This window comes from Pseudomonas sp. EA_5y_Pfl2_R50 (genome assembly GCF_963970475.1).
GTDB lineage: Bacteria > Pseudomonadota > Gammaproteobacteria > Pseudomonadales > Pseudomonadaceae > Aquipseudomonas.
In genome coordinates this window covers 55,623-113,293 of sequence record NZ_CAXAPT010000011.1, presented here as the reverse complement: position 1 = coordinate 113,293, position 57,671 = coordinate 55,623, and the positions used below count along the sequence as shown (strand labels likewise).

The window sequence follows — 57,671 nt, the reverse complement described above, 5'->3', positions numbered from 1 at the left end:
GCGGGTTGCGTTCGAACTTGCCGAACCACGGCCAGCACACCGGCACGCCGGCGCGGATGCTTTTACCCGTCTTGAACTCTGCCTTGTCGTTGAGCCAGATGATCGGCGGCTGGCCGTCAATCTGATAACTGAGGATGTGCGCGCCTTGCTGGGCGACCAGCACTTCGGCCTGACCGTGGCGGATGCGCCAGCAGTTCAGTTCATCCAGTTTCACCGCTTCAACGTTGGGCGTGTTCATGGGACAACTCTCGATCAGACACTTGGGACGATTATCGACCGCGAAACGGCGGCAATGTTTAACGCGCGCGTGGTGGCACCGAGCGAGTGCGACCGCTGCCGTCGATGGCGACGAAGACAAAGACCGCTTCGGTCACTTTACGCCACTCGCTGGACAGGGGGTCGTCGCTCCACACTTCGACCATCATCTGGATCGAGCTGCGGCCGATTTCGAGGGTCTGGGTATAAAAGGACAATTGCGCGCCGACCGCGACCGGAACGAGGAATGCCATACGATCAATCGCGACGGTGGCGACACGGCCGCCAGCGACACGGCTGGCCATTGCAGTGCCGGCCAAATCCATCTGCGCGACCAGCCAGCCGCCGAAGATATCGCCAAAGCCGTTGGTTTCACGTGGTAGTGCAGTGATTTGCAGGGCCAGGTCGCCTTGCGGGATCGGATCTTCTTGTTCGAGCTCTATCATGCCGGGGGTGCCTCTGACCCGTGACTCTTCGTTGGTATTGCTGGTGGTAGCCGTCTTCAGGAAAAACGATTCAGCACCGAACATACTACGTTCGTCACGTTTTCCATAAGGCGCCTGAGAGGGAAACTCTGCGAAACCGGCTGGTTCCTCGCGCTAAGGCGACCAACGACGTTTTCGCACAGCAACCCCTTACAAACCGCAGCAGGTTGCGAGTATATCGGTCGGTAGACTCCACGACGACCATCCGGTTCTCATTTCGACCGTCAAATTCGCGCCTCTATGTGCCTTTTCGAACAATTTGCTATGGTGCCCAACCTGCCAAAGCTCCAGCCAGCGTTGTTGGAGTCGCAGATCCGACTATAAGAGAAGCCCTTGCCATGACCACAGCGCCTTCGAGCCTCGCGCAGCCCGAGCAACCCGCACGACCGTTGACCCGCAATGACTACAAGACTCTGTCGCTGTCCGCCCTTGGCGGCGCGCTGGAATTCTACGATTTCATCATCTTCGTCTTCTTCGCCACCGTGGTCGGCAAGCTGTTCTTCCCGGCCGACATGCCCGAGTGGCTGCGCCTGATGCAGACGTTCGGCATCTTTGCTGCAGGCTATCTGGCCCGTCCGTTGGGTGGCATCGTCATGGCGCACTTCGGCGACCTGCTGGGGCGCAAGAAGATGTTCACCCTGAGCATTTTCATGATGGCCGTGCCGACCCTGATCATGGGGCTGCTGCCGACTTACGCACAGATCGGCCTGTGGGCGCCGATCCTGCTGCTATTGATGCGCGTGATTCAGGGCGCAGCGATTGGCGGTGAAGTGCCGGGGGCGTGGGTCTTCGTTTCCGAACACGTACCGCACAAGCACATGGGCTACGCCTGCGGCACCCTCACCAGCGGCCTGACCGCCGGCATCCTGCTCGGCTCGCTGGTTGCCACGGCGATCAACAGCATTTATACGCCAGTGGAAGTCTCCGATTACGCCTGGCGGATTCCGTTCCTGCTCGGTGGCGTGTTCGGTCTGTTCTCGGTGTATTTGCGTCGCTGGCTGCACGAAACCCCGGTGTTCGCCGAACTGCAACAGCGCAAGGCACTGGCTGAAGAAGTACCACTGCGCGCGGTGCTGCGTGATCATCGCGGGGCGATTGCGATCTCGATGCTGCTGACCTGGCTGCTCTCTGCCGGCATCGTCGTGGTCATTCTGATGACCCCGACCGTCCTGCAAACGGTCTACCACTTCTCGCCGACCGAGTCGCTGCAATCGAACAGCCTGGCCATTGTGTTCCTGAGCTTCGGCTGCATCATTTCCGGCGCATTGGCGGATCGTTTCGGTGCCGGTCGCGTTTTCGTGTTCGGTTGCCTGGGCCTGCTGGCCAGCTCGTGGACCTTCTATCACAGCCTGGCCGATCACCCGAACTGGCTGTTCCCGCTGTACGCGCTGACCGGTTTTCTGGTCGGTACCATCGGTGCGGTGCCGTATGTGATGGTTAAAGCGTTCCCGCCGGTAGTGCGTTTCAGCGGCTTGTCGTTTTCGTACAACGTGGCATACGCGATCTTTGGCGGGTTGACGCCGATGGTCGTGAGTCTGCTGCTCAAAGAAAGCGCGATGGGGCCGGCCTACTACGTGGCGGTGCTGTGCGCGATGGGGATTCTGGTGGGGGCGTGGCTGTGGAAGAAGGGGCGCTGATGCGCAATCTCCAATAGTGCCGGTGCCTTCGCGAGCAGGCTCGCTCCCACATTTGGTATGCATTTCAACTGTGGGAGCGAGCCTGCTCGCGAATGGGGGCACCACCAATCATCCAGAAAAAACCCGGATGCTGGCCTTTCATCCAATTGTCATATTTCAGCCATAGAGTGTTCACACGGCCTGCTGATACTTGGCCCCGACTTAACACACCCTATCTGCTAGGAGTAAGGCATGAAACTGAAGCGTTTGATGGCGGCAATGACTTTTGTCGCTGCTGGCGTTGCGACTGCCAACGCGTTCGCCGCTGTTGACCCTGCTATCCCGAGCTACACCAAGACCACTGGTGTGTCGGGCAACCTGTCCAGCGTCGGTTCCGATACCCTGGCCAACCTCATGACCCTCTGGGCTGAGAACTACAAAAAAGAATACCCGAACGTAAACATCCAGATTCAGGCCGCCGGCTCGTCCACTGCGCCACCTGCGCTGACTGAAGGCACCGCTAACCTGGGCCCGATGAGCCGCAAGATGAAGGACAACGAGCTGCAGGCTTTCGAACAAAAGTATGGCTATAAGCCTACCGCCATCCCGGTTGCCGTGGATGCCCTGGCCGTATTCGTGCACAAGGACAACCCGATCAAGCACCTGACCATGGCTCAGGTGGATGCGATTTTCTCCTCGACACGCCTGTGTGGCGCCAAGGCTGATGTCAAGACCTGGGGTGACCTGGGTGTGACCGGCGACCTGGCCAACAAGCCGGTTCAACTGTTCGGTCGTAACTCGGTGTCCGGCACCTACGGTTACTTCAAAGAAGAAGCCCTGTGCAAAGGCGACTACAAGCCAAACGTCAACGAGCAGCCAGGCTCGGCCTCGGTTGTGCAGTCGATCAGCAGCTCGCTTAACGGCGTCGGTTACTCGGGTATCGGCTACAAGACCGCCAGCGTGAAAACCGTTGCCTTGGCCAAGAAAGAAGGCGGCGAGTTCATCGAAGATACCGAAGAAAACGCCCTGAACGGCAAGTATCCGCTGTCGCGCTTCCTCTACGTTTATGTGAACAAGGCCCCGAACAAGCCTCTGGCGCCCCTGGAAGCCGAGTTCGTGAAGCTGGTGCTGTCGAAAGAGGGTCAGGAAGTTGTGGTGAAAGACGGCTACATCCCACTGCCAGCCAAGGTTGCTGCAAAAGCACTGGCTGACCTGGGTCTGCAGGAAGGCGGCGCTGTCGCAAAGAAGTAACAAATTGAGTCCGAAATAAATACTTTCGGACTCCAGTGTGGGCGCGAGTTTGCTCGCGAAGAAGCCTCTGGATTCAGCCTCTTCATTGACTGAATCAACGCTTTCGCGAGCAAGCCCGCTCCCACACAACCCTCGAATTCTCCGATCCTCCTCCAGTACCCGCTGGAGGTGGATTTTCTGCGTCACTGCATTGTCATCTTTCTGTCATACAGGATCGCTAGGGTGAGCGCATGAATGATCTGGCCAATTCCCACATGACTACTAATCCTCCCAAGCGCATTGACTTCAATACGCCTGAGCTGCAACGCAAGCGCCGCATTCGCGCGCTCAAGGATCGCTTCACCCGCTGGTACGTCCTCGTTGGCGGTCTCGCGGTGCTGGCAGCCATCACCCTGATCTTCTTCTTCCTCGCTTATGTGGTTGCGCCGCTGTTCCAGGGTGCTGACCTGACGGCGAAAGATTCGATCACTCCGGCCTGGATGCAGGACGCCGGCAAACCGCTGATGATTTCGCTCGAAGAGCAGAATCAGGTGGCGATACGCGTTTCCGACAAGGGCCAGGCGCTGTTCTTTGACATCGACAGTGGCGCTGAACTGAAGCGCGTCGATCTGCCGTTGCCGGCCGGCGCCACCGTGACCTCGATTGGTGAAGACCAGCCGGGCCATCCGCTGGTGGCCGTGGGTCTGTCCAACGGTCAGGCGCTGGTGTTCCGTCATACCTATAAAGTCAGCTACCCAGATGGCAAGAAAACCATCAACCCCGCCATTGAGTATCCGTATGGCGAGACGCCCATCGCGTTGAACGAAGCCGGCGGTGCGCTTGAGCATGTCAGCCTGAATGCCTCCGACACGACACTGATGCTGGTGGGTTCGACCGGTTCGCAACTCAACGTGTTGTCGCTGACCAGCGAAGAAAACATGATGACCGGCGAAGTCACCAACGAGCAGACGCGTATCGATCTGCCGCAGATGACCGAACCGGTGAAAAATATCTTCGTCGACCCGCGTCAGCAATGGCTGTACGTGGTCAACGGGCGTGCCCAGGCCGACGTGTTCAGCCTGCGCGACAAGAGCCTCAACGGTCGCTACAAACTGCTCGAAAACGCCGACGCCGAAGTCACTGCAACCACGCAATTGGTGGGCGGTATCTCGCTGATCGTCGGCGACTCCAAGGGGGGGCTGGCCCAGTGGTTCATGGCCCGTGACTCCGATGGTGAGCAGCGCCTGAAGCAGATCCGCACCTTCCAGATGGGCACCACGCCGATCATTGAAATCAGCGCCGAAGAACGCCGCAAAGGCTTCCTCGCGCTGGATGCCAGCGGCAAGCTGGGTGTGTTCCACAGCACTGCGCACCGCACCTTGCTGGTTGATCAGGTTGTAGAAGGGCAAGGCCTGTTCGGTCTGTCGCCGCGCGCCAACCGTGTGATCGTCGAAGCCGGCGGCAAGCTGCAACCGCTGCTGCTCGACAACCCGCACCCGGAAGTTTCCTGGAGCGCGCTGTGGAGCAAGGTCTGGTACGAGAACTACGACGAGCCTAAATACGTCTGGCAATCGACAGCGGCCAACACGGATTTCGAACCGAAACTGAGCCTCTCGCCGTTGACCTTCGGCACCCTCAAAGCTGCGTTCTACGCAATGCTGCTGGCGGCGCCACTGGCCGTTGCCGCAGCGATCTACACCGCGTACTTCATGGCCCCGGGCATGCGTCGCAAGGTCAAACCGGTGATCGAACTGATGGAAGCGATGCCGACGGTGATCCTCGGTTTCTTCGCCGGTCTGTTCCTCGCACCGTATGTGGAAGGGCATCTGCCGGGCATCTTCAGCCTGCTGATGTTGCTGCCTATCGGCATTCTGGTCGCTGGTTTCACCTTCAGCCGTCTGCCTGAATCGATCCGCCTGAAAGTCCCGGACGGCTGGGAAAGTGCGCTGCTGATTCCGGTGATTCTGTTTGTGGGCTGGCTGTCGCTGTACATGAGCCCGTTCATGGAGAACTGGTTCTTCGGCGGTGACATGCGCATGTGGATCTCCCACGACCTGGGCATCACCTACGACCAGCGCAATGCTCTGGTGGTCGGTCTGGCCATGGGTTTTGCGGTGATCCCGAACATCTACTCGATTGCCGAAGACGCCGTGTTCAGCGTGCCGCGCGGCCTGACCCTCGGCTCGCTGGCCCTGGGCGCCACGCCGTGGCAAACCATGACCCGCGTGGTGATCCTGACCGCCAGTCCGGGGATCTTCTCGGCGCTGATGATCGGCATGGGCCGTGCGGTCGGTGAAACCATGATCGTGCTGATGGCCACCGGTAACACCCCGGTCATGGAAATGAACCTGTTCGAAGGCCTGCGCACCCTGGCCGCCAACGTCGCGGTGGAAATGCCGGAGTCGGAAGTCGGCGGCAGCCACTACCGCGTGCTGTTCCTCTCGGCGCTGGTGTTGCTGTTGTTCACCTTCGTCATGAACACCCTGGCAGAACTGATTCGTCAGCGTCTGCGCAAGAAATACTCGTCGCTTTAAGCAAAGGTAGAAGTCTGTGAAACAGAACTCCCTGAAAGGATGGTTCAAGAGCGGCGCCCCGGGCGTCTGGATCAGCGGTGGCGCGGTGTCCATCGCGGTCATCATGACCATTGGCCTGTTGGCGGTGATTGCCGTGCGCGGTCTGGGTCACTTCTGGCCGGCGGATCTGGTGCATGCCAGCTACGACGTGCCGGGCCAGGCCCAGCATCTGGTCATCGGCGAAGTGGTACAGAAAGAAGAAGTGCCCCGTGCCCGCCTGAAGAGCGCCGGCCTGCCGGTGCCGGATGAAGGCCCGGAATTCATGACCCGCGAGCTGATCAAGGTCGGCAACCGTGATTTGAATGGCAATGACTTCACCTGGATCGTCGGCGAGTGGCTGACCAACCAGACCACGCCGCCAGAGCTGATGGCCATCGAGCGTCGTGAGTGGGGCAACTTCTACGGCTACCTGGTCAACGTCAAGCAGGACGGCAAGGTCATCGCCGAGGGCGAGGCTGCATGGCCTGAGCTGCAAGCGCGGATCAACCGTGTAAACGGTCTGGCGGCACAACTCAAGTCGCTGGAAAAGACTGACATTGGTGCAATCAACGCCGGTCTGGAACGCATCCGTCTGCACGGTCGCAAACTGGAACTGGAAGGCAAGCTCGACGCCACCGCGCAAGCGGACATGGAGTCCGAGCGCGCCGAGCTGAATGCGCGTTATAAGGACATCGAAGCACGTCTGGCCGATCTGCATGCGCAGTTCAACCGCGATGCGCTGACCGCTCGCGATGCCAACGGCAAAGAGCTCGAAATCGGTCTGGGCAAAGTCGTTCACGCCTACCAGCCGAACGCGATGAGCACCTTCACCAAAGTCGGCTTCTACTTCAGCAAGATCTGGGAATTCCTTTCGGACGACCCGCGTGAAGCAAACACCGAAGGTGGGATTTTCCCGGCGATTTTCGGCACCGTGATGATGACGTTGATCATGGCGATGATCGTCACCCCGTTCGGCGTGCTGGCGGCGGTGTACCTGCGTGAATACGCCAAACAGAACACCCTGACGCGGATCATCCGTATCGCGGTGAACAACCTCGCGGGCGTTCCGGCGATCGTTTATGGCGTGTTCGGTCTGGGCTTCTTCGTTTACGTACTCGGTGGTTCGGTCGACCGTCTGTTCTTCCCCGAAGCACTGCCGGCACCGACATTCGGTACACCGGGTCTGCTCTGGGCCTCGCTGACTCTGGCGCTGCTGGCGGTGCCGGTGGTGATCGTCGCGACGGAAGAAGGTCTGGCGCGTATCCCGCGTACTGTGCGTGAAGGTTCGCTGGCACTGGGCGCGACCAAGGCTGAAACCCTGTGGAAGATCGTGATCCCGATGGCCAGCCCGGCAATGATGACCGGCATGATCCTCGCCGTGGCTCGCGCCGCCGGTGAAGTGGCGCCGCTGATGCTGGTGGGTGTGGTGAAACTGGCGCCGTCGCTGCCGGTGGACGGCAATTACCCGTACCTGCACCTGGACCAGAAGATCATGCACTTGGGCTTCCACATTTATGACGTCGGCTTCCAGAGCCCGAACGTCGAAGCGGCCCGTCCGCTGGTGTACGCCACGGCGCTGTTGCTGGTGCTGGTAATCGCCACGTTGAACCTGTCGGCGGTGTATATCCGTAACCACCTGCGCGAAAAATACAAAGCACTGGATAGCTAAAGCCATTAGCCACAAGCGGCAAGCTACAAGCCGCTTTTGCTCAAACTTGCAGCTTGCAGCTAGAAGCTCGCAGCTACGAACGGAGTGAGAACCATGCAGCACGAAACACATACCCACGGCATCAACATGTCCGCCCTGGGCCGCGACAAGCAGAGCCTCAGCCTCGAGCAGGAAACCGTGGCCATCGAAGTGCCCGGCCTGAGCCTGTACTACGGCGAGAAACAAGCACTGTTCGACGTCAGCATGAATATCCCGAAACAGCGCGTCACCGCGTTCATCGGCCCGTCCGGCTGCGGTAAGTCGACGCTGCTGCGCACTTTCAACCGTATGAACGATCTGGTCGACGGCTGCCGCGTAGAAGGCGCTATCAACCTGTACGGCAACAACATCTACCGCAAGGGCGAAGACGTGGCTGAACTGCGTCGTCGCGTCGGCATGGTGTTCCAGAAGCCCAACCCGTTCCCGAAGACCATCTACGAAAACGTGGTCTACGGCCTGCGCATTCAGGGCATCAACAAGAAGCGCGTCCTCGACGAGGCAGTCGAGTGGGCGTTGAAAGGCGCGGCGCTGTGGGATGAGGTCAAGGATCGTCTGCACGACTCGGCACTCGGCCTGTCCGGTGGTCAGCAACAACGTCTGGTCATCGCCCGCACTATCGCGGTTGAGCCGGAAGTACTGCTGCTCGACGAACCGTGCTCGGCACTCGACCCGATCTCGACGCTGAAAGTCGAAGAGCTGATCTACGAGCTGAAGTCCAAGTTCACCATCGTCATCGTTACGCACAACATGCAACAGGCGGCGCGGGTGTCCGACTACACGGCGTTCATGTACATGGGCAAACTGGTGGAGTTCGGCGACACCGATACCCTGTTCACCAATCCGGCGAAGAAGCAGACCGAAGACTACATCACTGGACGGTACGGCTAGCCGTACAGCCGCAAGCTTGAAGCTTCAAGCGGCAAGAAAGAATCGGTGCGATATCAGGACTTATACATAACTGCTTGAAGCTTGCAGCTTGAAGCTTGCAACTTTCGCGGAGCGAACAATGATTTCTAAAGAAGGCCTCACCCATCACATCTCTGCGCAGTTCAACGCTGAGCTTGAGGAAGTGCGCAGCCACCTCCTGGCCATGGGCGGGCTGGTCGAGAAGCAGGTCAACGACGCGGTGACTGCACTGATCGAGGCCGACTCCGGCCTGGCTCAACAGGTGCGCGAGATCGACGACCAGATCAATCAGATGGAACGCAACATCGACGAAGAATGCCTGCGCATTCTCGCCCGTCGTCAGCCGGCGGCGTCCGATCTGCGTCTGATCATCAGCATCTCCAAGTCGGTGATCGACCTGGAGCGCATCGGTGACGAAGCGACCAAGATCGCCCGCCGCGCCATTCAGCTCTGCGAAGAAGGCGAAGCGCCGCGCGGTTACGTCGAGGTGCGCCACATCGGCGACCAGGTGCGCAACATGGTTCGCGATGCATTGGACGCGTTTGCCCGTTTCGACGCCGATCTGGCGTTGTCGGTGGCGCAGTACGACAAGATCATCGACCGCGAATACAAAACCGCCCTGCGTGAGCTGGCGACCTACATGATGGAAGACCCGCGCTCTATCTCGCGGGTTTTGAGCATCATCTGGGTGCTGCGTTCGCTGGAGCGCATCGGCGACCACGCGCGCAACATCTCCGAACTGGTCATCTACCTGGTGCGCGGCACCGACGTGCGCCACATGGGCCTCAAGCGCATGAAGGAAGAAGTTGAAGGTACAAGCGGCGAAACCGCTAATGTTCCGGGCGAAGCTGACGATAAGTAAGATTGCCTGAGAAAAGCGCCCGGCCCTTTGGCCGGGCGTTTTTGTTTCTGCTTTTCACAATGCAGATCGAATTAAAAAAGCAGCACCCGCGAACGAAAAGTCCCGGCGTGACTGAAGAGTTTTGGCAATGTGCCATCAGCCAGCGTTATGCTTGCCGGGATTTTAATAGGGGTGTTGGATGAGCAAGATCAGTGTGTTGGTCGTGGACGATGCTTCGTTCATTCGTGACCTGGTGAAAAAGTGCCTGCGTAATTACTTCCCGGGAATCCGCACCGAGGACGCCATCAACGGCAAAAAGGCCCAGGCCATGCTGGCCAGAGAGGCGTTCGACCTGGTCCTGTGCGATTGGGAGATGCCGGAAATGTCCGGTCTCGAACTGCTGACCTGGTGCCGCGAGCAAGATAACCTCAAGACCATGCCATTCGTCATGGTGACCAGCCGTGGCGACAAGGAAAACGTCGTCCAGGCGATCCAGGCCGGCGTTTCCGGCTACGTCAGCAAGCCATTCACCAACGAGCAACTACTGACCAAGGTCAAGCAGGCGCTGAACAAGGTTGGCAAGCTCGACACTCTGATGAACAGTGCGCCGACCAAAATGAACTCGGCGTTCGGCAACGATTCCCTGAGCGCGTTGACCGGCGGCAAGCCTGCCGTGGTCGGTGGCGCTCCGGCAGCGGCGGCGGTCAATCCGTTTGCCAAGCCAGCGGCTGCCGCACCTGCGCCAGCCGCTGCGCCATCGCGCGGATTGCTCAACAGCCCGCCGGTTCAGGCCCCAGCAGCCTCGAAAGCGGCGGCCGGTGGTCGTGGTCAGGGTCAATTGCGTCTGCCTAGCGGCAACCAGCAATGCGTGATCAAGGCGCTGAGCATCAAGGAGGCGCTGCTGGTGATCAAACGTACCGAAACCCTGCCGCAGATCCTCGACAGTGCCGTGCTCGATCTGGAGCAGGGCGACAACGCCGAAATCGCCCGTCTCAACGGCTACCTGCACGCCATCGTCGCGCATGAGCAGAAAGCCGACAGCGACTGGCTGCAACTGACCTTCCGCTTTGTCGATCAGGACGCGCAGAAACTCGACTACATCTCTCGCCTGATCGCGCGTGGCACGGCGCAGAAGCACTTCGTTCCGGGCGCATGATCTTCGTCGCCTGACAGTCCGCTATCGCGAGCAGGGCTGGCTCCCACATTTGAAATGCATTTCCAATGTGGGAGCCAGCCCTGCTGGCGAAGGGGCCTTCAAAAGCACCACCCATCTCCCGCGCCTGCCAATTTGAAACATCTGTCGACTAGCCTGGTTTGCTTCACCTGCTAGGCTCTTTTCCAGGCCTCTTTTCGACAGACTCTTGCCCATGCTCGCGCGCCTGCTGTTTTTCTGTGGTCTTTTCATGGCCTCCAACCCGGCTGTGGCCATGACCATCTACAAATCCACCGATGCCAACGGCGTGGTTTCGTACAGCGACCGTCCGAGCAAAGGCTCGCAGGTGTTCGTCTTTCAGGACCGCATGGTCGAACGTCTGGAGCGCCAGGTGTACCTCGACATCAAAAAGCAGAAGGGCTCCGACGTGGTCTTCGTGCGCAACGATCTGTATGCGCCGGTCAAAATTGCCCTGGCATTCACCGGTCTGAGCAATGTCCGGGGTGCGCCGGCGCAAACCATCCACCGCGTGCTGCCAGCGCGCAGCAATACGCGGTTGGCGCTGCTGACGGCGGTGTCCGGCAAGCAGCCGCTGGTGTACACGCCACAATTTCACTATTCCCTCGGCGACCCCGCTGGCACCGCACAGGGCTATCGCTATCCGCTTCCATGGCGTGGCGGACCGTTCCGCCTGAGTCAGGGCGCCAATGGCCAATACAGCCACTATGGGCCGAAAAATCGCTATGCCATGGACATCGCCATGCCAGTCGGCACGCCGATTATTGCCGCGCGGGCGGGGGTGGTGGTGAAGACCGAGAATTCACAGAGCGGGCGCGGCTCGGATGCGTCCGGTAACTTTGTGCGAGTCCTTCATGACGACGGCACCATGGGCGTGTACCTGCACCTCAAGCAAGGCTCGGTGAGTGTGCGCGAAGGGCAGAGGGTGACCGTGGGCAGTCCGCTGGCGTTGTCGGGCAATACAGGCAACAGCAGCGGCCCGCACCTGCACTTTGTGGTGCAGCGCAATACCGGGGAGGGGTTGGTGTCGATTCCGTATCAGTTCGTGCAGCCGCTGGGGGCGTTGCCCAACTTTGCGTTGGGCAAGCAATGATTTGCTGACCTGCGGGAGCGACGCGGTGCCGGATCAGCCCATCAATCGAGCATCAACACCTTGGCCAGCACAATCTTCGGCCCTTTCATCTTCTTGATGATGATCCGCAAGCCTTCGACTTCCAGCACTTCTTCCTCTTCCGGCACCCGTTTAAGGGTTTCGTAGACCAGCCCGGCGAGGGTTTCCGCTTCGATGTGATCAAGGTCGATGCCCAGCAGACGCTCGACTTTGAACAGCGGTGTATCGCCGCGCACCAGCAACTTGCCCGGCTGATAGGCGAGGATGCCGCGCTCGGCCTTGCGGTGTTCGTCCTGAATGTCGCCGACCAGCACTTCCAGCACGTCTTCCATGGTCAGGTAGCCGATGATGTTGCCGTCAGCCTCCTCGACCACGGCGAAGTGCGAACCACCCTTGCGGAACTGCTCCAGCAACTGCGACAGCGGCATGTGCCGCGACACGCGCTCCAGCGGGCGGGTCAGCTCAGCCAGGTTGAACGACTCGGGAATGTGGTCCAGCGCTGCCAGTTCCAGCAACAGATCCTTGATGTGCAGCAGGCCGACGAACTCCTGGCGCTCGCTGTCGTACACCGGATAACGGCTGAACTTGTGGCGACGGAACATCGCCAGGATTTCTTTCAGCGGCGCGTTGAATTCGAGTGTGATCAAGTCTTCGCGGGAATTGGCCCAGTCGACCACTTCCAGTTCGCCCATTTCCACGGCCGACGCCAGCACGCGCATGCCCTGATCGCTCGGGTCCTGGCCACGGCTGGAGTGCAGGATCAGTTTCAGTTCTTCGCGGCTGTAATGGTGTTCATGGTGCGGGCCGGGTTCGCCTTGACCGGCGATACGCAGAATCGCGTTGGCGCTGGCGTTGAGCAGATAAATCGCCGGGTACATCGCCCAGTAGAACAGGTACAGCGGTACGGCTGTCCACAGCGAAAGCAGTTCGGGTTTGCGGATCGCCCAGGATTTCGGGGCCAGTTCGCCGACCACGATGTGCAGGTACGAAATGATGAAGAACGCGGTGAAGAACGACACGCCTTTGACGATTTCCGGCGACTGCACGCCGACCGCGCTCAGCAGCGGCTCGAGAATGTGTGCGAACGCCGGCTCACCAACCCAGCCGAGGCCAAGGGAAGCGAGGGTGATACCGAGCTGACACGCCGACAGGTAGGCATCGAGCTGACTGTGTACGGTGCGCAGAATGTGTCCGCGCCAGCCGTGTTGCTCAGCGATGGCCTCGACCCGGGTCGAGCGCAGTTTGACCATGGCGAATTCCGCTGCAACGAAAAAGCCGTTGAGCAAAACCAGGATCAGAGCAAATAGGATCATGCCGAAATCGGCGAATATTGTTGCGAGGGACAAGCCAGGGGAAGGGTCCATGATGGAGTTTTGCGGGTTCCGTGTGATTCAAGAGAGGTAAAAGCCGCGCCTGAAAGGCAGGCACAAGTCAGCCAATGTAGCGGCTGACCTGGCGATTGCCTAGTGCGACATTACTCAGCGGCGCTGATCGCCCGTGCGCTGGCCGCTTGTGCCGGGGCGAAATGGCAGGTGAAGGTGCTGCCATGGCCGGGCACGCTGCTGATCTCCATGCGCGCGCGGTGGCGCAACAATACGTGTTTGACGATGGCGAGGCCAAGGCCGGTGCCGCCGGTGTTGGAGTTGCGGCTGGAGTCGACGCGGTAGAAACGTTCGGTCAGGCGCGGCAGGTGTTTGCTGTCGATGCCGATCCCGGAGTCCTGCACGCTCAGGTGTGCGCCCTGATCGTCGCCCCACCAGCGAATGCGGATGTTGCCCTCGGCCGGGGTGTATTTCACCGCGTTGAACACCAGATTGGAAAATGCGCTGCGCAATTCCGCCTCGCTGCCCTTGAGCAGCAGGCTGGCATCGGCTTCCAGCGTGATGCGCTGGTTCTTCGAACCGGACAATTGCTGCGCATCGCTCTTGATCGATTGCAGCAGCGTATCGATCTGCACGGGATGGTTGTCCGACGGGTAATCGGTGGCTTCCAGTTTCGCCAGCAGCAACAGATCGTTGAGCAGCGTCTGCATGCGTCCGCCCTGTTGTTGCATCTGTTGCAGAGCGCGGCTCCAGCGCGGATTAACCTCTTCGACGTTGTCGAGCAGGGTTTCCAGATAACCGCAGATCACCGTCAGCGGCGTGCGCAGTTCGTGGGAGACGTTGGCGATGAAGTCTTTGCGCATCTGTTCCAACTGATGGATGCGCGTGACGTCGCGCACCAGCATCAAATGCTCATTGTTGCCGTAGCGGGTCAGGTACAGCTGAATGCGCACGCGATCATTGGTCGGCGAAGGGATTTCCAGCGGTTCGGCGTAACTGTCCTGCTCGAAGTACTCCTTGAAGCGCGGATGGCGCACCAGATTGGTCACCGGTTGACCGCTGTCCTGCGGGGTCTTGAGACCGAGCAGGGTTTCGGCGGCGCGGTTCCACCATTCCAGGTTGCCGTCGCTGTCGAGCATGATCACCGCGTCTTTGAGCGCGGCAGTGGATTCCTGCACCCGGTCGATCACCGCTTGCAGGCGCCCGCGCACGCGCTGATCGCGGCGTTGCAAGTGGTAAATGCTGTCGAACACTTCGCCCCACAGGCCATAGCCATCGGGCGGCGCTTCGTCGGGTTGGTGCTGACGCAGCCATTCGTGCAGACGCAGTAATTGCTTGAGCGTCCAGGCCAGATAAATCCCCAGACCCGCCGCCAGACTCCAGCCGTAATAGCCGGTGATCAGGCCGATCACCAGGCAAGCGGTGACCAGCAACAGCATGTGGCGAATCAGGGTGCCATGCCAGTTTTGATTCACGGGGGCGTCCTTAGCCGCAGCGTCAAGTTTCAAACTGCAAGCTACAAGTCAGAGCGGCTCGCTGTTTCCTGCCGCTTGTAGCTAGAAACTTGCAGCTGTTTTTATGCTTTTGTGGAGAACCGGTAGCCGGTGCCGCGCACGGTTTGTACCAGATTCTCGTAAGCGTCGCCGAGCGCTTTGCGCAGGCGGCGGATATGCACGTCGACGGTGCGCTCTTCAACATAGACGTTGCCGCCCCAGACCTGATCCAGCAACTGGCCACGGGTGTAGGCGCGTTCCTGGTGGGTCATGAAGAATTGCAGCAGACGGTATTCGGTCGGGCCCATTTCGGCCGGACGGCCATCAATGGTCACGCGGTGGCTGATCGGGTCGAGCAGCAAGCCACCGACTTCAATGGGCGCTTCGCCGTCGGTCGGGCCGGCGCGACGCAGCACAGCCTTGAGGCGGGCGACCAGTTCGCGCGGGGAAAACGGTTTGGTGATGTAATCGTCGGCGCCGACTTCCAGACCCTGGATCTTGTTGTCCTCTTCGCCCTTGGCGGTGAGCATGATGATCGGGATGTCCCCGGTCAGCTCATCGCGCTTGAGACGGCGGGCCAGTTCGATGCCGGAAGTGCCGGGCAGCATCCAGTCGAGCAGGATCAGGTCCGGCTTGCGGTCGACGATGATAGCGTGGGCCTGCTGCGAGTTTTCCGCCTCGAGGCATTCATAGCCGGCCATTTCCAACGCAACGGCGATCATTTCGCGAATGGGCGCCTCGTCGTCGACGATCAGAATGCTCCTGCCAACCATGCCTTAATCCTCTTGTCATTTAACTGTCTTGCGCCGCATTAGATAACGGAATTATTGCAGTCGTGTGACAGTATTTTAGTCCGACAGCGTTTGTGCAAATCCTCAACTAAGCTCTAAGTCCGAATCCTGACAACCACAAAAGAAGGTTTCCATGACTCAAATGACTGCTTCTTTCAAAGCACTGCTGCTTGCCGCTGCCGTTGCATTACCGTCGATGGCGTTCGCCGCTGACCCGGTCATGATGAAAGACGGCATGATGACCGACCACAAAGGCATGACCGTGTATACCTTCGACAAGGACATGGGCGGTAAATCGATGTGTAACGGCGATTGCGCGAAGAACTGGCCGCCGATGATGGCGCCGGCGGGTGCCAAGGCTGAAGGCAAATTCACCCCCATCAAGCGTGATGACGGCATGATGCAATGGGCATATGACGGCAAGCCGCTTTACACCTTCAAAATGGATGAAAAACCAGGCGACATGAAGGGGGAAGGGTTCAAGGACATGTGGCACATGCCGAAACACTGAGTCCTGCAGCAACTGCGTCCCTTGTGGGAGCGAGCAAGCCCGCTCCCACACGTGGATATCAGCGCAACGCGTAATCCAGCACGATTGCGACGAATATCGCCAACCCGGCCCAGTGGTTGTGCAAAAACGCCTTGAAGCAACGCATCCGGTCACGGTCTCGGGTGTACCAGAACTCCCACGCATAGCACCCGGCAGCCACCAGCAAGCCGAGATGGAACCAGACGCCCAGCTCGAACTTCGACCCCGCCAGCAACAGACAACCCAGCGACAGTGCCTGCAAGCTCAGGATAATCATCCGGTCCGCTTCGCCGAACAGAATCGCCGTCGATTTCACGCCGATCTTCAAATCGTCATCGCGATCAGTCATCGCGTAATACGTGTCGTAACCCACCGTCCACAGCAGGTTGGCGATCCATAGCAGCCATGCCGCCGCCGGCAGCTCGCCGGTTTCGGCGGTGAACGCCATCGGCATGCCCCACGAGAACGCTGCGCCCAGCACCACTTGCGGGTAATAGGTGTAGCGCTTCATGAACGGGTAGGTGCAGGCCAGCGCCAGACCGCCCAGCGACAACCAGATGGTCGGCGCATTGGTGCACAGTACCAGCAGGAAACTCACGCCCATCAGCAGGGCAAAGAACACCAGCGCTTCTTTCGAGCTGATTCTGCCGGCAGCCAATGGCCGCTGTGCGGTGCGTTTGACGTGACCGTCGACCTTGCGGTCGGCCCAGTCGTTGATCACGCAGCCACCGGCGCGGGTCAGTATTACGCCGAGGACGAAAATCACGATGTTGGCCAGCGACGGAGCGCCCTTGCCGGCAATCCACAACGCCCACAGGGTCGGCCAGAGCAGCAGATAGATGCCAATCGGCTTGTCCATGCGCGTCAACTGAATGAAGTCCCACGCGCGCGGGTTCAAACGGTTCAGGGACTTGAGCAGGCTCTGATACATCAGCGGTTCTCCGGATGGGCGCCGACGGCGCTCCACAGGCTCGGCAGGAAAATTTCCGCCACCAGTACGCTCAGCGCGCCACGGTCGAAACGGGAACGACGTCCCCACAAACCGGGTGCTTTGGCGGCTTGCGGCAGCCATTCTTCAGGGTAATGGCAAACTTCGATGGCGCGGCGTTGAAACGCCTGATCGCAAAACAGCAGCTCACCCAGAGAGCGGCTGCCCAGTTCATCCATGTGCAGCCCATCGCCTTGCAGGGCTGCGCGTGACGCTACGCTGCGGGCAAAGACCCAGGCCTCGTTGTGGCCGTGCAGATACACCTCGCGCACCCAGCCTTCGCTGCCTTCGGCCAGATCCAGCGCGGTGCATTCATCGCTACGCAGGGTGTCCCAGCCTTCGAACAGCGGCGTGACGCTGAAGCCATCATTGGACAGCCAGGTCAGACGCCGGGTCAGGGAGCCTTCGTCGAACAGCCAGTCCAGCGTCAACGAATCGGGGAGGGGCGTCAGTTGGCTTTGAATCAGCCAGGGCGGGGCCGGGCAGGCATTTGAATGTTGCACAATGAGTCATTATTGGCCGCAAATGAGGCGGCGAGCTTACCATGGCGGGCGGCGATATTGATTGATCCGGATCGCCATTGCGCCGAACAGGCTTGCATCTGCCCGGCTCCATCAGTACAAAACGCCCTGAGCCGGATGGCAGCGCAACACCCATCGACTATCCGTGCCGGCAATAAGCCTGAAACCCTGAGGAAGTACCTGAATGAAAAAGTGGCAATGTGTGGTCTGCGGCCTGATCTACAACGAAGCCGAGGGTTGGCCGGATGACGGCATTGCGCCGGGCACGCTGTGGCAGGACGTGCCTGAAGACTGGCTGTGCCCGGACTGTGGCGTCGGCAAACTCGACTTCGAAATGATCGAAATCAACTAAGCACCAACAAGGAGTAAGGCATGAGCGCACCTGTCGTCATCATCGGCACCGGCCTGGCGGGCTACAACCTGGCCCGGGAATTTCGCAAGCTCGACAGCGAAACGCCGCTGCTGCTGATTACCGCAGATGATGGCCGCTCATACTCCAAGCCGATGCTCTCCACCGGCTTCGGCAAGAACAAGGACGCCGATGGCCTGAGCATGGCAGAGCCGGGCGCAATGGCCGAACAACTGAAGGCCGAAGTGCGCACGCACACGCGCATCAGCGGCATCGATGCCGGCCACAAGCGTCTGTGGATCGGCGAAGAAGCCGTGGCTTATCGCGACCTGATTCTCGCGTGGGGGGCGGAAACCGTGCGTGTGCCGATTGAAGGCGATGGTGCGGAGCTGGTATTCCCGATCAACGATCTCGAAGACTACGCGCGTTTCCGTGCCGCAGCGGCGGGTAAGCGGCGTGTGTTGTTGCTGGGGGCCGGGTTGATCGGCTGCGAATTCGCCAATGATCTGATCCTCGGCGGCTACGAAGTGCAACTGGTGGCACCCTGCGAGCAGGTGATGCCGACCCTGTTGCACCCGGCGGCGGCGGCAGCGGTGCAGGCCGGGCTGGAAAGCCTTGGCGCGACATTCCACCTCGGCCCGGTACTGACCCGCCTGCAAAAAGTCGCTGACGGTCTGGAAGCGCATCTGTCCGACGGTCAGGTCATCCCGTGCGACGTGGTGGTGTCGGCCATCGGCCTGCGTCCACGCATTGATCTGGCGGCTGCTGCTGGCGTGCAGGTCAATCGCGGTGTCGTGGTTGATCGCCATCTGAAGACTTCCCACGCCAACATCTACGCCTTGGGCGACTGCGCCGAGGTCGATGGGCTGAATCTGCTGTACGTCATGCCCCTCATGAGCTGTGCGCGAGCGCTGGCACAAACACTGGCGGGAAACCCGACTGCCGTGAGTTACGGGCCGATGCCGATCACCGTCAAAACCCCGGTGTGTCCGCTGGTCGTTTCCCCGCCACCACGGGGCAGCGAAGGCGTCTGGACCGTTGAAGGGCAGGGTGCCGATATCAAGGCTCTGTGCCACAACGCCGAGGGTGAGCTGCTCGGTTACGCGCTGACCGGCGCGGCGGTGATGGAAAAACTGGCGCTGAACAAACAGCTTCCTGCCTTGCTGGCGTAAATGCCGGTCGTTCTGTCGGAATCACCCCGCATTTGCCCCTACAAAGGTCATAGGGAGACTGGCGCCGCCCGTATCCGCGTGCCATTCTCACTCCCGTCTGCCGCAGATTAGAGCCTGCGGCGCTTTGGGCGCTGTTCCAACGAGAGCAGCACGGACATAACAACAAAAAACCGTCAAAGGGGCTTCACTAATGCGTAAACCAGAACTCGCCGCTGCAATCGCTGAAAAAGCGGATCTGACCAAAGAACAGGCCAACCGCGTACTCAACGCCGTTCTCGAAGAAATCACCGGCGCTCTGCACCGCAAGGACAGCGTCACGCTGGTGGGCTTCGGCACCTTCCTGCAACGCCACCGCGGCGCCCGCACCGGCAAAAACCCGCAAACCGGCGAGCCGGTTAAAATCAAGGCCAGCAACACCGTTGCGTTCAAGCCAGGCAAATCGTTGAAAGACAGCGTTAATCCTTAATTGCGGCGGACCCCTTGAATCGCGGGGGAACACCGTAATAAAAAATGGGCACACCGATTGCGGTCGGGTGCCCATTTTTTGTGGGTGCGTGCCAGGTTATTTGCGACGGAAACAGGCTTTGCCGTTGCCAAAATTGACGGACAGGCAGTTGGGTTCGATGGCTAGTTGCAGATCTTTGAACAACGCAGATAGATCGCCGTTGGCAGGGTCAGGATAGGCTTGCCAGTCCAGCGTGGCCCATCGCGTTTCCGGCATGACGGTGAACCACTCGATTTCATCGGGGGAATTTTGTGTATGTAAACCGATTCTCGCCAAGGCTTTATTTGGAGAGTACGGCAGTGGGCGATACCCGCAGAAAAGGTGCCGTCCTTACGCAACAGCAACTCGGCGGCCATGCGTGGGTAACGGGAAGCCACATCAGCGTTGCGAACAAGAGCGGTTTCAATTCCATGAGGTAATGCTCCTTACCAGCTCCCGAAGGGTATGCCGAATTTTTCGATGTAGGCTTTGGATTCAGGTGATAGAGACAGTGCGTACCGCCCCTCGTTTTTTCCTTGATACGGGCCTTTCTTCATTACACTCCCTTCGACCCGAGTAATCTCGACAGACTCGAGGCAAGCGGCCCCTAGCCAGACCTTTGCAATACCGCCGGGTGCCAAGCCAATACCCATGTTATCGCGGTAGTCCGTGATCCATTTTCCATCAGCCCTGCAGAAAGCTTTTTCCGGCTTACGCATGATTTCCCGAGCCGATTCGGAAATGGTGATGTAAGCCTCATAGGTTTGAGGTTCGGCCAGGGATTGCCATCGTACATAGATCAAACGGGGCAGGTCGGCGCCGGTGACATCCCGCCCTGCGCCACTTCCGGGGTTTTCTGGCCACCCTGCGGGCGTGCCTTTGTTATCAGCGGGAGCTCTCACCGAAGCAATCCCGGCTCCGGCACGTCGGAATACTCGCTCACGAATATCCACCACATCGGCGGTTTCAATCCAGACCTCCATGTAGTCCGGTGCTCCAAAGCCAAGGAACCATGGCTTTTTATCCGCTGATTGAGCATAGGCTTGCGTGCAACCCGCAAGCAGTAATCCCAACAGCAAAGCCGCGACCGTTTGGGTGCGGTCTCGCAGAATGCTCGGTGTGTTAGCCGCATGGTAGTTACCACGAGCCAAAGGGAATACCGAATTTTTCGAGATAGGCTTTGGACTCAGGTGAAAGAGGCAGTGCATAGCGGCCCTGACTTTTTCCTTGATCCGGGCCCTGCTTGTTGACGGTCCCTTCAACCCGGGCAATCTCAACTGCCTTCAGGCAAGTCCCTCCAAGCCAGACCTTCACTATGCCCCCCGGCGCAAGTCCAATACCCATATTGTCGCGGGATTCGGTGATCCACTCCGCACCAAACCTGCAGAAAGCTTTTTCGGACTTGCGCATGATTTCCCGGGCGGATTCCGGAATGACGATGTAAGCCTCATAGGTTTGAGATTCGGCAAGTGATTGCCATCGCACGTAGATCAGGCGTGGCAAGTCGGCGCCGGTTACATATCTGCCTTTGCCTCTGCCGGGGTTTTCTGGCCAGCCAGCGGGCTTTCCTTTGAGGCCAGCGGGCGTTTGTACCGACGCAATACCAGCTCCAGCACGCCGGAACACTCGTTCCCGAACATCCACGACATCGGCGGTTTCAATCCAGACCTCCATGTAGCTGGGTGCTCCAAAGCCAAGGAACCAGGATGTTTTTTCCGACGCTTGGGAGATATTTTGTATGCAGCCAGCCAGTACAAATCCTAAGAAAAGCCACACACCTTTGATGATGGGTCGATTGAAGTCATTCATTCAGGTGCACCACCCGTTGGTTTTTTTTAGCCGGTCGATTTATGAACACAATGCTCATATCACTGCTATTCAGATTTTTGGCCGCGTTCCAATGAGCGGAAAGATGTATATATCGGCTCCGTAGCAAAGCTCTTTCTTCATTAGTCAGTCCTTCAACGGAGGACTCACCTAAGGCGTAAGCCTGAAGTTTCTTATGGATGAGTACCAACTCTTCGGGCAGATTAAGAGCGGATGTCTCAGGGATAACTTTCAATGGCACACCGTTTCTGAGCGCAAGTTCACGCATGATGCGCAGATACACCAGCGACAGCTCACCATGAACGGGACGCTCAATGCGGGCTGCCGCGTAAACCTGCTTCTGGGGATCCAGGTTGGTTCTTCCCTTTTCTGTTGTTTGCGCAACAGGTCTTTCCCAAACAGCCACCTGTAACTGGTTACCCGAACCGTCATCATCGATAACACCCTTTGCATACCATGAAAACGCTTCCTTCTCAGCTGCGATATAGGCCCCACTACGGGTCGCTTCTTTGCCTTGGCTGATGGTGCTGGTGATTGGGTCGCTCAGCAGAAGTTTTTCCTTGGCTCTGGGTAAGTATCCACCGCCGAGATCGGAGTGTGAGCCGGGCAATAACAGATCAATTTCGCCCAGGCTGTTAAGCGCGAAATTCTCACGGTATTCATCACGCGCCACTAGATGCACCACCTTGTTGGCGCAACCTTCCGGCAGCCTTAATTCGAGCCCGGGGTTCCTACTGTTAGCGCCGGTAAAATCCAGCAGCCATGGGTTGGCGATTGCTGCGACGGTGTCGAACAGCCCGATGAAGTTGATCTGCGTGTCGATTTTCGGACGCCAGCTAAAGCCGTTTACCAAACCTTCGATGCCATTTGGAAACGATTTGGCAAGAAGCCCCCCACTACCTTTGAACACCTCATTGGCAAAGTGCCTTGCCGCTGCAGCTCCTCGACTGAAACCAAAAATATCGAATTCGATCTGTTGAATTACTAACTGCGGATTTCGTTCCACAAGCAGGCTTATCTGCTCCTTGATAACCGCTGGGCATTGTTCGACGCGTGCTACTACTCCTGTCTCGCCTCGACCTGTTGCTTGTGAGTAGAGAGAGTCGGTGCCATTGCTTTTGGTACCAATGCCTTCGATGTAAACCGCTATCGATGCGTTTTTAGTGGTATCCGGTAAAGCTTCGTACGTATGGTCGGTATACAACTCATACAACCGCACAATATTGCTCACATCATTCCCATAACTGTTATCCGGCGAGTTTCCATCCCCGTCGTAACCGTAACCGTAACCGTAAGCAGCGCAGTGTTTCTGTATCTCTTCGGCCGCCTCCGCGAGATTGGCATCCGGCGCGTAGCAAGCGGCGACCGTCTCGCTGTTGGCCTTATTGTTCCCTGTCCCATCGAAAAATACTCCGATGCGCAAGCTGATGCCGCCCGGCGCTTCAGCCTCCAGCTCGACTTCTTCCTCCTCTTCTTCGAGTTCGTCGTCTGCACGTGCGTGTACCGCTGGCGCAACGGGTACTGCGCCATCCAGTCCAGGCAGCAGCAGGTGGGGGACTTCACTGTCGTGTGGCTTGCGTCCCGTTTCAATTTCCGTGCTGCTGAATATGCCGCCCGCGTCGATCACGAGGTGATGACCGCCGGCTTTCAGCGTGATGCTGGCGCCGGCATCCAGCACCACGCTGGCGCCGGCCTTCAGATGCACTTGCTGGCCGGCCTCGATGTCGAGAGACTTTCCAGCCTGGGTGTAACTGCTGCCATTGATGGTTTCGCGGCGTTCGTTGCCCACTTCCAGCTGAAGGCTGTTGCCGATTTTCTGCGCCATGTCGCGTTGCGCGCGTAGGTAGATCAGTTCCTGTCCCGCGCGATCTTCAATCGACAGTTCGTTGTAGCCGCCATTGCGCGGCGAGCTTTCGCTGCGCAAGACGGTTCTGGTCTTGTGGTCGGGTAAAGAGTAGGGCGGCGTGGTAACTCTGTTGGCCACACAACCGGTGATCAGCGGTTTGTCCGGGTCACCCTCCAAAAAGGACACCACGACTTCCATGCCGACCCGCGGAATGGTCACAGCTCCAAAATGATCTCCGGCCCAACTGCTCGCCACGCGCACCCAGCAACTGCTGCGTTCACTGTTGAGTTCTTTGCGATCCCAGGGAAGTTCGATCTTCACGCGACCAAACTCATCGCAGTGAATCTCTTCGTCTTCGGGGCCGGTAACCCGTGCGGTCTGGATCACCAGCGGGCGGCGTGGTGCTGGCAGTGGAGGCCGGTACACCACCTCTGCGGGAATAACGCTAAAGCAATTTCGGTAGCCTTGGGTAAAACCATCGGCGGTTTTGACGTCGGTGGGACTGGACTCCTCAAGCACTTGTGGCTGTCGGCCTTCATGGCTGACGCTGAGCAGAAGCCACAGGTCGTTGCACTTTTTACGCGGGTGTCCGGTCAGCTCAAACAGGTGGCCACAACGCAGATTCGTCTGATCGCTTTCGCCGTCGCCCAGTTCGTAATCGCTACGGTGGCGCTCCAGTGCCTGTCGGGCAATTTGCTTGCCGCGCCTTTCGTTCTCGATCAGCAGCGGATAACGGTAATCCTCCAGCGTTGGGGTGAATCCGGCGGTGAAGCCGCTTTCAAGCAACAGGCTCGGGCGTTTCAGGTCGTAGTCACGACGGGTGACGGTGCTAGTGCGCGTACTGTTGCGCACCCAGAATCGGCTGATGACCTGATGTTCGGCCACCATGCCTGATTTCTGCAGATATGGCAGCGCGGCCAACTTGGGGAGAAACACCTGGTCATCGGTGAACACCAGCAAATGGCCGTCCGCCGAATGCTGGTGATGCCAGGCGATCCCGTCTTCAGCGCACAGCCTCTGGATAAATTCAAAGTCGCTTTCCTCGTACTGAGTGCAATAGTCGCGTGGCGGGTTCGGGGTGACATGAAAGGTGAACGCATCACCTTGAATGCCGTGACCCTTGAGCACCTGCGCGATGATCTGCGGCACCGTGCGCTGCTGAAAAATCCGTTGGTCATGGCTGAACTGCAAGTAGTACAACGCCGGCACCAGCGTCAGTTGGTAATCGGTGAGGCGTTTTCCGGCTTCACCCATCCGCACATTTTCAATGCGTCCGTGAATGCCTTCTTGGTTAAACCCGAATTGCAGAAACGCCGGCTGACTGAGCAGACCTTCCAGATCGATATCCGCTCGTTCACTGACCAGTTCGACCCGGATGGCGTACAGGCAGCTGATGGCTTCATCACCATCAAATGCGAGCACCTTGAAGTCGTGGCGAACTCCGGGAATTTGCAGGGTAAAAGGCGCGTAACTGCCCGTGCTGAACATACGCTTGTCCTTAAGCAAAGAGAGTCATTGCGCGGTGTTCGATCGTCCCTGATCGCCACGCGGAAAAAATTTGCCAAGGCACGCTAGCTGCGGGGGAAATAAATTTATGTAAGAACCGTCTCTGACATTTGTCAGAGACTTCCGGGTTGTAAGGTGTTGTATGAATTGAAGGAAATGACTGTAGGAGGGGAGTTCGACAACTATTGAATTAGCACGAATGTGCAGTGTTTCCGGCCTGCTGAAAGTTTCACGAAGTAATTTGCCATCAAATTGATGGCACTTTTTCCGTCGGTCTTTGTCCTCGCTGAATTATTCAAAGAGACCCATGTATTTTAGGAAGAGTCCTACTTCTATTTTTTTCAAGAATTGACATGCTTGCCGCCGTATATTGGGATGGGCGTCAGGCAAGATGCCCAATCAGTGGGACGGAGCGCTCTAGCTCAGGGTTTTGGCAGGAGGCAGGGAAATGCGGCGAATATAAATCACTCTCAGGGATTCCCTTGCGGCATATAGGGCAATCTCTTACAGGCCCCAATGAACACTTCGTCTTGTTGTTTGATCAGATGCTTGCTAGTGGCCATCATAGTGATTACGATGCGCCCACTTGAAAGAGCACAACTCAATTGGATGAGTCGCTTCGCCGCTCTTTGATACTGTCCCGCGCCGCCGCAACTCCAACAGGCGCCTGACTGTAATCCTTAATAAAGGCCATGGATGTCCTACTCAAGCAAACTTTCCGCCCATTACCTCGAACTCGCTAAAGTCTCTGTTTCCAAAGAGAATTTCGCGGGCGAAGACGTTCGTTTCTCGAGCGAATTCGAGGCACTGGAAAGCGAGCTGGCCAAAGCCTCGTCGATGCACGAAAGCGGGCAGATCGACTGGTTGAAAATTCGCGAAAACAGCGAAAATCTTCTGCGTACCCAATCCAAAGATTTGCGTGTCGGCGCTTGGCTGACATGGTCGCTGTACCAGCGTGAATCCTTCCCCGGCCTCCTTGCCGGCCTCGGGTTGCTGCACCACCTGTCGGAAAACAACTGGGCCGACGTTCATCCGCTCAAACCCCGCACCCGGGCTGCCGCCATTGGCTGGCTGGTGCCGCGTCTCGAGCAGGTCATCACTGAAAATATTGCCATCAAAGAGCAGTTGCCGATGTTCCGGCAACTGTCCGAGCACCTGTCCGGTCTCGAAGCCGCTTGCGCTGAGCATCTGGGCGATGACTCGCCACTGCTGCTGCCGATCTCCCGTCGCCTGAAAACCATGATCCAGCGCGCCGCCGACAACCAGCCGGCTCCCGGCGTGGTCGGCGCAGCAGTGGCGCAAGTCAAACAGGCCGCGAGCCAGTTGCTCACGCCCGGCGCGCCAATCGACAACGAACGAGATGCGCACAAAGCCCTGCGCGCCCAGCAGGAAAGCGCTCGCCCACTGTGTGCCTGGTGGCTCAAGCAGAAAGCCACCGACCTGCGCGCCTTGCGACTGAACCGCACGTTGCTATGGATGACCATCGACGCGGTACCCGAGCGCAACGCCGAGCAGATCACCGTATTGCGCGGCCTGCCGCTGGAAAAGCTCAAGCTCTATCAGGACCGTTTCGATCAGGGCAAATACGCCGACCTGCTGGTGGAACTGGAGGCGAGCCTGGCGAAGGCGCCGTTCTGGTTCGATGGCCAGAGGATGGTCTGGGAATGTCTCCAGAACCTCAACGCCGAATTGGCAATGCGCGAAGTGGAGATCCACTTCGCGCTTTTGGTTCAGCGCCTGCCTGGCATCGTCGAGTTGCGCTTCCATGACGGCGCGCCGTTTGCCGATCCGGCCACCCGGGCGTGGATCGCCGCCAACGTCATGCCGCACCTGCAAAGCGCCAGTGCGCCGCGCAAGGTCGAAAGCGAAAACGTCGAAACCCAGCCCGCGTGGGAAAAGGCCCTCGAAGAAGTCTTGCCGCTATTGCGCAAGGAAGGCCTGAAGCCGGCCGTGCAGACGCTCAAGCAGGGCCTGCAGTCGGCCCACGGCGGTCGCGAGCGCTTCTTCTGGCAGTTCGCCCTCGCACGGCTGTGCTTCATGGCCAAGAAATACGAACTGGCCAAGAACCAGCTCGAAACCCTCGATCAGACATTACAGGACTCAGGCCTGCACGCCTGGGAGCCCGATCTTGCATTGGAAGTGCTGCATTTGCTGCATAGCTGCTGCGAGTTGTTGCCGCAGAACCATGCAGTGCGTGAACGCAAGGAAGAGATTTATCGCAGGCTGTGCCACCTCGATCTCGAAGTGGTACTCGAATAGGCCCCAGGGCCACAACCGCAAGGAGAAAAGCCATGGCCAAAGAAGGCTCGGTAGCCCCCAAGGAACGCATCAACGTCACCTTCAAACCCGCCACCGGCGGTGCTCAGGAAGAGATTGAACTGCCGCTGAAGCTGCTGGCAATCGGTGACTACACCCACCGCAAGGACGATCGCAAAATCGAAGATCGCAAGCCGATCAGCATCGACAAGATGACCTTCGACGAAGTGTTGGCCAAGCAAGAACTGGGTCTGACGCTGAGCGTGCCGAACCGTCTGCAGGAAGATGGCGAGGCCGACGAGCTGGCTGTGCAACTGCGCGTCAATTCGATGAAGGACTTCAACCCGGCCAGCCTGGTCGAGCAAGTGCCTGAGCTGAAAAAACTGATGGAACTGCGCGATGCGCTGGTGGCCCTCAAAGGCCCGCTGGGTAACGCACCTGCGTTCCGTAAAGCGATCGAAGGCGTGCTCGCCGACGACGAATCCCGCGGTCGCGTACTCGGTGAGCTGGGCCTGAACGCCGCAGCCCCGGACGCCTGAGACTCCAGCCAAGGAAGCCAACACAATGAGCACTAGCGCAGCACAAGAGAAGAGCGCCGGCAACGGCGAGTACAGCATTCTCGACAGCATCATCGCCGAAACCCGCCTGACCCCGGACGACGAAGCCTACGACATCGCCAAGCGCGGTGTGTCGGCCTTCATCGAAGAGCTGCTCAAGCCGCAGAACAACGGTGAGCCGGTCAAGAAAGCCATGGTTGACCGCATGATCGCCGAGATCGATGCCAAGCTCAGCCGTCAGATGGACGAAATCCTGCACCACCCGGACTTCCAGGCCCTGGAATCGTCGTGGCGTGGCCTGCAGTTGCTGGTCGACCGCACCAACTTCCGCGAAAACATCAAGATCGAAATCCTCAACGTCTCCAAAGAAGACCTGCTGGACGATTTCGAAGATTCGCCGGAAGTCATGCAGTCGGGCCTGTACAAGCACATCTACACCGCTGAATACGGCCAGTTCGGTGGTCAGCCTGTGGGCGCGATCATCGCTAACTACTACATGTCGCCAAGTTCGCCAGACGTGAAGCTGATGCAGTACGTCGCCAGCGTTTCGTGCATGTCCCATGCGCCGTTCATCGCTGCTGCCGGCCCGAAATTCTTCGGTCTGGAAAGCTTCACCGGCCTGCCGGATCTGAAAGATCTGAAGGACCACTTCGAAGGCCCGCAATTCGCCAAATGGCAGAGCTTCCGTACTTCGGAAGACTCCCGCTACGTTGGCCTGACCGTGCCGCGTTTCCTGCTGCGTAACCCTTACGATCCGGAAGAAAACCCGGTCAAATCGTTCGTGTACAAGGAAACCGTTGCCAACAGCCACGAGCACTACCTGTGGGGCAACACCGCCTACGCATTCGGCACCAAGCTGACCGACAGCTTTGCCAAATTCCGCTGGTGCCCGAACATCATCGGCCCTCAGAGCGGTGGCGCAGTTGAAGATCTGCCTCTGCACCATTTCGAAAGCATGGGCGAAATCGAAACCAAGATTCCTACCGAAGTTCTGGTTTCCGACCGTCGTGAATACGAATTGGCCGAGGAAGGCTTCATCTCCCTGACCATGCGCAAAGGCTCCGACAACGCGGCGTTCTTCTCCGCCAGCTCGGTGCAGAAGCCGAAGTTCTTCGGCATCAGCGCAGAAGGCAAGGCTGCAGAGCTGAACTACAAGCTCGGCACCCAACTGCCGTACATGATGATCGTCAACCGTCTGGCTCACTACCTGAAAGTGCTGCAGCGCGAGCAACTCGGTTCGTGGAAAGAGCGTACCGACCTCGAACTGGAGTTGAACAAGTGGATTCGCCAGTACGTCGCCGACCAGGAAAACCCGAGCGCCGAAGTCCGTGGCCGTCGTCCGCTGCGCGCTGCGCAAGTGATCGTCAGCGACGTTGAAGGCGAGCCGGGCTGGTACCGCGTGAGCTTGAACGTGCGTCCGCACTTCAAGTACATGGGTGCCGATTTCACCCTGTCGCTGGTTGGCAAGCTGGACAAAGAGTAAGAGCGACTCATGGACGGATACGGCAGCCTGTTCGAACGCCTCAACGGCGACGCGCAACTACGCAAGGGCAACAGCCTTGAGGCTTGTGCCATGGCGTCAGTGGCTGCCCATCTGGCCAAAATGCTCAGCACCCGGGCCGGCAGCGTGCAAACGCTGGCCGACTACGGGTTGCCCGATCTCAATGACATGCGCCTGAGCCTGCACGACTCCCTGAGTCAGGCCCGCCTGGCCATCGAAAGCTTCATCGAAGCCTACGAACCGCGCCTGAGCAACGTGCGTGTCATTTCCCTGCCGCGTGACCACGATCAGCTTCGACTGGCTTTCAGCATCGAAGGCCTGCTGGAAGTCGAGGGTTTCAAGCGTCAGGTCAGTTTTTCCGCGCGCCTGGATGGCAGCGGACAAGTGAAGGTCACCTAAGGAGATCCCCGATGTCTGGCAAACCCGCAGCACGTGTATCCGACCCCACCGCTTGCCCGCTCCCCGGCCACGGCACCAACCCGATCGCCGCCGGTTCCGGCGACGTTTTCTTCGACGGCCTCGCGGCCGCCCGCCAAGGCGATGCCTCGGCGTGTGGTGGTGCGCTGGTCGGCGACCTTGCCACTACCGTTTTGATCAACGGCAAACCGGCTGCCACCGTAGGTTCGGTTGGATCTCACGGTAACAAGGTCACGGCTGGGTCCGGGACGGTGATCATCGGGAATTCGCATTCGCCTGCGCCGTTTGTGCCGCCGTTGCCGGTGGAGATTGAGTGGCCATTCGACGAGCACTTCGTGATCAATTGTCAGGACACCGGCAACCCGATGGCTGGGGTGGCATACACATTGAAAACCGCCTCGGGAAAGATCATCAGCGGGATTACCGGCGCTGATGGAAAGACCCAGAAAATCCATTCCGCTCAGGCTGAGCCTGTGGAATTGCTCATTGAGCAACAAACCGAAGTGTTGATCGGCTGAACATCGTTTTCTGATGCAGCACGTTTAAGGATAGGACGTCGACATGGCAGACACCTTAGTAGCTTCCAGCCTGACTCCCGCGAGCAATAAAGCGGGGCAGTCTACTGCTGTGCGGCTGTTCAAAGTCAGCGATATTCCCGGCGCGATGGACAAGATGAAATGGCCTGTTGCTGCGGCGTTGATGCGTCACTGGTTCAACGGTGCTCCTTGGGGCAATGCCAGCGGTGGAATGGAAACAGAAGAGAAAGAGCGCACACGACCAGTGCCTGACCAGTACATCGAAGAAAATATCGTCAAGATGAACTGGGTTCTGACATTCAAAAAACCTGAAGAGACGCGACAAGTGCTCAAGGCTGCCTGGAATAACGCAAAGGCCATGCCCGAAATCCACACGAAAATAATGCGTGCATTTGGTAATTCCGCGCCTGGTTGTTATCCATTGACGTTCAACGGTAAAGGCCGAGCTGCGGAGAAATTCGGTTACTTCAATTCGCGTTCAGTCAACTTCAGTCAATTAGGCGGTGGCGAACTGGACGAGCTGCGAGGGGCGTTGGCCAACTTCAACATGCGCGTGATTGCCGAGGGGGTGGTGAACGTCTTTGACAAGAAGATCGTATTCGTCGCCGATCGCCTGGGTTACTACGTCGAAGATAACTACGACTTCAGCGACGGCGATGACTTTGTCAGCCAACCGCTCGGCTACTGGAATTTTGAGGGTGTCGCCGGAGTACTTGAGGCCAGTGCGCAGAATATGGGAATTGATCAGGAAATGGCTGCCATCGGGCGATCATCTGTCTTCGGCATGAGTGACGCAGCGCAGAAGCAGTTCTTCGAGGCGGCGAACAGACGATATTTCCTGATTCAGAACAAACATTTCGTGGCCTACAGAGAACAGTTTTCCAAGGGCGGGGATTTCAAGCTCTTCTCCGATATTTTCTACGAAACGATCCCGCCGGTTTCCATTGAGCTGGTGAAGAACTGATGAAAGTCAAAAAAACGGTTTTTTTCGCTGGTTTGCTGGTATTGGCAATCACTTTTTTTGGCGTCGCTCTGAACAATCTTCTCAAACGTCCGGCGAGCAGCTCGGTAGTCAGCGAGTCAGGCAATTATCTAATCGAAAACGTACCTGTCAGAGGGTGGCTGGTGCCGTTTGATGATTTGGCGTACTTGCGCATTACCGACAAGCAAGATTCCAACGCTGTTTTTCGATCACCTTTGTACCCGCGAAGCGCGGTGGACATGGGCACCCATGAGGACGACGTCATTGTAGGCATCGTCTGGATCGATTTTTACAAACGCGATCAGCACTTCGGCATCAGAGTTCCAGAATGGAAGCCGCATTGGCTTAACAGCTTTATCAGTAATACCCCATACGACATTGTCGGGGACGATTGAGACACGGCGGAGAATCGGCCATGAGATGGCTGAACAGATCCCTCCCATCGACAGGATTTTGTTTTAGATGAGTTCCACTACCAGGCAGGTAACCCGTGTCCTTTAACCACTACTACCAAAGCGAACTCACCGCACTGCGCCAACTCGGTCGCCGTTTCGCCGAGCGTAGTCCGGCGTTGGCGCCGTATCTGGGCCAGGCAGGGCGGGATCCGGACGTGGAGCGGTTGCTCGAAGGCTTTGCGTTTCTGACCGGGCGTCTGCGCCAGAAGCTCGATGACGAGTTGCCGGAGCTCAGCCATTCGCTGATGCAACTGCTGTGGCCGAACTACATGCGCCCGCTGCCGGCGTTCAGCATTTTGCAGTTCGACCCGCTCAAACGATCCGGGCCGGCGTTGCGCGTCGAGCGCGATACGCCGATTGAAAGCAAACCGATCGAAGACGTGCGTTGCCGCTTCCGTACTTGCTACCCGACTGACGTGCTGCCGCTGGATCTGGCCGCGCTGAATTACTCGGTGAAGGGCGACGGCTCGCTGCTCAGCCTGCGTCTGGAAATGAGCGCCGACGGCCACCTCGGGGAGCTGGAGCTGAGCAAACTGCGTCTGCACTTTGCCGGTGAGCGCTACATCAGCCAGATGCTTTATCTGAGCTTGCTGCGCAACCTTGAAGGTATCGAGCTGATCCCGCTCGACGGCGCTGGCAAGCCCATCGATGGCGTCAGCGGCAAGCCAATGGCCTTCAAGATTCCCGGTGACCGGGTCAAACCGGTGGGCTTTGCCGAAGAAGAGGCGTTGATCCCGTATCCGCTGAACACCTTCCGTGGCTATCGCTACCTGCAGGAATACTTCGCCTTCCAGGACAAATTCCTGTTCGTCGACGTCAACGGTCTGGACATCATCAACGCGCTGCCGGAAGACACTCTCAAGCAGATGCGTGGCCTCGAATTGCGCTTCGATATTCGCAAGAGCGGCATCATGCGCATGCGGCCAACCCTGGATAACGTGAAGCTGTTCTGCACGCCAATTGCCAACCTGTTCGCCCACGACGCGCTGCCGATTCGCCTCGACGGCAAGCAGGATGAATACCTGCTGCTGCCAGCGGAATACGATCTGGAAAACTGCGGCGTGTTCTCGGTGGAAACCGTGACTGGCTGGAAACCCGGCGGTCTTGGTTATCAAGAGTACGTGCCGTTCGAATCCTTCGAGCACGACCCGAGTTTCGACGTACCCAATAGCCGTCCGCATTACAGCATCCGCCAGCGTTCTTCCTTGCTGCACGACGGCCTCGACACTTACCTGAGCTTCGGCATCCGCCACACCGAAGCCCACGAAACCCTGTCGATCGAGCTGATGTGCACCAACCAGAATTTGCCGCGCAAGCTCAAGCTTGGCGAGATCTGCATGGCCTGCGAAGAGACCCCGGAGTTCTTGAGTTTCCGCAACATCACCCCGGCGACTTCCAGCTTCGCGCCGCCGCTGAACCGTGACTTCCTGTGGAAGCTGATCAGCAACATGTCGCTTAACTATCTGTCGCTGGCCGACGTCAATGCGTTGAAGGTGATTCTCGAAACCTACGACCTGCCGCGCTACTACGACCAGCACGCGGAGAAGGTCAGCAAACGCCTGCTCGGTGGCCTCAAGCACATCAAGCATCACCACGTGGACCGCTTGCACCGTGGTTTGCCGGTGCGCGGTTTGCGCACCGAGCTGACCATCGACCCGGAAGGGTATATCGGCGAAGGCGACCTGTTCGTCTTCGCTTCGGTTCTTAACGAGTTTTTCGCGCTTTACGCCAGTCTCAATTCATTCCACGAGCTGCGGGTAAAAAGCACACAGGGAGAGGTGTACCAATGGACACCACGTATGGGCCTGCAGCCCCTGCTTTAAGCGGGCTGACCAAGGTAATACGCGAGTACTCGCTGTTTCAGGCCGTGCTGCTGGTGATCGACCGGCTGCGCGAAGCACACCCGCATCTGAGCGAAGACGACCTGTACGATCAGGTCGAGTTTCAGGCCAATCCGAGCCTCGGTTTTCCGCGCAGCGACGTTGATCGCGTGGAGTTTTTCGAAGAGCACGGGCAGATGCGCGCGCGCATGCGTTTCAACCTGATCGGCCTGGTCGGTTCCGGTTCGCCGCTGCCGGCGTTCTATGGCGAACAAGCCTTGGGCGACAGCGAAGACGGCAATCCGACGCGCAATTTCCTCGACCTGTTCCACCATCGCCTGCAACGGCTGATGCTGCCGATCTGGCGCAAGTACCGCTATCGCGCAAGTTTCCAGAGCGGCGCGATTGACCCGTTCTCGTCGCAGCTGTTTGCGCTGATCGGCCTGGGTGGCGACGAGATCCGCAAGGCCAAGGAGCTCAACTGGAAACGCCTGCTGCCGTACCTCGGTCTGCTCAGCTTGCGGGCGCACTCGGCGGCGCTGATCGAAGCCGTGCTGCGTTACTACTTCAAGCACGAAGACCTGGTCATCGAGCAGTGCATCGAGCGCCGCGTAGAAATTCTCGAAGAGCAGCGCAATCGTTTGGGACGCGCCAACAGCCTGCTCGGTGAAGACCTCGTGCTCGGCGAACACGTGCGCGACCGCAGCGGCAAATTCCGCATCCACATCACCGAACTCGACTGGCAGCGATTCCATGAATTCCTGCCGATCGGCTTCGGTTACCAGCCGCTCTGCGCGCTGGTGCGGTTCACCTTGCGTGACCCGCTCGACTACGACATTCGCCTGGTCCTGCGCCAGGAAGAAATCCGCGAACTGCGCATCGGTGAGCAGAACGCCTGTCGCCTCGGCTGGACCAGTTGGCTGGGCCGCGAAAAAGCGGACGGCGTGGTGACCCTGGGCAGCAAAATTCATTAAGGACGTGAGCCATGATCAACGTAGACCTGCAACAACTCATCCAGGCGCTGGACGCCGAAACCCGTCGTGATCTGGAACGTTCGGCCGAGCGTTGTGTGGCCCGTGGCGGCAGCAAGATCCTCGTCGAAGACTTGCTGCTCGGGCTTCTCGAGCGTCCGAACGGCTTGCTCTCGCGTGCGTTGCAAGATGCTGACGTCGACGCCGGTGAACTGAGCGCCGCGCTGCAATCGCGCGTCGAGCACAGCGCTTCGCGCAACCCCGTGTTCGCCCCCGAACTGGTGCAGTGGCTGCAAGACGCGCTGCTGGTGGCCAACCTCGAACTGGGCCAGACCCAGGTCGAGGACGCCGCGCTGATCCTCGCCCTGCTGCGCAATCCGATGCGCTACGCCGGCAGCCGTTATCAGCCGCTGCTCGCCAAACTGAACATTGATCGCCTGAAAGAATTTGCCCTGTCGCAACAGGAGCAACCGGCGGCCAACGGCAAACCGGCGGCCCAGGGCGAATCGCTGTTGCAGCGTTTCACTCACAACCTGACCCAGCAGGCCCGCGACGGCAAACTCGACCCGGTGCTGTGCCGTGACGGCGCGATTCGCCAGATGGTCGACATCCTCGCCCGCCGCCGCAAGAACAACCCGATTGTGGTGGGTGAGGCCGGTGTCGGTAAGACCGCCATCGTCGAAGGCCTGGCCTCGCGCATCGCTGCCGGTGAAGTGCCGCAGGTGCTCAAAGGCGTTGAACTGCTGTCGCTGGACATGGGGCTGTTGCAGGCTGGCGCCAGCGTCAAGGGTGAATTCGAACGTCGCCTCAAGGGCGTGATCGACGAAGTCAAAGCCTCGCCAAAACCGATCATCCTGTTCATCGACGAAGCCCACACCCTGATCGGCGCGGGTGGCAATGCTGGCGGTTCCGATGCGGCCAACCTGCTGAAACCGGCACTGGCCCGTGGCGAACTGCGCACCATCGCCGCGACCACCTGGGCCGAGTACAAGAAATACTTCGAGAAGGACCCGGCGCTGGCCCGTCGTTTCCAGCCGGTGCAATTGCACGAACCGACCGTCAGCGAAGCGGTGACCATCCTCCGTGGCCTGGCTCAGGTTTACGAGAAGAGTCACGGCATCTACCTGCGTGATGACGCGGTGGTCTCGGCAGCGGAGTTGTCCGCGCGTTATCTGGCCGGTCGGCAACTGCCGGACAAAGCTGTCGACGTCCTCGACACGGCGTGCGCCCGTGTACGCATCAGCCTCGCTGCTGCCCCGGAAAGCCTTGAGCGTCTGCGTGGCGAACTGGCTGAAGGTGGCCGTCAGCGTCAGGCGCTGCGCCGCGATGCCGAGGCCGGTCTGCTGATCGACCACGAAGCGCTGGAGGCACTGGAAGCGCGTCTGGACGAAGCCGAAAGCGAAATGGTTGCGCTGGAAACCCTGTGGACTGAGCAGAAGCAACTGGCCGAGCGCCTGCTGGAACTGCGTCAGCAACTGGCCAAGGCCCGCGAAGCTGCGGCGGTCGAGCCCGTGGTAACTGTTGAGGAAGACGCCGAAGGCACCGTGATCGAAAGCGTTGTCGCCGACGTCGAAGACGGCCAAAGCGTCGAAGCGCTGGAAGCCCAACTCAACGAAACCCACAGCGCTCTGACCGCGGCTCAGGTCAAAGAGCGCCTGGTCAGCTTTGAAGTGTGCCCGCGTCTGGTCGCCGAAGTGATCAGCGCCTGGACCGGTGTACCGCTGGCGCAACTGGCCCGTGAACACAACGCCAAAGTCGCCAGTTTCGCCACCGACCTGCGCACGCGCATCCGTGGTCAGGAACAAGCCGTGCATGCACTGGATCGCTCGATGCGCGCCACCGCAGCTGGCCTGAACAAGCCTGATGCCCCGGTTGGCGTGTTCCTGCTGGTCGGTCCGAGCGGCGTGGGTAAAACCGAAACTGCACTGGCTCTGGCTGACTTGCTGTACGGCGGCGAGCGCTTCATCACCACCATCAACATGTCCGAATTCCAGGAGAAGCACACCGTTTCCCGCCTGATCGGCGCGCCTCCGGGCTACGTCGGTTACGGCGAGGGCGGCATGCTCACTGAAGCGGTGCGGCAGAAGCCGTATTCGGTGGTGTTGCTCGATGAAGTCGAGAAGGCCGATCCGGACGTGCTCAACCTGTTCTACCAAATCTTCGACAAAGGCGTGGCCAACGATGGCGAAGGTCGCGAGATCGACTTCCGCAACACATTGATCCTGATGACCTCGAACCTGGGCAGCGACAAGATCAGCGACCTCTGCGAAAACGGTGCACGCCCGACCGCCGAGTTGCTCGAAGAAACCATTCGCCCGGTACTCAGCAAGCACTTCAAACCGGCGCTGCTGGCGCGGATGAAAGTGGTGCCGTACTACCCGGTCGGTGGTCCGGTGCTGCGCGAGCTGATCGAGATCAAGCTTGGCCGTCTCGGCGAACGCCTCAACCGTCGCCAGCTGGATTTCACCTGGTGCCAGAACCTCGTCGATCACCTGTCCGAGCGTTGCACGCAGAGCGAAAGCGGTGCGCGTCTGATCGATCACTTGCTCGACCAGCACGTGTTGCCGCTGGTGGCTGACCGTTTGCTCGACGCCATGGCCACCGGCGAAAGCCTCAAGCGTGTGCATGCCACGCTCGACGGCGAAGCCAGCGTGACCTGCGAGTTCGCCTGAGGTGGGTGTGATGTTCACTCAGGTGCCGCAGCCGCTGGTCTATGCCGAAGCGTTGCTGGCGCAGTTCGCCAGTCTGTCGCGGGCGGCGGACGGTGCTGCGCTGCTGGGTGAGTTCGTGCGCGGGTTGGCGGAGCTGAGCGGTTGCGAACTGACGCAGCTGTATCTCCTCGACGCCACCCACACCTGCCTGGGAATGAACGCCGAATGCCTCGACGGTGCCCTGCAACCGCGCGAAGCGGCGAGCCTGCCGGCGGATTACAACGGTGAGCAACTGCTGCAATTCGCCCTGTGCCAGAACCGCGTGGTGTGCCTCGACGACCTGAGTGGGAGCCTGCACGAAACCAGCTTCCTGCCCGTGGCGACGACGCCGTGGCAGTCGCTGCTGTGCGTGCCGCTGGTCAATCAGCACAAGGCCGTCGAAGGTCTGCTGCTCTGTGCCAGCCGGCGCCGCGCCGATCTGCAAGGCTTCGCCGATTCCCTCGGCCAGCTCGGCTCGTTCGTGCTCGGTCAGTTGCACTTGCTGCAACGCCTGCGCCAGCCGCTGGCGCAAGCGGCCCCGGTTGCTCGCACTGTGCCGAGCATCAGCGGCTATGGTCTGATCGGCAAAAGTGCGGCGATGCGCCAGACCCACTCGCTGATCAGCAAGGTGTTGCACAGCCCCTACACCGTGTTGCTGCGCGGTGAGACCGGCACCGGCAAGGAAGTCGTCGCCCGGGCAATTCACGATTGCGGCCCGCGCCGCTCCCAGGCGTTCATCGTGCAGAACTGCGCGGCGGTCCCGGAAAATCTGCTGGAAAGCGAACTGTTCGGCTATCGCAAAGGTGCCTTCACCGGCGCCGACCGCGACCGCGCCGGGCTGTTCGACGCGGCCAATGGCGGCACGCTGCTGCTTGATGAGATCGGCGACATGCCGCTGTCGTTGCAGGCGAAGATTCTGCGGGTGTTGCAGGAAGGCGAGATCCGCCCGCTGGGTTCCAACGATACCCACAAGATCGACGTGCGCATCATCGCCGCGACCCACCGCGATCTGTCGACGCTGGTCAGCGAAGGCAAGTTCCGCGAGGACTTGTACTACCGCCTCGCGCAATTCCCGATAGAGCTACCGGCCCTGCGCCAGCGCGAAGGCGACATCCTCGAACTGGCCCGGCACTTTGCCGAGAAAACCTGTGCCTATTTGCAGCGCGACCCGGTGCGCTGGTCGAACGCGGCGCTGGAACACCTTTCCGGCTACAGCTTCCCCGGCAACGTGCGGGAGCTCAAGGCACTGGTCGAGCGTGCAGTGCTGTTGTGCGAAGGCGGCGAGTTACTCTCCGAGCATTTTTCCCTGCGCATGGAGCCGATGCTGGAAGACAACAGCCACCTCAATCTGCGCGAACGACTGGAGCAGGTCGAGCGCACCTTGTTGCTCGATTGCCTGCGCAAGAACGACGGCAATCAGACCCTCGCCGCCCGCGAACTGGGCTTGCCACGGCGCACGCTGCTGTACCGCCTCGGCCGTCTGAACATCAATCTGGGAGATTTCGATGGGTAGGCAAAAGATCATCGATTTTCCCGCAAAACCCCATTTCAGCGCCGCCCGCAAGGGTCGGCGCTTTGTGCTTTGTCCACCCCTGGAGACCCTCTGATGTCTGTTCGTCACTGGCACGCTGTCCTGCTGACCCTCGTCGTTCTATGCGGCCTGGGCGGCTGTAGCGGCAATTACAAATTCAACGACAACGACTATCGCCCGTTGGGTGATCCGCAAGCGGTCAATCGCGGCAAGTGACCGCAAGGAGCATCAAACATGGAATTGGTTTTCGAAATGCTGAACACCAAGCAGTTCGTGCCCACCGAGTTGTGCCAGAGGACCTTCAAACAGGCCGGTGGCGTGATCGGGCGGGGCGAGGACTGTGACTGGATCATCCCTGACCGCAAGCGTCACCTGTCCAATCACCACGCGATTGTCAGCTTCCGCGAAGGCACGTTTTTCCTGACCGACACCAGCAGCAACGGGGTCCAGGATGGCAGCAGCGGCGCACGTCTGCACAAAGGCGAACCGGTGCGCATCGAGCATGGCAGCACCTACATCCTCGGCGACTTCGAGATTCGCGCGCGCCTGGTGCGTGACCCGGCGACGTTTGACGGTGAAGCCGGGCGTCCGCGTGCCGCCGGCAGCATCATCCCGGACGACGCGTTCCTTGACCTCGACCCGCTCAATGCCCTCGAACAGCAAGAGCGCGTGTACTCGGAAATCGACGAACTGCTGGCGCCGAACACCAAGCCTGAAGACTCCCGTCAGCGCGCCGACTACGCGCGCATCGACATGGAAAGCCTGATGGTGCCGGAGCTGATTGCCGCGCCCGTCGAACCTGAGCCGGCTCCGGCGCCGAAAGCCGTTGAGCGGCAAAGCGATGGTTTCTGGGAACACTTCGGCGCCGCGCTGGGCGTGGACGTCAAAGGCCTCGGCCAGGACGAGCGCGAAGCCCTGGCGCTGAATGCTGCGCGTTTGCTGCGCCAGAGCATCGGCGGTTTACAGCAGAGCCTGCGCACCCGTTCCGAGCTGAAAAACGAATTGCGTCTGGCCCAGACCACCGTGCAAGGCACCAACAAGAATCCGCTGAAATTCGCCGTCGATCCGAGCGAAGCGCTGGAGATCCTGTTGCAGCCAAGCAAGCCGGGGCATCTGCCGGCCGAGCAAGCCATCTCTCGAGCGTTCCGCGATCTGCAGGCGCATCAGGTGGCCTTGCTGACCGCCAGCCGCGCCGCCGTGCGCGGCACGCTGGAGCACTTCTCGCCGGAGCAACTGACCCTGCGTTTCGAACGCGACAACAAGCCGCTGATCGCCACGTCGGGCGGGCGCTGGAGAGCGTTCGGTCGTTATCACCAGGCGCTGCGTCAGGACGATGACTGGAGCGAGCGCCTGTTGGCCCGCGACTTCGCCCAGGCCTATGAAGAACAGATCCGCCTGATCTCCACCCTCCACACCGACCACCAAGGATGATGCGCATGTCTCGCCGCTCGACCGCTTTTTTCAAGACGCTGACTGCGCTCACCGTGCTGGTGCTGCTCGCCGGTTGCTCGTCGCTGTCGCCGTACTCGAAAGTGACCAAGATCAACCTGAAACTGACCGGCAGCGATCAGTTGAACCCTGACCTCAACGGTCGGCCGTCGCCGATCGTTGTGCGCCTGTTCGAACTCAAGCACCCGGTGACGTTCGAAAACGCTGATTTCTTCAGCCTCTACGAGCGCGCCAAGGAATCCCTCAACCCGGATCTGGTGGCCAGCGAAGAACTGGAACTGCGCCCGGGTGAAACCGTGGAGATGAAGCTCAAGGTGGAGGAGGGCAGCCTTTATGTGGGCGTTCTCGCCGCTTACCGCGACTTGCCGGAAACCCAATGGCGCCACACGGTGCAGATCACCCCGCTGGAGGTCACCGAAGTCGATCTGACTCTGGATCAGAGCGGCATCCGTAACACCCATCAAGTGCTTGCCAAGGCGGATGACTGATCATGAATACCCATAAAGTCATTTGGCAGGAAGGCATGTTGCTGCGGCCGCAGCACTTCCAGCACAACGATCGCTATTACGATCACCAGATGAAAACCCGCACCCAATTGCTGGGTGGCTACACCTGGGGTTTTCTCAATCTGGAGATCGACCTGCAGTTCCTCAACATGGGCAAACTGGTGATCAGTGAAGCCTCGGGGATTCTGCCGGACGGCAGCCTGTTCGAACTCGGAGGCAACACCGAGCCGCTGGCGCTGGACGTGCCGCCGAACACCGGCAACACGCCGATCTACCTGGCGCTGCCGCTGGTCACCGGTAACCACATCGAGTCGCGCCGCCCGGAGCAATCCGACGTGCTCGCACGCTACACCGCGTATGACGCCGAAGTCGCCGACTCCAACGCCGGCGACGATTCTGCCAGCCAGGTCAGCTGCGGCCGACCGGACTTCAAACTGTTGCTCGGCGAGCAGCAGAGCGATCAGGCCTACGTGAAGCTGAAGATCTGCGACGTGCTCGACACCACGCCCGACGGCGTGATCAGCCTCGACCCGGATTTCGTCCCGACCTACATTCAGGCCCACGCGTCCAGCTACCTGCTGTCGTGCCTGAAAGAAGTCATCAGCATGCTCAGCCACCGGGGTGACACCATTGCCGAGCGGATTCGTTCCAACGGCAAAGTCGGCGGCGCGGAAGTCGGCGACTTCATGATGTTGCAACTGATCAACCGCACCGAACTGCTGTTGCGTCATTACCTCGGTCTGGAGCAAGTGCACCCGGAAGAGCTGTACCGCACGCTGCTGACCATGCTTGGCGATCTGGCGACCTTCTCCGGTGAGAGCAAACGCCCGCGTCTGGACAGCCGCTACTCCCATGCCGATCAGGGCGGCAGCTTCCGCAAGCTGATGGAAGCGATTCGTCAGGTGTTGTCGATGGTGCTCGAACAGCACGCCATCGAACTGATCCTGCAAGCGCGTCAGTACGGCATCATCGTCTCGCCGTTGCACGACCACAAACTGCTCGGCTCGGCTTCGTTCGTGCTGGCGGCCAGTGCCAACTGCGACTCCGAAGAACTGCGCCATCGCTTGCCGGCGCACCTCAAGGTCGGCCCGGTGGAGCGCATCCGCCAACTGGTCAACCTGCACTTGCCGGGGATCAAGGTCAAACCGTTGCCGGTGGCCCCACGGCAGATCGCGTTCCACTCGAACAAAACCTATTTCATCCTCGAACTCAGTTCCGAAGACCTGGCACAACTCGAGCGCTCCGGCGGTTTCGCGTTCCACGTGTCCGGCGAATTCGCCGAACTTGAACTGAAATTCTGGGCCATCAGGAACTGACCGACATGAACACGGAAACGGATTACAGCCAGGACGACAAAACCGTCCTGCTCGATCGTCAAGGCCACGGACCGGCATCGGGCCCGCTGACTGATTTCGCCGCGCCACCGCGTTTCGAGCAACTGGAAGAACGCATGATCTACGCCGCACGCCTGCGCCCGGCGGAAGCGTTCAATATCAGCCTCAACTCGCTGGTCGCCGCCTCATCCGAATTGCTCTCGGAAGTGGTGCGCCTCAAGCACAGTGAAACCCGCGAAGACTTGTACGCGCTCAACGAGCGCCTCACCGCCGGGCTTAAGTTGTTCGAAGTACGCGCCCTGCACAATGGCGCCGAAAGCAGCCAGGTGATGGCCGCGCGTTACGTGCTCTGCACCGTGGTCGACGAAGCCGTCGTGACCACGCCGTGGGGCAACGAAAGCGAGTGGTCACAGATGAGCCTGCTGAGCAGCTTCCACAACGAAACCTTCGGTGGCGAGAAGTTCTTCCAGCTGCTTGATCGACTGTCGAAGAATCCGGTCAAGCACCTGCCGATGCTCGAGTTGATGTACCTGTGCCTGTCCCTCGGTTTCGAGGGCAAGTACCGCGTACAGGCGCGCGGCATGCTCGAACTCGAAGGCATCCGTGACGCCTTGTACCGGCAGATCCGCCAGTTGCGTGGTGACGTGCCGCGTGAATTGTCGCCGCACTGGGAAGGCCTCAACGATCAGCGCCGCAGCCTGGTGCGCATCGTGCCGGCGTGGATGGTGGTGCTGTTCACGTTCGTCTGCCTGGTGATGATGTATTCGGGTTTCGCCTGGGTCTTGGGCGAGCAACGCGACACCGTTCTGCAACCTTATCAGCCGTTTGATCCGGCCGCGGTGCAACCGCAGTCGCAGCCGTAAACAGGGACGTGTGATGAAAAAGTTTTTCAAGAAAGTCGGCGCCTTCCTGCGCCAGACCTGGGTCTGGACTTTGCTGCTGGTGCTGTTCGTGGCGCTGCTGGTGTGGTTCGTCGGCCCATTGTTGGCGGTGGATGACTACAAATTCTGGGAGAGCGCGACTGCGCGCCTGCTGACCATCGCCGTGCTGTTCCTGATCTGGGGCCTGACCATGGTCTTCGTCAGCTGGCGCGCGGGCATCCGCAAGAAAGCCGTCGAAGAAACCGAAGACGGCCAGGATCGCATTCGCCGCGAAGAGCTGATCGACGAGGAGCAGAAGGAGTTGAAGGCGCGCTTCAAGGACGCGCTGAAAACCCTGAAGACCTCGAGCCTGTATCGCGGCCGCAGCGAGCGCTGGCGCAGCGACTTGCCGTGGTATCTGCTGATTGGTCCGCAGGCCTCGGGCAAGACCAGCCTGCTGGACTTTTCCGGTCTGGAATTCCCGATCAACAAGATCGACCGCAAGCTGACCCGCGACACTCTCGGCACCCGTCACTGCGACTGGTACTTCGCCGACCACGGTGTGCTGATCGACACCGCCGGGCGTTACCTGACCCAACCCGACGCCGAAGTCGACGGCAGCGCCTGGACGACACTGCTGGAACTGCTGCGCAAGCGTCGTCGCGGGCGTCCGTTGAACGGCGTGCTGGTGACCATTCCGGTGGAAACCCTGCTCGGCGGCAGCGAGCAGGACATCGACACCCTCGCGCGCCAGGTCCGTGGTCGTCTGCAAGATGTGCATCAGAAGCTGCACGTCGACGTGCCGGTGTATCTGGTGCTGAGCAAGGCTGACAAGCTGCTCGGTTTCGACGAGTTCTTCGATCAACTGACCCGCGAAGAAAGCGATCAGGTACTGGGCACCAGTTTCCGCAAGGAACAGGTCGGCACCGATGTGGCTGTGCTGCGCAACGAGTTCGAAGAGCTGCTGCGTCGCCTCAACAGCCAGGTGATCATGCGCATGCACTCCGAGCGCGACACCCAGCGCCGTGGTCGCATCCTCGACTTCCCGCATCAGCTGGGGCAGATCGGCGAGCGCCTGTGTCTGTTCGTCGACATGGCGTTCACCGGCAACCGCTATCAGCGGGCAACGCAGCTGCGTGGTTTCTACCTGACCAGCGCGCCGCACCTGACCCAGGAAATGGATTCGACCACCGCCGGCATCGGCGCCAGCCTCGGCATGAACGCCGGCGTGCTGCCGACCCTGCGCAGCGGTCGTTCGCGGTTCATCCATCACTTGCTCAGCCAGGTGATTTTCCCTGAGGCTGATCTGGCCGGTCTGGACAAGCGTGAACGCAGCCGCATCCATTGGGGGCAGCGCGCGCTGTATGTCGGCGCACTCGGTGCACTGGTGCTGTTCGGCATGCTGTGGGCCGGTGGATTCTCGGCCAACTACGAGCGACTGGAAAACCTGCGCAATCTGGCGCAGAACTGGACACAGCAACGCACGGCACTGTCGCCGCGTGATGATGCAATGGGCGTGCTGAAAACCCTCGACACCAGCTACGCCGCGACGCAGGTCTTCCCGAAGAAGGGTGACGTGTCGTACCACGAACGTGGCGGTCTGTATCAGGGCGAAGACGTCAATCCAGTGGTCAAAGAGGCTTACGAGCGCGAGCTCGAAAAGCAGCTGCTGCCACGGGTTGCAACCATGCTTGAAGGGCAGATCCGCGCCAACATGAAGGACCGCGAAAAGCTGCTCAACAGCCTGCGCGCGTACCTGATGCTGAACATGAAGGACCGTCGTGATGCGGCGTGGCTCAAGGATTGGGTTGCCACTGACTGGTCGCAGCGCTACACCGGCAACACTGCGGTGCAGAACGGCTTGAACACTCACCTCGAACGTCTGCTGAAGCAGCCTTTCATCTACCCGCTGAACGATCAGTTGGTCACTCAGGCCCGTCAGGTATTGCGTAGCGAATCGCTGGCCACTGTGGTTTACCGCATGCTCCGCGAGCAGGCGCGCAACCTGCCGGACTACCGCTTCAGCCAGCACCTGGGCCCACAAGGTTCGCTGTTCATCGGCACCGAATACGTGATCCCGGGGTTCTACACCCAAAACGGTTATCAGCAGTACTTCTCGGTACAGGGTTCGGCGCTGGTCACCGACATCCTGCGTGACAACTGGGTGCTGGGTGAAGGTGCGGGCATCAGCGACATGGACTTGCGTCGCCTGATGGTCGAACTGGAGCAGCTGTACTTCCGCGATTACGCCAACTACTGGAGCGAAGCCGTCGGCCAGGTGGCCTTGCCGCCGATCAGCGACGCCGGTGAAGGCGCCGAGCAACTGGCGGGCCTGACCTCGGCGAATTCGCCGGTGCTGGCGTTGTTGACCGAAGTGCGCGAGAACACGCGTTTCCCGGCTGCCGCCGATCCGGTGGATGAGGCCGGTGATGCCGCCGATGCACTGGCCGGGCAGAAGGGCAAGCTGGGTAAAGTCGGCAAACTGGCTTCTGCCGCAGCGGACAAGGCTTCGGCCCTGAACCTGGCAAAGAACCTGCCGGACACTGCGAAAAAATCCCTGCAACGTCGCTTCGAGCCGTTGCATCGGTTGCTTGATGACAACAACGGCCCGGCGGCAGACCTGACGCCGGCACTGAGCGCGCTCAACGACCTGCAACTGCAACTCGCCGGCCTGGCTCGTTCCAGCACGCCGGAACAGGCCGCGTTCGAACTGGCGAAAACCCGCATGAGTGGCCAGCGTGATGCGTTGACCAACCTGCGCAATGCCTCTGGCCGTCTGCCGCGTCCGCTCAGCGTGTGGTTCAACGTGCTGGCCGAAGACTCGTGGCGTCTGGTGCTCAACGATGCCTACCAATACCTGAACGGCCGTTATCAGAACGAGCTGTACAGCGTGTATGGCAAAACCATCAGCAAGCGCTATCCGTTCAGCGCGAGCAGCACCAGCGACGTGGCGATCAGCGATTTCCGCGAGTTCTTCCGGGCTCAAGGCACCGTCGACCGCTTCTTCGACAGCTACATGCGTCCGTTCGTCAGCGGCGATCCGGGCAACTACCGCATGCGCAGCGTCGACGGTCACAGCCTGCCGGTGTCGAAGATGTATCTCGACCAGATGGCGGCGGCGCTGACGATTCGTCAGAGCTTCTTCTCGATCAACCCGGCCGAGCCGACCGTGCAGTTCAAACTGGAGCCGTACACCCTCGACCCGGCGGTGAGCCGTTCCGAGTTCAAGTTCGGCGACAAGACCATGGAATATCGCCACGGTCCGATCCTGCCAATGTCGTTCAAGTGGCCGACCGATGCTGAAGACGGCCGCACCAGTCTGGTCATGGACAAGATGGCCGGTCGCCCGATCGGCATTGAGAAAAACTCCGGCCCATGGTCGCTGTTCCGTCTGTTCGACCTGATGCAGACCGAGTACCTGAGCGGTCGCGACGTGCTGGTGCTCAAAGCTGACGTGGGTGGCCTGCGCGCCAACTACCTGCTGACCAGCCAGCGCACGCCGAACCCGTTCGACATGGGCGTGCTGCGCACCTTCCGTATGCCGGTGCAGCTCTGATGCTGGTGGCCAGTACCTGGCGCAGCGCGGCGCGTACCGACCCGGGCAAGGTGCGGGCGCGCAACGAAGATGCCTTCCTTGACTCACCACAGCACGGGCTGTGGGTGGTCGCGGACGGCATGGGCGGTCATCAGGGGGGCGACATCGCCAGCCAGTTGATCGTCGCCAGCCTGGCTGAACTGCCGCAACACGAGGATTTCGACGAACGCCTCAAAGCCATCCGCCAGTGCCTGCACTGGCTGAACCGGCGCTTGGGGCAGGAGTTGACCGTCACCGCCGGACGCCACGACAGCATCATGGGCAGCACCGTCGTCGCGCTGCTGGTGGAAGGCAATCGCGCGGCCTGCATCTGGGCCGGCGACAGCCGTTGCTATATGTGGCGAGGGCAGCGGCTGTATCAGCTGTCCAAGGACCATTCGCTGCAACAGCAACTGATCGACGAGCAGCAAATGAGCGTCGAACAAGCGGCAGCGCATCCGGCAGCTCAGGCCTTGACCCGAGCCGTCGGTGCGGCTGAACAACTGACCCTGGATGTCCTGGAACTCGAGGTCTATCCGGGCGATGCGTTTTTGCTCTGCAGCGATGGTTTGTATCAGGGCCTGAGCAGCGATGCCCTTGGCAACGCCCTCAGCCTGAGTGCGCCGCACGTGGCGCTGGAACGTTTGTTCGACGGTGCCCTGCGTGGCGCCGCCCGGGACAACCTGACTGCCGTGGTGATCCGCCAATGAGTGAAATCGAATCGTCAGTCGATGACTTGTTGATGAGCGAAGAACAGGCCAACAACCTGACCTACTTCGCCTTCGCCAAGGAAAACAAGGCAGAGCCGTTGCTGGCGCCGACCAAGGCCAGCATCGGTGCACTGCCGGATGTACTCGCCGGTCGCTACCACCTCGAGCGTCTGCTCGGGGCCGGTGGCATGGGCGCCGTTTACCGGGCGCGGGATCTGCTGCACGAACAGTTCGGTGATCCCGATCCTTACATTGCGCTGAAAATTCTCAGCGAAGAATTTGCCGAATCGCCGGATGCCAGTGCCTTGCTCTACAGCGAGTTCGCCCTGACCCGACGCCTGCGCCACGACAACGTCGTGCGTGTGCATACCTTTGAAGTCGACACCGACTGCCAGCGGGCCTTCATCACCATGGAATACATGCGTGGCCTGACCCTGGACAAATTGCTCTGCGAGCGGCCCCTCGGTCTGCCGTGGAAAGAAACGCGCGACATCGCGCTGCCGCTGCTCGACACGCTGGCCTACGCCCACCGTCGCGGCGTGCTGCACGGAGACATGAAACCGAGCAACGTCATGCTCAGCGAAGACGGCTTGCGCCTGTTCGACTTCGGCCTGGGCCAGGCAGAAGAGGGCACCTTGCCCGGCCTGCCGCATCTGAGCCGCGAGCGTTTCAACGCCTGGACCCCGGGCTACGCCGCCCCCGAACTGCTTGAGGGCCAACCGTTGTCGGCCAGCGCGGACGTGTACGGCGTGGCCTGTGTGATCTTTGAGCTGGCGAGCGGCAAACACCCGTTCCGCCGCTTGCCCTCGACCCAGGCCCGCGACGAGCACCTGGAGCGCGAGCTGCAAGCCCCGGCGAACTTACCGAAACACGGCTGGCCAGCGCTGCAAACCGCGCTGAGCTTCAACCCGGCAGAACGCACCATCACTGCCCAACAATTGCGTGACGCCTTGGGCGCCACTTCGTCCTGGCTGCAACGATTGCGACTTCGGGCGTAACGGACGACATTCGAACAGGGAGCACTTTATGTTCAACCCAGCTAACGAAACCCACTTCAGCCTCAAGGTCGAAGACTACGTCGGCGACCTGCAAGTGCTGTCGTTCACCGGCACCGAAGGCATCAGCCAGCCGTTTCGTTTCGACCTCGAACTGGTCAGCGAAAACCCTGATCTGGACCTCGAACAACTGCTGCACAAGCAAGCGTTTCTGGCATTCGATCCACAAGGCTCGGGCATCCACGGCCAGATCTACCGCGTCGCCCAAGGCGATGCCGGCAAGCGCCTGACCCGCTACAAAGTGTCGATGGTGCCGCAACTGCAATACCTGCATCACCGCACCAACCAGCGCATCTACCAGCAGATGTCGGCGCCGAAAATCATCGCGCTGATCCTCGAAGAACACGGGATCAAGGGCAACGCCTACAGCTTCCAGCTCAGCCAGCCATGCCCGGATCGCGACTACTGCGTGCAATACGACGAAACCGACCTGCACTTCGTCCAGCGGCTATGCGAGGAGGAAGGGATTCACTACCACTTCCAGCACAACCCCAAAGGCCACCTGCTGGTGTTCGGCGACGACCAGACCGTGTTCCAGAAACTCGGCCAGCCAACCGCGTACGTGCAAGGCAGCGGCATGGTCGCCGAAGAACCGGTGATCAAAGGCTTCAAGCTGCGCCTGGAAACCCGCACCAGCCGCACCACGCGCCGCGACTACGACTTCGAAAAGCCGCGCCTGCAAATGGAAGCGGCGTACAAACCGGATGGCGAGAGCACCGAGCCGGATCTGGAAGACTACGACTACCCGGGCCGCTTCATCGACCGAGCACGCGGTAAGTTCCTCAGCCAGCGCGCCCTCGAACGCCACCGCGCCGACTACCGCCAGGCCGAAGGCCGTGGCGATCAGACCAAACTGGTCAGCGGCCACTTCATGGAAATGTCCGACCACCCGCGCAGCGAGTGGAACGACCTGTGGCTGCTCACCGAAATCGTCCACGAAGGCAAACAGCCGCAAGTCCTCGAAGAAGGCGTGACCAGCGACACCACCGACAACAAAGACGATTTCCACCAGGGCTACCGCAACACCTTCCTCGCCACCCCGTGGGACGTGTTCTACCGCCCGGCCCTCGAACACCCGAAACCGCGCGTACTCGGCAGCCAGACCGCCATGGTCACCGGCCCCAAAGGCGAAGAAATCCACTGCGACCAGTACGGCCGCATCAAAGTCCAGTTCCACTGGGACCGCGAAGGCCAGGCCGACGACAAAACCAGCTGCTGGCTGCGCGTCTCCAGCTCCTGGGCCGGCGACCGCTACGGCGCCATCAGCATCCCGCGCATCGGCATGGAAGTCCTCGTCACCTTCCTCGAAGGCGACCCCGACCAACCGCTGGTGACCGGCTGCCTGTACCACAAGGAAAACCCGGTGCCATACGCCTTGCCGGCAAACAAGACGCGCAGCGTGTTCAAAACGCTCAGCTCACCGGGCGGTGGCGGTTACAACGAACTGCGCATTGAAGACAAGAAAGGTGCAGAGCAGATCTACATTCATGCGCAGCGCGATTGGGATGAAAACGTTGAGCACGACCAGAAGATTCGGGTCGGGAATGAACGTCATGACACGGTGGTTAAGAACACTTATACCGAGCTGAAGGCTGAAGAACACCGCACCACGATTTCCGACCGTAAGGTTGAAGCGAAGCTGGATGATCACCTGACGGTTGGGCAGAACCAGCATGTGAAGCTGGGCACGGCGCAGCTGACCAGTGTGGGGAAAGAGATACACCTCAAGGCTGGGGACAAGATCGTTATTGAAGCGGGGACGGAGCTGACCATTCTAGGGGGTGGGAGCTTTATCAAGCTCGATGGCGGTGGGGTGACGGTGGTTGGGCCGGTGATCAAGATCAATGCGGGTGGCTCGGCTGGGTCGGGGACCGGGATCGGGATTAAGCCGCCGGTGCTGCCGGGGGCGGCGGATAAGGATAAGGCGGGGAGTTTGATGGATCAGGCGTTGTTGAATGCGCCGCCTGAGAAGGTTAAGCCGAAGGCTTTTTTTGTATTTTCTGAGTGATGAGTTTCGTGATGATAACCAACAAGTACGTAAGGCAGATGAAGTGGTTTTCCATTGCACTGCTGACCTTGGGGATGAGTTCGGGTGTCTTTGCCTCTCCGTCCAGCACCGCCCAATGCCCAAGCAGCAATTTTGCTGATTTCGTCAAAATTTTTTCATCTGACTTAGAGACACAGAAAGCGTTTATTGCGTCTCCTGTGAAGCATATTCACGTGATAGCTGAAGGGAAAATACCGAAGGTCATCGAACGGAGCTTGAGCGCGATAGCCGGCGATGAGTTGAAGGTGCTGCTTCCGGAAAATGCTGCCAAATCAGGTCTCACTATTGATACCCAGGTGCCTGACAGGGTGGTCATCCGTGATGAGGCGGGCCATTTTTTGAAGATTTTCGTCTTCAAACACAGTGATTGCTGGGCTCTGAGTCGAGTGGAGGACTGGGCAATCGATGCGGTGATGGAAGAGATCACTCAGTCTGAGAAACTCACGCCCGGTGAGCTGGAACTCAAAAAAGGCGCCATATTCGACAGGTTGGTTAACAAGGCGTCTCCCGAATCAGGGATCTATTTGTACGCCGCGGTATTGGATAGCTATTTAGATGGCGCCCGGAAGGGTTCGGCGCAAGCAGCATTCGCTGCTGCGGGAATCAGTCTTTCTGGACAAGCGCCACGCTTGGAGAATTCCAGAATCCTGGCGTTGTTGATTCAAGCTTCAGAACAGGTCCCGGATGCCGGCTTGACTCTCGCGGATTTTTATTGCGACGAAGGTGAGTATGACGAAAATCACGGTTGTATTAACCCCAAAGAATCAATAGCGACATTGGAGCGTGTCGCCCGCTTAGGTTCGACTAAAGCACTGATTCGTTTAGGCGAAGTGTACGAAGCAGGAGCCCTCGTAGCTGCTGACTTGCCTCGTGCAATGGCGTGTTACCGGAAGATTCAGAAAACCGACCCTAAGACGGCTACCGCTTTGGTTGAGCGCTTGGTAGCCCGAGGCGCCGTCAGCGATAACTCTATTCAATGTTTTGAAGCAGGAAGCTTTTGATGAGCACAGGACTACTTGAGCAAAGGCAGCAATATCGCACTGGTTATGAGTACGGCCCTTACAAGGGCGAGACTGACCATGATAACGATGGCAAAAAGGAAATCGACTGCTCCGGGCTTCTTTATCGAATGCTTAAGGATGCGGGATATACGATCCCTTACCTCACGACATCAGGGTTAAATACCGACACTACTTATTTTGATGTAGTCCCGCTTGCGGAAGTACAGCCGGGCGATATTGCACTGTGGATAAACTTTCATGGACACACGGGGGTCATCGAAGACATTTCCGGGTCGCCTGTTCGAGATCGGGGGAATTTCTTCGGTTCGCAGTCTTCAAACGGACCGAAATCTGCCAAATATGGGGCGGGTAGTGGTTACTGGCCAATGCCTGAAAAGTTTTTACGCCCGAAGTCCCAATTCAGAAGCGCACAACCAGCATCCGCACCTACTCCTGCGCCAACCCCTGCACCGGCAGGCCCAGCACCGCTGATGAGCTTCCAATATCCATTCAGAAAAGCTGACGGCAAGCAGTTTTCTGATGCGGATGAGATTTACAAGGCTCTCGAAAACGAGAGTGCCGGGCATTACTTGCTGGGCAGCAACAAGTTCTGGCACGGTGGCATTCACATCAGCAATGCCAGCGCTCCCCAATGCATTTTGAATGAACCGATTCGCTGCATGGCCGATGGCGAGGTGGTGGCATATCGTCTTAACGAAGATTATTTGGAGTCGATCTTTGGTGAAAATGAAAAAAAACTGAAGTATTCCAATTCTTTTTGTCTTGTACGCCATGAGTATAAATCCGAGCCTAATCCTGAAGATGGGCCAAATAAGGGCAAGCAAAATAAGCTGACTTTTTTCAGCCTTTATATGCATTTGCTACCTTATAAGCGTTATCCGCTGTCGGAGGAGGAAACTCCTAAGCCTAAGGTGACAATGCAGGTTGACGACTTTAAGGCCTACGATAGTTTTCCCGAAGCATCCGGATGGCCCTCTCCAGGAAAGTTGACCAGCGGGACCAAACTTGAAGTATTGGAGGAAAAAGCCGCAGGGGATATTACCTATGCCAAGGGTAAGATTCTTTCGGGAAGCGTCAAGAACAACTCACAAAAAGTACGCTTGTCAGGCAGTGTGGTCTGGTTTGCTTACCTGAAAAATAGTGAGCCATTTAAGAACTCGCAGCAAAAGCGTACATGGCGTGCCGACCCGATTCCCGAGCGTAATAAACCAAAATATTGGCAAGGGAAGGTAAAAGGTACTGCTATCAAAAAGCTGGATCTGTATCAGGAACCGGCCTCACCGCAGAATGGACAGCCCGCAGGCCCCAGAAAAGGAACAATGCAGCTTAATCCGGGAAGCGTTGTTGAGTTTGAAAGTAAAGATGTATTGAACCTGACGGTGTCGGGGGCCACCCGACGAATGGCGAAATGCACGAAAATCAATGGCGACCTTGCCGGCGCGGGTGAGGTGACAACTAGTTTTTGGGCATTCGTGGGAAATGAATTTGTCGCTTGGGATGTCATTCCAACAAGTTTTGATTCCGTCGAGCTCACGGGTACAGGGATTAAGGCTGGCGATCCGATTGGCTATCTTGGGCTGACGGAAAATTTGTCAGGAGAGGACGGTAGTGTTTCAAGCAAGCATCAGGTTCATGTCGAGATCTTCACAGCGGAAACCCATGTAGCGGACTTTTTGAAGAATAGCGCGGGGTTAAAAGTCGGGAAAAAATTTCTTCACTTGTTAGCAGGAACAAATCTAAAGAGAAATGCGCCAGCGACAGATTTTACTCCGCTCAAGAAAGCGCATGCCGTTAATATAAGCAAAACCCGTGCAGTCAAAGAAGGCGCTGAGGATTTTTATCAGGTTTCTGTCATCGAAGACGGCTTGCCATTGGCCGGGCTAATAAACAAAAAAGAAACCGAAATAATCACGCAGCACGATTGGGAAAAACTCGGCTTCAGTGTTGTTGAGGAGTCAAACTCGACGGCGGATGGATTTCTTGATCCGGATAGCATGCCGCAGTTTTTCAAAGATCTGTTCCTAAAGATGGATACCAATGACGATAAGGAAGTTGATCCTGCAGAGCTTGCTGCTGCATTGAAAAATGCAGAGACAAGAGCGAGCTGGTCCAAGCTGATCGCGCGTCATCCTACGGAATGGAAAGAGCGAGCAGATGCTGCCAAATGGAGTCGACTTGATGTGATTTTAAAAGACACTCCGAAAACCTTGAAGCACGAGAAAGAGCGAATTACGAAGTATGTGTTTTGGGAGGATCTAAAAGACAAGGCCGCCATGAGTACGGACTTGATTTGGCATTTTCATCCCATTGAAGTGCTGAGCAACTTTATGAGCCGGTCCGAATTTATAGACGTGGAGCGTTTTGTAGCCATGTATGCTGAGCAACATGCTTCGTTCCAGGCTGACGCGCCTCCGCTGTCTGCTGCGTCGAAGTCTAACTTGCGTAAGATTGCAGAGAATGTTAATAAATATCTAGACAAAACCAAAGAGGTTTATACCGTCTATGAATTGTCATATATGTTCGCGACGGCGCGTCACGAGGCTTATCAATTTATGATTGCTGAGTATTTTAGCGCTGCGCCGGAGTATGGGCCAGTTTCCTATTTTGACAAATATGATCCTGTGCTTGCGGATACCGCAACACGCAGACAAACTGCGATCGGCAACGGTAATACGGTACAAGGGGACGGTTTTAAATATCGGGGTCGTGGTCTCGTCCATTTGACGTGGAAGAAAAACTATCAAAAGGCGAAAGATTATTTTGGAATCGATTTTGTCTCCAATCCCGATGAGGCCGCTGGGTTTGAAAACTCTGTGCCAATTATGATATGGGGTATGAAGGAAGGTATATTTACTGGGAAAAAACTTGGCGATTACGTTAATAATACCACCAAGGATTATGAAGGTGCGCGCAAGGTAATCAACGGTTCTGACCAAAAAGCGCTGATCGCAAGTTATGCCGTGAAATTCGAAGCGATACTAAAGGCCGCATCAATTGCGCCGGAGACCAAATGAGTATGAAGATTAAGTTGCACGTAGGTTTGGCTATTATATCTTTCGTATTGGCAGATGTCGCAGTCGCCGAACCGCATGACGTGTACTCAGCCGATGTCGGCGCTCAATCTCTAACCGTTACTTGGTCAGGTGGTAGTAAAACTATAGAGGGCGTTGTCGGAAGTCGGGGCGAAACAACTAGGGAGTTGGTTGAATTCAATGGGGGGAAGGCCCTCCATTATGAGAATTTGGCGTCGCGTGCTCCGTTTGAGGCCTATTTTACATTGATTAGGCAAGGCGCGGAGCTTCTCATAGATTGCGTTTATACAAATATTCGGAACGAGCAGAATGGAGTTCTAATAAACAAAGCCGTGTGTGGCTTGAATCGCCCTTTAGCTGAAGAATATGAAGAAACAGTTTCTGAGTTTTCAGATCAGTGGAAAAATTTAACTAACAAGGTTGCTATAGCTCCTTTGCTGGCAACGCCACCGGTATTGGTCGAGGTTGAAGACTCAACTCTTGGTGGGGTGAAGTTATCCCGAACCTATCATTCTCCGAATGACCTAAGGTTTTCGCGCCCCGAGAGCGTTGTAAAGAAAGACAAAGTCAGCCACTCCTTTGGTGATAACTACGTATTTTCCGTTTACTCGCTTGGGGATTTAATTAGTCCGAACTATTTTGATGTGTCTTCTGGAAAGCTTGACAGTCCATTCGTAAGGTATGATTGGGCTGCTTTAAATAAGTTGTTCTGATCAACTCTTCTGGCCTCAAAGGAAGGACGGATCTGTTTGGTGTGTACTGCGATTTTTGTGTAGATCGCGAAGGCAAACGGGTCTGTTCTATTTAACTCACTGGCTTAATAATGGCGGTGGGGAAATGGGGACAGGCTACGGTTTTAGTCATTACCCAAAAAACATGGTCTATCTCCTTTTTCTGAGAGGGAATTTTTTTAGGAAAACGGGACGGATTTATTTGTTACGCTCGACCGCTTTGAATTTGGTTGAGAACTTAAATAGATCTGACCCGTTTGTCGGTTCTGACTCGATCTTCTGTCGCAGGCCCGTTCAGAATTGAACGGATCACTGATTTTTTTACGGACGCCAAGGAATGCAGTTTTTCAGGTTCAGCCTCATTTTTTTATTTTCAATACTGTCGTCTGTGGTCATGGCTGAGGGCACGATGATTGCCACCATCCTTCAGGCCGACTTTTCCAAGGATCCGGAAGTCCGGTTGCTTGTCAGAGTCGTTGATGTGGGTGGCGGTTCGGATACCCCTTCCATGGCGGTTCGTAATCAATGCCTGGAGAGGAAGGCGTCCGCAGAACGTCCTGGGCCGGATCCGTGCTTTTCGATAGAGATCACTGAGAGCAAAAAGCAACGGGCCATTGTTCGGCAAACGCTATTGAATGATCCTCAGCGCACAACCGACCCTATCTATTTGGAAATTGTTTATCGCTCGGAGGTCAGCGAGAGCGATCCGACGAATCACCATCAGCGATCCGCCACACTGAAGATCGAAGAAAACGGCCTCTACAATTGGAACAATGAGAGCGAACAGGCATTGGCGGACGTTGAGTGGTTTCCTTCGGAAAATGGTGTTCTTGATCTGATGGTTTCTGACGCGGATGCATTGTTGAATTCTGTATATCGGGATCGTATGAGTCGGCTGGACGAAAGCGGTCAGAAAGCACTGAGAGAAACTCAAAGAGCCTGGATGAAATTTCGAGATGCGGAGTGCCAAGCCGACCCGAAATCGCATAAATCAGTTTTCGGTGAGTGGTCCGATGCCTGCCTAATTCGCGCGACGATAGAGCGTGCTCGCCAATTGGCTTTGGCTCCGGACAAGAGCAGACGTTGAAACGGACAAGCAGAGCATTCGCTCGAAAGCGCCGACTTGGATGAGCATGAACAAACTTTTCTTTCTCTTTTTTGCGCTATTTCCTTTAGGCGCTCAAAGCGCAGTGTTTCAACAGGCATAGGAAAGGTGAGTGGTGAGACGCGGAGCGTCTCGGTATGCATTCCCACGCGGAGCGAGGGAACGATCAGTGGGCGAGTGCTGCATCGTGACTTGGCGGTCATCGTGCGGGAACTTGACTGCATCCTCTTCCAACAGCGGCAGATAGTGGCGTTATCGTCCGAATCCCTTACACTGCCCCGGCCGTTCATTTTCCTTTTGAGGCTGTGCGCATGAAATTTCGTTTTCTTCTGTGGATGATGGGTTTGTTGATGGGTAAGGCCAGCCGGAAAAATCCTGCGTTCCAGCAACAGTTGGGTGACAAGGATCTGGTGTTTCAGCTGCAGACGCTGGACGGGAAAGTGGCGCGGCATTTCGTGGTGAAGAATCAGCGCATCACCAGCAAGTCTGGCGTGGTGGCGGAGCCGGCGTTTGCGATTGCGTTTAAAGATGCCGGTTATGGCTTTGCGACGATGCAGGCGAAGAACAAGCAGTTGGCGTTTATGCAGGGGATTCAGGACAAGTCGATCCAGCTCAAGGGCAATCCGGCGCTGGTGATGTGGTTTCAGGGGTTGATGAAGTATTTGAAGCCGAGGAAGGCCAAGCCCAAGGCTTGAGTCTGGGATCAGATGCGGTCAGGTAGGCCGGGTTGGATTCTTCGCGAGCAGGCTCGCTCCCACAGGGATTTTGGTGATCCTTGGGGGAGCGGGCCTGCGTTGTTTCAGGCCTGGCTGAACTGCGAGGCCAGTTCGCGTAGCAGGACTTCAGCCTCAAGGACTTTGCTGACCACGTCGTTGGCTTTGTCGCGGGTCAGGCCGACGCGTTCGAGCAGGGCGTCAGGGATGTCTTCGTCGGGGCCGGAGCCGATGCCGCGGCTGCGCAGCAGGCGCACGGCCAGGCAGACGAGGTTCGGGTATTCGGCGTAGGCGCCGTCGTAGCTTGGGTCGTGCTGGAAGCGCAGGGCGGTGGCCAGTTCATCGGGCATGTCCCAGTAGCGCATCAGCCACGAGCCGATCTGTTCGCGACTGATACCGAGCAGGTGTTGCTCGATGTAGCTGTGGCACAGGTGCGGGTTGACCTCCAGGTGGCGGCAGATCAGCGAGAAGTGCGGCGGGAACACGTGGGCCAGCAGCAGGTAACCGAAGTTGTGCAGCAGGCCGGCCAGATACGTCAGGCCGGCTTCCGGACGCTGGGCGCGCGGCATGGCGCGAGTCAGGCCTTCGATGACGGCGGCGGTGTAGATCGACTGCTGCCAGTACGGCGTGGTGTGTTGCGGGTGATCCTTGGGCAGGCTCAGGGTCTTGCCGAGGGCCAGGCCCAGGGCGAGGTTGATCACCAGATCGAAGCCGAGTACGCGGACGATCGCGTCTTCCACCGAACGAATCTTGCCCGGCGAGGCGTAGTACGGCGACGCCGCCCAGCTCACCACTTGTGCGGCCAGCGCCGGGTCGGTTTCAACGACGCCGGTGATGTCGTCGATGGTGGCGTTGGGGTCAACGCGCAGTTTGATGATTTTTTGCGCAGTTTCGGCCAGCGGTGGAATCTCGATGGTCGCTTCCAGACGCTGCTGAATCCGGCGAGCGGTGAACGCCTGCACGGCCTGGGTGATTTCCTCGCGGTCATCGTCCGGGCGGTCGAGGTTCGGGCGGATGCTGCTCAGGGCTTCGCCGAAGTTGGCGGCGCTGGCCTTGGTCAGCATGGTCTTGAAGTCTTCGCTGGCGATTTCCAGCAGCAGGCCCGGCTCGCCGG

Annotated in this window: 48 protein-coding genes (2 of these 48 cut by a window edge); 37 read left to right on the top strand and 11 right to left on the bottom strand. The window is 58.6% G+C overall.

From position 1 onward, the window contains the following. On the bottom strand, nucleotides 1-238 hold the start of the coding sequence (locus AACY19_RS19375; RefSeq protein WP_339452983.1) for a D-hexose-6-phosphate mutarotase. 662 nt of this gene lie to the left of the window's left edge; only the first 238 of its 900 coding nucleotides appear in the window; the start codon lies at nucleotides 236-238; its stop codon lies off the left edge, out of view. A 58-nt stretch (nucleotides 239-296) separates the two neighbouring features. Continuing rightward, nucleotides 297-701, bottom strand: a complete 405-nt coding sequence (locus AACY19_RS19370; protein WP_003229628.1) for an acyl-CoA thioesterase — start codon at nucleotides 699-701, stop codon at nucleotides 297-299. A 377-nt stretch (nucleotides 702-1,078) separates the two neighbouring features. Here AACY19_RS19370 and AACY19_RS19365 point away from each other — a divergent pair, with 377 nt between their 5' ends. The 8 genes from AACY19_RS19365 (at nucleotide 1,079) to AACY19_RS19330 (ending at nucleotide 11,857) form a co-directional block, all read left to right on the top strand. After that, entirely contained in the window at nucleotides 1,079-2,377 is a 1,299-nt protein-coding gene (locus AACY19_RS19365) for an MFS transporter (protein WP_339452981.1), read from the top strand. 231 nt (nucleotides 2,378-2,608) lie between these two features. Further along, on the top strand, nucleotides 2,609-3,607 hold the full coding sequence (locus tag AACY19_RS19360; RefSeq protein ID WP_339452979.1) for a phosphate ABC transporter substrate-binding protein PstS: 999 nt from the start codon (nucleotides 2,609-2,611) through the stop codon (nucleotides 3,605-3,607). Between the two features lie 479 nt (nucleotides 3,608-4,086). After that, entirely contained in the window at nucleotides 4,087-6,120 is a 2,034-nt protein-coding gene (locus AACY19_RS19355) for an ABC transporter permease subunit (protein WP_339453173.1), read from the top strand. Between the two features lie 16 nt (nucleotides 6,121-6,136). Beyond that, nucleotides 6,137-7,807: a phosphate ABC transporter permease PstA gene (gene pstA / locus AACY19_RS19350; protein WP_339452977.1), complete on the top strand. Its 1,671-nt coding sequence runs from the start codon at nucleotides 6,137-6,139 to the stop codon at nucleotides 7,805-7,807. 93 nt (nucleotides 7,808-7,900) lie between these two features. Further along, entirely contained in the window at nucleotides 7,901-8,734 is an 834-nt protein-coding gene (pstB, locus tag AACY19_RS19345) for a phosphate ABC transporter ATP-binding protein PstB (protein ID WP_339452975.1), read from the top strand. A gap of 118 nt (nucleotides 8,735-8,852) precedes the next feature. Further along, the gene (gene phoU, locus AACY19_RS19340) at nucleotides 8,853-9,614 is read left to right on the top strand and encodes a phosphate signaling complex protein PhoU (RefSeq protein ID WP_186531114.1); all 762 of its coding nucleotides are present in this window, start codon (nucleotides 8,853-8,855) and stop codon (nucleotides 9,612-9,614) included. Between the two features lie 178 nt (nucleotides 9,615-9,792). Then, a complete protein-coding gene (locus AACY19_RS19335) occupies nucleotides 9,793-10,749 on the top strand; it encodes a response regulator (RefSeq protein WP_339452970.1) in 957 nt (318 codons plus the stop codon). 211 nt (nucleotides 10,750-10,960) lie between these two features. Next, nucleotides 10,961-11,857 carry a M23 family metallopeptidase gene (locus tag AACY19_RS19330; protein ID WP_339452968.1) on the top strand — a complete coding sequence of 299 codons (897 nt, stop codon included), beginning with the start codon at nucleotides 10,961-10,963 and terminating at the stop codon, nucleotides 11,855-11,857. A 41-nt stretch (nucleotides 11,858-11,898) separates the two neighbouring features. Here AACY19_RS19330 and AACY19_RS19325 read toward each other — a convergent pair whose 3' ends face one another. The 3 genes from AACY19_RS19325 to phoB form a co-directional block, all read right to left on the bottom strand. Further along, nucleotides 11,899-13,239, bottom strand: coding sequence for a hemolysin family protein (locus AACY19_RS19325; RefSeq protein ID WP_339452966.1), 1,341 nt, complete (start codon nucleotides 13,237-13,239; stop codon nucleotides 11,899-11,901). Between the two features lie 110 nt (nucleotides 13,240-13,349). Next, a complete protein-coding gene (gene phoR, locus AACY19_RS19320) occupies nucleotides 13,350-14,636 on the bottom strand; it encodes a phosphate regulon sensor histidine kinase PhoR (protein WP_339453171.1) in 1,287 nt (428 codons plus the stop codon). Between the two features lie 137 nt (nucleotides 14,637-14,773). Continuing rightward, nucleotides 14,774-15,463: a phosphate regulon transcriptional regulator PhoB gene (gene phoB, locus AACY19_RS19315; protein WP_339452964.1), complete on the bottom strand. Its 690-nt coding sequence runs from the start codon at nucleotides 15,461-15,463 to the stop codon at nucleotides 14,774-14,776. 151 nt (nucleotides 15,464-15,614) lie between these two features. Between phoB and AACY19_RS19310 the strand changes: the two genes are divergently transcribed. After that, entirely contained in the window at nucleotides 15,615-15,992 is a 378-nt protein-coding gene (locus tag AACY19_RS19310; protein ID WP_339452962.1) for a COG4315 family predicted lipoprotein, read from the top strand. Between the two features lie 58 nt (nucleotides 15,993-16,050). Here AACY19_RS19310 and ubiA read toward each other — a convergent pair whose 3' ends face one another. Next, on the bottom strand, nucleotides 16,051-16,941 hold the full coding sequence (gene ubiA / locus AACY19_RS19305; RefSeq protein WP_339452960.1) for a 4-hydroxybenzoate octaprenyltransferase: 891 nt from the start codon (nucleotides 16,939-16,941) through the stop codon (nucleotides 16,051-16,053). Then, nucleotides 16,941-17,501 (bottom strand): chorismate--pyruvate lyase family protein, encoded by a 561-nt coding sequence (locus AACY19_RS19300; protein WP_339452958.1) that lies wholly within the window; start codon nucleotides 17,499-17,501, stop codon nucleotides 16,941-16,943. The genes ubiA and AACY19_RS19300 overlap by 1 nt, the downstream gene beginning before the upstream one ends. 202 nt (nucleotides 17,502-17,703) lie before the next feature. On the opposite strand from AACY19_RS19300, the gene AACY19_RS19295 reads away from it, so the two are divergent. The 3 genes from AACY19_RS19295 to AACY19_RS19285 all read left to right on the top strand — a co-directional run bounded on the left by AACY19_RS19295 (nucleotide 17,704) and on the right by AACY19_RS19285 (nucleotide 19,506). After that, nucleotides 17,704-17,871 carry a rubredoxin gene (locus AACY19_RS19295; RefSeq protein ID WP_007920267.1) on the top strand — a complete coding sequence of 56 codons (168 nt, stop codon included), beginning with the start codon at nucleotides 17,704-17,706 and terminating at the stop codon, nucleotides 17,869-17,871. A 20-nt stretch (nucleotides 17,872-17,891) separates the two neighbouring features. Continuing rightward, complete coding sequence (locus tag AACY19_RS19290) at nucleotides 17,892-19,040, top strand: NAD(P)/FAD-dependent oxidoreductase (protein ID WP_339452955.1); 1,149 nt, start codon at nucleotides 17,892-17,894, stop codon at nucleotides 19,038-19,040. 190 nt (nucleotides 19,041-19,230) lie between these two features. Continuing rightward, a complete protein-coding gene (locus AACY19_RS19285; RefSeq protein WP_003213368.1) occupies nucleotides 19,231-19,506 on the top strand; it encodes an HU family DNA-binding protein in 276 nt (91 codons plus the stop codon). 464 nt (nucleotides 19,507-19,970) lie between these two features. Here AACY19_RS19285 and AACY19_RS19280 read toward each other — a convergent pair whose 3' ends face one another. The 3 genes from AACY19_RS19280 to tssI are packed head-to-tail and all read right to left on the bottom strand — an operon-like array spanning nucleotide 19,971 to nucleotide 24,685. Continuing rightward, a complete protein-coding gene (locus tag AACY19_RS19280) occupies nucleotides 19,971-20,675 on the bottom strand; it encodes a DUF2931 family protein (protein ID WP_339452953.1) in 705 nt (234 codons plus the stop codon). Then, a complete protein-coding gene (locus AACY19_RS19275; RefSeq protein ID WP_339452951.1) occupies nucleotides 20,662-21,333 on the bottom strand; it encodes a DUF2931 family protein in 672 nt (223 codons plus the stop codon). The genes AACY19_RS19280 and AACY19_RS19275 overlap by 14 nt, the downstream gene beginning before the upstream one ends. Continuing rightward, nucleotides 21,326-24,685 (bottom strand): type VI secretion system tip protein TssI/VgrG, encoded by a 3,360-nt coding sequence (gene tssI, locus AACY19_RS19270; protein WP_339452949.1) that lies wholly within the window; start codon nucleotides 24,683-24,685, stop codon nucleotides 21,326-21,328. Before tssI ends, AACY19_RS19275 begins: the two co-directional genes overlap by 8 nt. A gap of 714 nt (nucleotides 24,686-25,399) precedes the next feature. Here tssI and tssA point away from each other — a divergent pair. From tssA to AACY19_RS19145, 25 genes are all read left to right on the top strand, one after another. Beyond that, the gene (gene tssA / locus AACY19_RS19265) at nucleotides 25,400-26,962 is read left to right on the top strand and encodes a type VI secretion system protein TssA (protein WP_339452947.1); all 1,563 of its coding nucleotides are present in this window, start codon (nucleotides 25,400-25,402) and stop codon (nucleotides 26,960-26,962) included. Between the two features lie 32 nt (nucleotides 26,963-26,994). Beyond that, nucleotides 26,995-27,498: a type VI secretion system contractile sheath small subunit gene (gene tssB / locus AACY19_RS19260; protein ID WP_003229587.1), complete on the top strand. Its 504-nt coding sequence runs from the start codon at nucleotides 26,995-26,997 to the stop codon at nucleotides 27,496-27,498. A 25-nt stretch (nucleotides 27,499-27,523) separates the two neighbouring features. Continuing rightward, nucleotides 27,524-28,999 carry a type VI secretion system contractile sheath large subunit gene (tssC, locus tag AACY19_RS19255; protein ID WP_007920272.1) on the top strand — a complete coding sequence of 492 codons (1,476 nt, stop codon included), beginning with the start codon at nucleotides 27,524-27,526 and terminating at the stop codon, nucleotides 28,997-28,999. A 9-nt stretch (nucleotides 29,000-29,008) separates the two neighbouring features. Beyond that, complete coding sequence (gene tssE, locus AACY19_RS19250) at nucleotides 29,009-29,416, top strand: type VI secretion system baseplate subunit TssE (RefSeq protein WP_339452945.1); 408 nt, start codon at nucleotides 29,009-29,011, stop codon at nucleotides 29,414-29,416. 11 nt (nucleotides 29,417-29,427) lie between these two features. Further along, complete coding sequence (locus AACY19_RS19245) at nucleotides 29,428-29,952, top strand: PAAR domain-containing protein (protein ID WP_339452943.1); 525 nt, start codon at nucleotides 29,428-29,430, stop codon at nucleotides 29,950-29,952. A 43-nt stretch (nucleotides 29,953-29,995) separates the two neighbouring features. Continuing rightward, complete coding sequence (locus AACY19_RS19240; RefSeq protein ID WP_339452941.1) at nucleotides 29,996-30,934, top strand: DUF6402 family protein; 939 nt, start codon at nucleotides 29,996-29,998, stop codon at nucleotides 30,932-30,934. Further along, nucleotides 30,934-31,347, top strand: a complete 414-nt coding sequence (locus AACY19_RS19235; RefSeq protein WP_339452939.1) for a hypothetical protein — start codon at nucleotides 30,934-30,936, stop codon at nucleotides 31,345-31,347. The genes AACY19_RS19240 and AACY19_RS19235 overlap by 1 nt, the downstream gene beginning before the upstream one ends. 95 nt (nucleotides 31,348-31,442) lie before the next feature. Beyond that, the gene (gene tssF / locus AACY19_RS19230; protein ID WP_339452937.1) at nucleotides 31,443-33,230 is read left to right on the top strand and encodes a type VI secretion system baseplate subunit TssF; all 1,788 of its coding nucleotides are present in this window, start codon (nucleotides 31,443-31,445) and stop codon (nucleotides 33,228-33,230) included. After that, a complete protein-coding gene (tssG, locus tag AACY19_RS19225) occupies nucleotides 33,194-34,201 on the top strand; it encodes a type VI secretion system baseplate subunit TssG (protein WP_122594483.1) in 1,008 nt (335 codons plus the stop codon). Before tssF ends, tssG begins: the two co-directional genes overlap by 37 nt. An 11-nt stretch (nucleotides 34,202-34,212) precedes the next feature. Further along, nucleotides 34,213-36,870: a type VI secretion system ATPase TssH gene (gene tssH, locus AACY19_RS19220; RefSeq protein WP_339452933.1), complete on the top strand. Its 2,658-nt coding sequence runs from the start codon at nucleotides 34,213-34,215 to the stop codon at nucleotides 36,868-36,870. 10 nt (nucleotides 36,871-36,880) lie between these two features. Continuing rightward, a complete protein-coding gene (locus tag AACY19_RS19215; protein WP_339452931.1) occupies nucleotides 36,881-38,401 on the top strand; it encodes a sigma-54 interaction domain-containing protein in 1,521 nt (506 codons plus the stop codon). Between the two features lie 93 nt (nucleotides 38,402-38,494). Beyond that, nucleotides 38,495-38,635: a hypothetical protein gene (locus AACY19_RS19210; RefSeq protein ID WP_003229566.1), complete on the top strand. Its 141-nt coding sequence runs from the start codon at nucleotides 38,495-38,497 to the stop codon at nucleotides 38,633-38,635. 18 nt (nucleotides 38,636-38,653) lie between these two features. Further along, nucleotides 38,654-39,850, top strand: a complete 1,197-nt coding sequence (gene tagH, locus AACY19_RS19205; RefSeq protein WP_339452929.1) for a type VI secretion system-associated FHA domain protein TagH — start codon at nucleotides 38,654-38,656, stop codon at nucleotides 39,848-39,850. Nucleotides 39,851-39,855: 5 nt separating this feature from the next. Further along, on the top strand, nucleotides 39,856-40,356 hold the full coding sequence (gene tssJ / locus AACY19_RS19200; RefSeq protein WP_339452927.1) for a type VI secretion system lipoprotein TssJ: 501 nt from the start codon (nucleotides 39,856-39,858) through the stop codon (nucleotides 40,354-40,356). 2 nt (nucleotides 40,357-40,358) lie between these two features. Then, nucleotides 40,359-41,690: a type VI secretion system baseplate subunit TssK gene (tssK, locus tag AACY19_RS19195; RefSeq protein WP_064389585.1), complete on the top strand. Its 1,332-nt coding sequence runs from the start codon at nucleotides 40,359-40,361 to the stop codon at nucleotides 41,688-41,690. Between the two features lie 5 nt (nucleotides 41,691-41,695). After that, nucleotides 41,696-42,571, top strand: coding sequence for a type IVB secretion system protein IcmH/DotU (icmH, locus tag AACY19_RS19190; RefSeq protein WP_339452923.1), 876 nt, complete (start codon nucleotides 41,696-41,698; stop codon nucleotides 42,569-42,571). Nucleotides 42,572-42,584: 13 nt separating this feature from the next. Next, nucleotides 42,585-46,124 (top strand): type VI secretion system membrane subunit TssM, encoded by a 3,540-nt coding sequence (tssM, locus tag AACY19_RS19185; protein ID WP_339452921.1) that lies wholly within the window; start codon nucleotides 42,585-42,587, stop codon nucleotides 46,122-46,124. Further along, nucleotides 46,124-46,852, top strand: a complete 729-nt coding sequence (locus AACY19_RS19180) for a PP2C family protein-serine/threonine phosphatase (RefSeq protein ID WP_339452919.1) — start codon at nucleotides 46,124-46,126, stop codon at nucleotides 46,850-46,852. Before tssM ends, AACY19_RS19180 begins: the two co-directional genes overlap by 1 nt. After that, nucleotides 46,849-47,850 carry a serine/threonine-protein kinase gene (locus AACY19_RS19175; RefSeq protein ID WP_339452917.1) on the top strand — a complete coding sequence of 334 codons (1,002 nt, stop codon included), beginning with the start codon at nucleotides 46,849-46,851 and terminating at the stop codon, nucleotides 47,848-47,850. Before AACY19_RS19180 ends, AACY19_RS19175 begins: the two co-directional genes overlap by 4 nt. Before the next feature lie 28 nt (nucleotides 47,851-47,878). Then, a complete protein-coding gene (locus tag AACY19_RS19170; protein WP_339452915.1) occupies nucleotides 47,879-49,915 on the top strand; it encodes a type VI secretion system Vgr family protein in 2,037 nt (678 codons plus the stop codon). A gap of 11 nt (nucleotides 49,916-49,926) precedes the next feature. Next, nucleotides 49,927-50,955: a sel1 repeat family protein gene (locus tag AACY19_RS19165; protein WP_339452913.1), complete on the top strand. Its 1,029-nt coding sequence runs from the start codon at nucleotides 49,927-49,929 to the stop codon at nucleotides 50,953-50,955. Further along, nucleotides 50,955-53,990, top strand: coding sequence for a hypothetical protein (locus tag AACY19_RS19160; protein ID WP_339452911.1), 3,036 nt, complete (start codon nucleotides 50,955-50,957; stop codon nucleotides 53,988-53,990). Before AACY19_RS19165 ends, AACY19_RS19160 begins: the two co-directional genes overlap by 1 nt. Next, nucleotides 53,987-54,721, top strand: coding sequence for a hypothetical protein (locus tag AACY19_RS19155; protein WP_339452909.1), 735 nt, complete (start codon nucleotides 53,987-53,989; stop codon nucleotides 54,719-54,721). Before AACY19_RS19160 ends, AACY19_RS19155 begins: the two co-directional genes overlap by 4 nt. 355 nt (nucleotides 54,722-55,076) lie before the next feature. Beyond that, nucleotides 55,077-55,826: a lysozyme inhibitor LprI family protein gene (locus AACY19_RS19150; protein WP_339452907.1), complete on the top strand. Its 750-nt coding sequence runs from the start codon at nucleotides 55,077-55,079 to the stop codon at nucleotides 55,824-55,826. Between the two features lie 329 nt (nucleotides 55,827-56,155). Beyond that, the gene (locus tag AACY19_RS19145; RefSeq protein ID WP_339452905.1) at nucleotides 56,156-56,539 is read left to right on the top strand and encodes a helicase; all 384 of its coding nucleotides are present in this window, start codon (nucleotides 56,156-56,158) and stop codon (nucleotides 56,537-56,539) included. A gap of 104 nt (nucleotides 56,540-56,643) precedes the next feature. Here AACY19_RS19145 and AACY19_RS19140 read toward each other — a convergent pair whose 3' ends face one another. Continuing rightward, on the bottom strand, nucleotides 56,644-57,671 hold the 3' portion of the coding sequence (locus AACY19_RS19140) for an aminoacyl-tRNA deacylase and HDOD domain-containing protein (RefSeq protein WP_339452903.1). The gene runs 373 nt beyond the window's last position; only the last 1,028 of its 1,401 coding nucleotides appear in the window; its start codon lies off the right edge, out of view; it ends in the stop codon at nucleotides 56,644-56,646.

Coding starts and splice junctions, on each gene's coding strand:
- ubiA (WP_339452960.1), bottom strand. CDS start 16,941: ATGTATCAGAGCCTGCTCAAGTCCCTGAACCGTTTGAACCCGCGCGCG.
- AACY19_RS19180 (WP_339452919.1), top strand. CDS start 46,124: ATGCTGGTGGCCAGTACCTGGCGCAGCGCGGCGCGTACCGACCCGGGC.
- tssH (WP_339452933.1), top strand. CDS start 34,213: ATGATCAACGTAGACCTGCAACAACTCATCCAGGCGCTGGACGCCGAA.
- tssB (WP_003229587.1), top strand. CDS start 26,995: ATGGCCAAAGAAGGCTCGGTAGCCCCCAAGGAACGCATCAACGTCACC.
- AACY19_RS19290 (WP_339452955.1), top strand. CDS start 17,892: ATGAGCGCACCTGTCGTCATCATCGGCACCGGCCTGGCGGGCTACAAC.
- AACY19_RS19240 (WP_339452941.1), top strand. CDS start 29,996: ATGGCAGACACCTTAGTAGCTTCCAGCCTGACTCCCGCGAGCAATAAA.
- AACY19_RS19170 (WP_339452915.1), top strand. CDS start 47,879: ATGTTCAACCCAGCTAACGAAACCCACTTCAGCCTCAAGGTCGAAGAC.
- AACY19_RS19355 (WP_339453173.1), top strand. CDS start 4,087: ATGCAGGACGCCGGCAAACCGCTGATGATTTCGCTCGAAGAGCAGAAT.
- AACY19_RS19245 (WP_339452943.1), top strand. CDS start 29,428: ATGTCTGGCAAACCCGCAGCACGTGTATCCGACCCCACCGCTTGCCCG.
- AACY19_RS19175 (WP_339452917.1), top strand. CDS start 46,849: ATGAGTGAAATCGAATCGTCAGTCGATGACTTGTTGATGAGCGAAGAA.
- AACY19_RS19285 (WP_003213368.1), top strand. CDS start 19,231: ATGCGTAAACCAGAACTCGCCGCTGCAATCGCTGAAAAAGCGGATCTG.
- tssI (WP_339452949.1), bottom strand. CDS start 24,685: ATGTTCAGCACGGGCAGTTACGCGCCTTTTACCCTGCAAATTCCCGGA.
- AACY19_RS19310 (WP_339452962.1), top strand. CDS start 15,615: ATGACTCAAATGACTGCTTCTTTCAAAGCACTGCTGCTTGCCGCTGCC.
- phoB (WP_339452964.1), bottom strand. CDS start 15,463: ATGGTTGGCAGGAGCATTCTGATCGTCGACGACGAGGCGCCCATTCGC.
- AACY19_RS19370 (WP_003229628.1), bottom strand. CDS start 701: ATGATAGAGCTCGAACAAGAAGATCCGATCCCGCAAGGCGACCTGGCC.
- tssG (WP_122594483.1), top strand. CDS start 33,194: ATGGACACCACGTATGGGCCTGCAGCCCCTGCTTTAAGCGGGCTGACC.
- AACY19_RS19295 (WP_007920267.1), top strand. CDS start 17,704: ATGAAAAAGTGGCAATGTGTGGTCTGCGGCCTGATCTACAACGAAGCC.
- tssM (WP_339452921.1), top strand. CDS start 42,585: ATGAAAAAGTTTTTCAAGAAAGTCGGCGCCTTCCTGCGCCAGACCTGG.
- AACY19_RS19210 (WP_003229566.1), top strand. CDS start 38,495: ATGTCTGTTCGTCACTGGCACGCTGTCCTGCTGACCCTCGTCGTTCTA.
- AACY19_RS19165 (WP_339452913.1), top strand. CDS start 49,927: ATGATAACCAACAAGTACGTAAGGCAGATGAAGTGGTTTTCCATTGCA.
- phoR (WP_339453171.1), bottom strand. CDS start 14,636: ATGCTGTTGCTGGTCACCGCTTGCCTGGTGATCGGCCTGATCACCGGC.
- AACY19_RS19365 (WP_339452981.1), top strand. CDS start 1,079: ATGACCACAGCGCCTTCGAGCCTCGCGCAGCCCGAGCAACCCGCACGA.
- AACY19_RS19360 (WP_339452979.1), top strand. CDS start 2,609: ATGAAACTGAAGCGTTTGATGGCGGCAATGACTTTTGTCGCTGCTGGC.
- AACY19_RS19325 (WP_339452966.1), bottom strand. CDS start 13,239: ATGGACCCTTCCCCTGGCTTGTCCCTCGCAACAATATTCGCCGATTTC.
- phoU (WP_186531114.1), top strand. CDS start 8,853: ATGATTTCTAAAGAAGGCCTCACCCATCACATCTCTGCGCAGTTCAAC.
- AACY19_RS19155 (WP_339452909.1), top strand. CDS start 53,987: ATGAGTATGAAGATTAAGTTGCACGTAGGTTTGGCTATTATATCTTTC.
- tagH (WP_339452929.1), top strand. CDS start 38,654: ATGGAATTGGTTTTCGAAATGCTGAACACCAAGCAGTTCGTGCCCACC.
- pstB (WP_339452975.1), top strand. CDS start 7,901: ATGCAGCACGAAACACATACCCACGGCATCAACATGTCCGCCCTGGGC.
- icmH (WP_339452923.1), top strand. CDS start 41,696: ATGAACACGGAAACGGATTACAGCCAGGACGACAAAACCGTCCTGCTC.
- AACY19_RS19335 (WP_339452970.1), top strand. CDS start 9,793: ATGAGCAAGATCAGTGTGTTGGTCGTGGACGATGCTTCGTTCATTCGT.
- AACY19_RS19160 (WP_339452911.1), top strand. CDS start 50,955: ATGAGCACAGGACTACTTGAGCAAAGGCAGCAATATCGCACTGGTTAT.
- AACY19_RS19235 (WP_339452939.1), top strand. CDS start 30,934: ATGAAAGTCAAAAAAACGGTTTTTTTCGCTGGTTTGCTGGTATTGGCA.
- tssA (WP_339452947.1), top strand. CDS start 25,400: ATGTCCTACTCAAGCAAACTTTCCGCCCATTACCTCGAACTCGCTAAA.
- tssJ (WP_339452927.1), top strand. CDS start 39,856: ATGTCTCGCCGCTCGACCGCTTTTTTCAAGACGCTGACTGCGCTCACC.
- AACY19_RS19330 (WP_339452968.1), top strand. CDS start 10,961: ATGCTCGCGCGCCTGCTGTTTTTCTGTGGTCTTTTCATGGCCTCCAAC.
- AACY19_RS19145 (WP_339452905.1), top strand. CDS start 56,156: ATGAAATTTCGTTTTCTTCTGTGGATGATGGGTTTGTTGATGGGTAAG.
- tssK (WP_064389585.1), top strand. CDS start 40,359: ATGAATACCCATAAAGTCATTTGGCAGGAAGGCATGTTGCTGCGGCCG.
- tssE (WP_339452945.1), top strand. CDS start 29,009: ATGGACGGATACGGCAGCCTGTTCGAACGCCTCAACGGCGACGCGCAA.
- AACY19_RS19275 (WP_339452951.1), bottom strand. CDS start 21,333: ATGAATGACTTCAATCGACCCATCATCAAAGGTGTGTGGCTTTTCTTA.
- AACY19_RS19150 (WP_339452907.1), top strand. CDS start 55,077: ATGCAGTTTTTCAGGTTCAGCCTCATTTTTTTATTTTCAATACTGTCG.
- AACY19_RS19215 (WP_339452931.1), top strand. CDS start 36,881: ATGTTCACTCAGGTGCCGCAGCCGCTGGTCTATGCCGAAGCGTTGCTG.
- tssC (WP_007920272.1), top strand. CDS start 27,524: ATGAGCACTAGCGCAGCACAAGAGAAGAGCGCCGGCAACGGCGAGTAC.